The organism is Oceanicella actignis (assembly GCF_008124525.1).
Lineage (GTDB): Bacteria > Pseudomonadota > Alphaproteobacteria > Rhodobacterales > Rhodobacteraceae > Oceanicella > Oceanicella actignis.
On sequence record NZ_VNHJ01000012.1, the window covers coordinates 1 to 57,671 of the forward strand.

A 57,671-nucleotide genomic window follows, 5' to 3' on the forward strand; every position below is an offset into this window, starting at 1 on the left:
TCCGAACCGAAAGGCACGTTCCCACGCGTTACTCACCCGTCCGCCGCTGACCCCGAAGGGCCCGCTCGACTTGCATGTGTTAGGCCTGCCGCCAGCGTTCGTTCTGAGCCAGGATCAAACTCTCAAGTTGAAACGTCGCTCAGCGACGTCCTTGACGTTCGAACCTCTGCACATCGTCACTCTCGACATGCTCAAGTCCCCTCACGGAAAACCCGAGCCGCCAAGCGTGAAGCTGACACCTCATCATCGAGCCAGCCAAAAGCCAGCCCTAGAGGCCGATATCCAGACGTCCGGTCGTCGAAACAACCCAGCCGTCCGCATATCCCTTCCATACGCAATGTCAAAGAGCCGAGCGACAGACGACGAGTGCGTTCCCTTGCAAAAACGCGCCCCGAAATCCGTGCCGCCGCTGAACCAACCCCGAGGCGACGTCGCCGCCGCCCTCGCTGCCGGTGACGCGCTATCTAGGAGATTCGAAATCCCAACGCAACCCCATTCTCGCAAAAAAATCGTGGCGGCGGCGCGCTTTCGGTTTACCGAGCGTTAACCACGGCGCGGCGACGCTGCCAGCCAAGGAGGCCGGCATGACCCCCAGCATGACCCAAAGCTGCCACAGCGTCGCCTTCGTCGGCATCGAGGCCCGCCCCATCAGGGTCGAGTGCATGATGACCCCGGGCGTGCCCTCGTTCTCGGTCGTCGGGCTGCCCGACAAGGCGGTTGCGGAATCGCGCGAACGGGTCCGCGCGGCGCTTGCGTCGCTTGGCGTGTCGATCCCGCCCCGAAAGATCGTGGTCAACCTGTCGCCCGCAGACCTGCCCAAGAAGGGCGCCCATTACGACCTGCCGATCGCCATCTGCATCATGGCCGGCCTCGGAGTTCTGCCGCCGGACCCGGCGCTGCGCGTCACCGCCATCGGCGAGCTGGGGCTGGACGGCGCGATCCGGTCCGTCACCGGCGCGCTGCCCGCGGCGTTGGCCGCGGCGCAGGCGGACATGCCTCTGGTCTGCCCGGCCGAGAACGGTCCCGAGGCGGCCCTGGTCGGGGCGGCCGAGATCCTCGCGCCCGCAAGCCTGCTGGCCTTGGTCAACCACTACAACGGCAAGCGCCCGCTTCCCAGACCCAGCCCGGCCGGGCCGGACAACGGCCCCGAGACGATCCGCGACCTGGCCGACGTGAAGGGGCAGGAGCGCGCGCGCAGGGCGCTGGAGCTGGCCGCGGCGGGGGGCCACAATCTGCTTCTGATCGGCCCCCCGGGCGTGGGCAAGTCGATGCTTGCCGAGCGCCTGCCCGGCATTTTGCCGCCCCTGACGCCGGAGGAGGCGCTCGAAACGACCATGATCCGCTCGGTCGCCGGGCTGCTGGAGCGCGGCGCGCCGGTGCGGCGGCGCCCTTTTTGCGCGCCGCACCACTCGGCGTCGATGGCCGCGCTGGCGGGCGGCGGCCGCGATGCTGCGCCCGGCCAGGTGAGCCTGGCGCACAACGGCGTGCTGTTTCTGGACGAGTTGCCCGAATTCTCGCGCCCCGCGCTGGAAAGCTTGCGCCAGCCGCTCGAATCCGGCGTCGCGGCGATCGCGCGCGCCAATGCGCATGTCACCTATCCGGCCTCGGTGCAGCTTGTGGCTGCGATGAACCCTTGCCGCTGCGGCCAGCTGGCCGACCCCTCGCGCGCGTGCAATCGCGCGCCGAAATGCGGTCAGGACTATCGCAGACGGATCTCGGGGCCGCTGCTTGACCGCATCGACCTGCATGTCGAGACTCCGGCGCAGCCGGCCTCCGAGCTGGCGCGCCTTCCGCAAGGCGAGCCCAGCGCCGCGGTCGCCGCGCGGGTCGCGCGCGCGCGCGAAAGGCAGGCGGCGCGTTGGCGCGAGGCCGGGGTCGAGGCGCGCGTGAACGCGCGCGTGGACGGCGCCGTGATCGAGAAGACCGTGCGGCTCAGCGAGCAGGCCCGCGCGCTTCTGATCCGGGCCGCGGACAGGCTTGGGCTGTCGGCGCGGGGCTGGACGCGCGTGCTGCGCGTGGCGCTGACCGCGGCGGATCTGGACGGGGCCGAGCAGGTGGGCCGGGCCCATGTCGCCGAGGCGGTCAGCTACCGCATGCCGGCCGTTTGACCGGGCAAGCGGCCGCGCGCCGTCAGGGAAGAAGGCTGGATGCACACGCCGGCGCACATGATCTTCGCAGCGGCCGCGCTGGCCCGCCCGCCGCAGCGGGCCGATCCGGGCGGCGCGCTGCGGAACCTGGCCGCGCTGGTCGGCGGCTTTGCGCCGGACCTTTCGCTATACGTCATGGTGGCGTGGCAACGCTTCGCCGTCGGGCATGACTGGCGGCGGATCTTCGAGCATGACTACCGCGACGCGTTCTGGCAGGGGATCTTCGCAATCGACAACTCGATCCCGCTGTGGAGCGCCCTGCTCATCGCCGGCCTTGCGCTCGAACGTCGGGCGCTGGCCGTCTTCGCCGCGGCGGGCCTGCTGCACCTGGCGTTCGATCTGCCGCTCCACAACAGCGATGCGCGGCCGCATTTCTGGCCGGTCAGCGACTGGGTGTTCCACAGCCCCGTCAGCTACTGGGAGCCATCCCGCTTCGGCTGGCTCGTCGCCCCGATCGAGGTCGCGGCCTGCGCGGCGCTGAGCGTTCTACTCTGGCGCCGCTTCCGCTCGGCGGGCGCGCGGGCGCTGATCCTGGCCGGCATGGCGGCGCAGGCTGCGCCCTATGTGGCCTTCGCGGCGCTGTCGGGCGGCTGAGCCTCGGCTTCGGCCAGCTTCTGGCGCATCGCGTCCGCGAAGGCGTGGGCGACGCGGCGGATGCGCGGAATCTCGGCCGTGTTCTGGTGCAGCACCAGCCAGTAGGCGCGCGTCAGGCAGGTCTGCTCGGGCAGGACGGGGACCAGCTCGGGGCGGCGGCGGGCCATGAAGTCGGGCAGGATGCACAGCCCGCCCCCGGCCAGCGTCAGCTCGAGCTGCACGAGAAGGCTGGTCGAGGTCAGCTGCGGCGACAGCCCGCCGCCGATCTCGGCCACATAGTCCAGCCCCTTGTCGAAGATCAGGTCCTGAACGTAGCCCACCCCGCGCATCCCGCGCAGGTCGTCAAGGCTGCGCGGCTCGCGCCCGGCCAGAAAGCTGCGCGCCGCATAAAGGCGCAGGTGATAGTCGGCGATCTTGCGAATCCGCAGCCGGCCGCTTTCGGGCGGCGTCACCACGACGGCGAAGTCGGCCTCGCGCTGGCTGAGCGAAAAGCTGCGCGGCAGGGCGACGATCTGCAGCTCGAGCTGCGGATGCGCATCGCACAGCAATGCCGCCGTCTCGGTCACAAGGTGCGAGGCCGCGCCCTCAGGCATGCCGACCCGTACCGCGCCCGACAGCGCATGCTGGCGCCCGCCCACCGCCGCGGCGCCGGACATGGCCGCGCTTTCGATCGCCTCGGCCGCCGGCAGCAGGCGCTGCCCCGCCTCGGTCAGCGCATAGCCGCGCGGCGAGCGGTCGAACAGCTTGGCCTGCACCGCATCCTCGAGCGCGCCGATGCGCCGCGAGACCGTGGCATGGTCCACCCCCAGCGCGCGCGCCGCCTGGGTCAGGCGGCCGGTGCGCGCGACCTGAAGGAAGAAGCGCAGGTCATCCCAGTTCATGCCGCGCCTCCGCGCTCGTCCAGCCCGCGCCATTGTGCATGAATGCACAACCGAATGCGAAATCTTCGCATTGCATATGGGCATTTTTCATGGATGTTGCCCACAGGCGCAATGCGCATCGCGCGCCCGGCCCTCCGCCGGGCCGCCCCAAGGGAGGTGAACGCATGACCATCGAACTTACGCACTGGATCAACGGCAAGCATGTCAAGGGCACGTCGGGCCGCTTCGCCGACGTCTACAACCCCGCCACCGGCGAGGTCGAGAAGAAGTGCCCCCTGGCCTCGGTCGAGGAGCTGAACGCCGCCGTCGAGGGCGCGAAGGCCGCCCAGCCCGCCTGGGCCGCCACCAACCCCCAGCGCCGCGCGCGCGTGCTGATGGAGTTCGTGCGCCTTCTGCACCGCGACATGGACAAGCTGGCCGAGGCCCTGTCGCGCGAGCACGGCAAGACCCTTCCCGACGCCAAGGGCGACGTGATCCGCGGGCTCGAGGTCGCCGAGTTCTGCATCGGCGCGCCGCACCTGCTCAAGGGCGAATACACCGACGGCGCCGGCCCCGGCATCGACATGTATTCCATGCGCCAGCCGCTGGGCGTGGCCGCGGGCATCACCCCGTTCAACTTCCCGGCCATGATCCCGATGTGGAAGTTCTGCCCGGCCATCGCGGCGGGCAACGCCTTCATCCTCAAGCCGTCCGAGCGCGACCCCTCGGTGCCGCTGATGCTGGCCGAGCTGATGCAGGAGGCGGGCCTGCCCGACGGCATCCTGCAGGTCGTCAACGGCGACAAGGAGGCCGTGGACGCCATCCTCGATCACGAGGACATCGCCGCGGTCGGCTTCGTCGGCTCGACCCCGATCGCGCAATACGTCTATGCGCGCGGCTGCGCGGCGGGCAAGCGCGTGCAGTGCTTCGGCGGCGCCAAGAACCACATGGTCATCATGCCCGACGCCGACCTCGACCAGGCGGTGGACGCGCTGGTGGGCGCGGGCTACGGCGCGGCGGGCGAGCGCTGCATGGCCATCTCGGTCGCCGTCCCCGTGGGCAAGGAGACCGCCGACCGCCTGATCGAGAAGCTGGCGCCCCGCGTCGAGGCGCTGAAGATCGCGCCCTACACCGCCGGCGACGACGTCGATTTCGGCCCCGTCGTCACCGCCGAGGCCAAGCGCCGCATCCTGGGGCTGGTGGACAAGGGCGTCGAGCAGGGCGCCAAGCTGGTCGTCGACGGGCGCGGCTTCGTCATGCAGGGCTACGAGAACGGCTTCTTCGTCGGCGCCTGCCTGTTCGACAACGTCACGCCCGACATGGACATCTACAAGGAAGAGATCTTCGGCCCGGTCCTGTCCACCGTCCGCGTCAATTCCTATGAAGAGGCGCTCAACCTCGTCATGACCAACCAGTATGGCAACGGCACCGCCATCTTCACCCGCGACGGCGACGCCGCGCGCGACTACTGCGCCCGCGTCAACGTGGGCATGGTGGGCGTGAACGTGCCGATCCCGGTGCCGCTGGCCTACCACACCTTCGGCGGCTGGAAGAAGTCGGCCTTCGGCGACCTGAACCAGCACGGCCCGGACGCCTTCCGCTTCTACACGCGGACCAAGACGGTCACCTCGCGCTGGCCCTCGGGCATCAAGGACGGCGCCGAGTTCTCGATCCCGACCATGCGCTGAACGCGCGCGCCCGCGCCGCCGCCGCGCGGCGCGGGCGCCCTTCCTGCGGCACATCGGCGGAGAATGGGAGTTCGGACATGGATTTCGCCCTCAGCGACGAGCAACAGGCGATCTTCGACATGGCGCGCGAGTTCGGGGCCGAGCGCATCGCCCCGCACGCCGCCGAATGGGAGCGCCAGGGAACCATCCCGCGCGAGCTTCTGCGCGAGGCCGGCCGCCTTGGCTTCGGCGGCGTCTACGTCTCGGAGGATGTCGGGGGAACGGGCCTCGGCCGGCTGGACGCCACGCTGATCTTCGAGGCGCTGGCCATGGCGTGCCCCTCGGTGGCCTCGTTCATCTCGATCCACAACATGTGCGCGCGCATGATCGACGCCTACGCATCGGACGAGATGCGCCGCAAGTGGCTGCCGGGGATCTGCGCGCTCGAGACCGTGGCCAGCTACTGCCTGACCGAGCCGGGCTCGGGCTCGGACGCCGCCGCGCTGCGCACCCGCGCCGAGCGCACCCCCGAGGGCTGGAAGCTGAACGGGACCAAGGCCTTCATCTCGGGCGGGGGCTACTCGGACGTCTACCTGGTCATGTCGCGCACCGGCGAAGAGGGGCCGCGCGGCATCTCGTGCATCCTGGTTCCCTCGGACGCGCCCGGCCTGAGCTTCGGCGCGCAGGAGCGCAAGATGGGCTGGAAGGCTCAGCCCACCGCGCAGGTGCAGATGGACGACTGCCTGGTTCCGGCCGAAAACCTGCTGGGCGAGGAGGGCAAGGGCTTCAAATACGCCATGGCCGGGCTGGACGGCGGGCGGCTGAACATCGCCGCTGCGGCCCTGGGCGGCGCGCAGGCCTGCCTTGACAAGGCGCTGGCCTACATGGGCGAGCGCAAGGCCTTCGGCCGCACGCTGGATCAGTTCCAGGCGCTGCAGTTCCGCCTTGCCGACATGGAGACCGAGCTTCAGGCCGCGCGCGTCTTCCTGCGCCAGGCGGCCTGGAAGCTGGACCAGGGCGCGCCCGACGCCACCAGGCATTGCGCCATGGCCAAGCGCTTCGTCACCGACGTCGCCTTCCGCGTCGCCAACGAGGCGCTGCAGCTGCATGGCGGCTACGGCTATCTCGAGGACTACGGCATCGAGAAGATCGTGCGCGACCTGCGCGTGCACCAGATTCTCGAGGGCACGAACGAAATCATGCGCGTGATCGTGGCGCGCGCGCTGCTGGCGGAGCGGGGCTGATGGCCGAGGTCGAGATCCGCGTTTCGGGCCGCGCCGGGCGCATCACGCTCAACCGCCCCAAGGCGCTGAACGCGCTGACGCACGAGATGGCGCTGGAGATCGAGCGCGCCCTGCGCGCCTGGCGCGAGGATCCGCGCGTGCAGCTGGTGGTCATCGACGGCGCGGGCGATCGCGCCTTCTGCGCGGGCGGCGACATCCAGCTGCTCTATGACCGCGGCCGGGCGGGCGACTTCGCCTATGGCCGGCGCTTCTGGGCCGACGAATACCGCCTCAACGCGCTGATCGGCGCCTATCCCAAGCCCTATGTGGCGCTGATGGACGGCATCGTGATGGGCGGGGGCGTGGGCGTCTCGGCCCATGGCTCGCACCGCGTGGTGACCGAGCGCACGCTGCTCGCCATGCCCGAATGCGGCATCGGGCTGGTGCCGGATGTGGGCGGCACCTTCATCCTGTCGCGCGCGCCCGGCCGGCTGGGCGAGCATCTGGGCCTGACGGGCGCGCGGGTCGGCGCGGGCGACGCCATCCTGACCGGGTTCGCCGACGTCTACATGCGCGCCGAGCGCCTGCCCGCGCTGATCGCCGAGCTCGAAGCCTCGGGCGATCCGGCCGCCATCGCCGCCATGGCCGAGCCCGCGCCCGAGGCGACCCTGGCGCCGCTGCGCCCAGCCATCGACCGCGCCTATGACGCGCCCGACGCGCTGGGAGTGGTGCGCGCGCTCGAAGCCAGCGACGAGGCCTGGGCGCAGGACGCGGCGCGCGCCATCCGGCGCAACTGCCCGCTGTCGGTCGCCTGCGCCCTGCGCCTGATCCGCGAGGCGCGCGCCCTGCCCGACCTCAAGGCGGCGCTGGCGCGCGAGTATCGCTTCTCGTGGCGCTGCACCGAAGAGGGCGAGTTCCTCGAGGGCATCCGCGCCGCCGTCATCGACAAGGACCGCTCGCCGCGCTGGCAGGTGGCGCGGCTCGAGGATCTGCCGCCCGAAAAGGTCGACGCCATGCTGGCGCCGCTGGGCGAGAACGAACTGACGCTCTGACCCCGGCCGGGGCGGGCGCGAACGCGAAGGGAGAGACGCCATGAAGAAGATCGGCTTCATCGGTCTTGGCAACATGGGCGCGCCGATGGCCGCGAACCTGGCCAAGGCGGGCTACGAGGTGACGGGCTTCGACCTGAACCCGGTCGAGGTCGAGGGCGTGGCGCGGGCCGCCTCGGCGGCCGAGGCGGCGCGGGACAAGGACGCCGTGATCACGATGCTGCCCAATGGCGAGATCCTGAAATCGGTCTACGCCCAGATCGTGCCCGCGGCGCGCCCCGGCGCCGTGCTGATCGACTGCTCGACCGTCGACGTGGACAGCGCCCGCGCGGCGCACCAGATGGCGCAGGAGGCGGGCCTTCTGTCGGTGGACGCGCCGGTCTCGGGCGGCGTCGGCGGCGCCGCGGCGGGCACGCTGACCTTCATGGCCGGCGGCTCGGAGCAGGCCTTCGCCGCCGCCCGGCCCCTTTTCGACGTGATGGGCGCCAAGGCGGTGCATTGCGGCCCGGCCGGAGCGGGCCAGGCGGCCAAGATCTGCAACAACATGATCCTGGGCATCTCGATGCTGGCGGTGTGCGAGGCCTTCGCCCTGGCCGACAAGCTGGGCCTCGACCGGCAGAAGATGTTCGACGTCGTGTCCACCTCGTCGGGCTCGTGCTGGTCGATCAACACCTATTGCCCGGCGCCCGGCGTGGGGCCCAAGTCGCCCGCCGACAACGACTACAAGCCCGGCTTCGCGGCCGAGCTGATGCTCAAGGACCTCAAGCTCAGCCAGCAGGCCGCCGAGGCCGCCGACGCCGCCACCCCCATGGGCCGCCGGGCGACCGAGCTTTACGAGCAGTTCGTCGCCGAGGGCGGCGCGGGCAAGGACTTCTCGGCCGTGCTGCTCAAGCTGGCCCAGAGCGGCCGCGACGGCTGATCGGGGCGCGCGCGGCCGCGCCGGGCCGCGCGCTCACATCGCTTCGAGATAGCGCTCGATCTCGACCGGGGTGACCTGATCTTCGACCTTGGCCAGCTCGCGCTCGGCCTGGGTGATGAGCAGCTCCAGCATCTGCTCGCCCAGCGCCTCGCGCAGGAAGGTCGAGCCATGCGCAAGGCGCAGCGCCTCGGCGATGCTGGCGGGCAAGGGGTCGTGGCGCGCCTCGGCATAGGCGTCGCCGGCCGAGGGCGGCTCGGGCTCCCACCCCATCTCGATCCCGCGCAGGCCGGCCTCGATCTCGGCGGCCATCAGCAGATAGGGGTTGGCGTCTGCGGCGCCGTCGCGCTTCTCGATCCGCACGGCGGGGTCCGCGCCCTCGATCACCCGCAGCCCGACGGTGCGGTTGTCGACCGCCCACGAGGCGTTGACCGGGCAATAGGTGTATGGCTTGCGCCGGCGATAGGCGTTCGGGGTGGTCGAGCCGACCAGGGACATCTGCGCCATGTGCCGCTGCAGCCCCGCCAGATAGGCGCGCCCGAGGGCGTTGAGCCGCCCGTCCTCGGCGAAGGCGTTGCGCCCGTCGCGCCAGAGCGAGTGATGCATGTGAAAGCCCGAGCCCGAATGCTCGATGAAGGGCTTGGCCATGAAGCTGGCGATCAGCCCATGTTGGCGCGCCAGCTGCTTGACCATGCCGCGCAGCAGCGCCGCGTGGTCGGCCGCGGCCAGCGCCGGCCCGTAGCGCAGATTGACCTCGACCTGGCCGGGGGCGAATTCGGGATTGGACTGCTCGATGGGCACGCCCATGGCCTCGAGATGACGGCGGATCGGCCCGAGCACCGGCTCCAGCTCGGCCGCCCGCGCGAGGCCGTAGCACTCCATGCGCTTCTCGCGCGGGCGGCGGGTGGCGGGGTCGAGCAGGTAGAACTCGAGCTCGGCGCCGATCTGCACCTCGAACCCCATCGCGCGCGCGCGCGCGACGGCGCGCAGAAGCGGCTGGCGCGGGTCGATGGGAACGGGATTGCCGAGGTGGTCCTGCGCCCGGCCCAGGGTCATCCACACGCCCTCTTCCCAGGGGATCGGACGCAACGGGCCGCGCGGGATCACGAACAGGTCGGGATAGCCGCTTTCGGGACCTGAATAGCTGTTGGGCGTCAGCTGGCTGGTCACATCCATCGAGAAGAAGGTGTTGTCGAGCGCGATGCCGCGCCGCGCCACCGAGGGCCAATGCGACGCCGACACGCGCTTGCCGCGCAGCACGCCGTTCAGATCCGCCACGCCAACCGCCACCGTGTGCGCGCCCTCGGGCAGCGTTTGCGGCGGCGGGGCGTCGGGGTCGGCGTTCAGCAGCGCTTCGGCAAGGCTCGTGGTCTGGCAGGTCATGAAAACCGCGTCCTGATCGTTTTGTGATCACAGCACGGTAATCGCGCCGAAAGGCGCCCGCAACCCCGCAACGGCGCGGCCGCGAACCTGCCCTCGGCGCGCGCCGGCGGCCCCGTCCGCCGCCCCGTCGGCCGCCCCTTGCGCGGCGCCCGTCGATGGGCGATCCGGGACGCCGCCCGGAAGGGGCGGATGCGGCGCTCAGTCCTGCGCGTCGCGCGCCGCGTCGCCGCCCGCCCCTGCGCGCAGCGCGGCGATCTGACGGCGCAGGTCGCCAACGGTGTCCATGATGGCGGCAAGTTCGGCCTCGCGCTCGGCCAGCTGCGCCTTCAGGCGCGACTCGCTCTGCGCGCGCTCGGCCGTCATGCGCTCTACCGTCTCGCGCAAGGCCTGGCGGGCCTGGTCGCGTTCCAGCTTGGTCGCGTGCAGCAGCTCGGCCATCTCGGAATGCAGGTCGGGGTCATGGGCATGCGCATGCGCCGCCCGCCGCCAGAGCCAGTGAAGCGCCCATCCGATCGCCGCCGCGGCCAGAAGCGCCGCGAAAAGAGCCGCCGTCAGCTCCGCCCTGGTCATCGCCCGTCCTCCTGTCCGCCGCCCGGCGCCCAAGGCGCAAAGGCGATCCGCCTGTTGCGCGCGCGCCCTTCCTCGGTGTCGTTCGGCGCGACGGGCGCCGACTCGCCATATCCGCGCGCGCGCATCACCGTCAACGACACGCCGCGCGCCTGCATGGCCGCCAGCACGGCCTCGGCGCGCGCGCGCGACAGAGCCAGGTTCGTCTCCTCGCGGCCTTGCGAGTCGGTGTGCCCCTGGATCTCGACCACGCCGCCCCGGCATCGCCCGAAAGTCGCCGCCAGCGCATCGAGCGTCGCCTCGGCGCCCGGCGCGAACGCGGCCGATCCCGGAGCGAAATTCAGCGGCGTTGCGGCGACGATCGCCGAAAGCGCCTCGGCGCAGCGCGCGGGGCCAAGCGGCAGCTCGGCGGCGGCGGCGGGCAGGTCGATCGTCACCCGCGAAAGCACCTGCAGGCCGTCGGCAGGAGCCTCGGCCAGCGCCCGCTTCATCGCGACCAGCGCTTCGGCGCTGCGCGCGCGCCCAGCGAGGCTGATCGATGCGCCGTCATAGCGCGCCACGCCCTCGTCCAGCGCAAGCAGCGCCGACAGGGCCGCCAAAGCCGCCCGCCGCCAGGCCGGATCGACCGCCGCGGCGCCCGACGCCCGCAGGCCGTCCGACACCGGATGCCCGCCGGCCAGCGAGCGCGCCAGCGAAACCACCGCGCCGCGCGTGGCCTCGTCCGGGGCCGTTCCGGCCAGCGCCAGCGCCCCGCCCCGCGACAGCCGGGCCGCGAAAACGGGCGGCGCCGGCGGTTGCTCGACCGCGCCCGGCCCGCTCAGCGCAAGGGAGAAGGCGCCGTCCAGCGCGGCCGAGAGCCCCCTGCCGGCGCGCGCGAAGGCGTCGGCGTCCGTGGGCGGCAGGGCCTCGAGCGCCGCGCGCGAATCCTCCAGCGCAAAGCGCCCCGCCGGCAGCGTCGCCAGCGCCGAGATCCCGGCAAGGGCGGCGTCGGCCCAGCGCTCGCTCGGCGCGCCAAGGGCGGGCTCGCACCGCGCGCCGTCAAAGCCCTCGGGGGAAGCGGCGCGCAAGGCGGCCTCGATGCGCCGCGCGTCGTCGCGATCGGCGGCATGACACCGCTCGAGCGTCCAGCCCTGAGCCGTCCGCAGCAAGGCGAAGGAAAACGGCGCGCGCCGCGGCGGCGGGGCGGAGATGCTCAGATCGAGCTGAACCCCTTCGGGACGCGCCGCCTCGAGCGCCCGCTCGGCCTCGGCCGCCGCCTTGGCCGACGGCGCGGCGGCGCGCACGCCGACGCGGCCGGGCGCGATCTCGACAGTGGCGTCCTCGAGCAGCGCGAGGGCGCGCGCCGCCAGGCGCTCGGCGGCCAACCAACCGTCCGGCGCGGGCGCCGCCTCGGGCAGGGAAACGTCGCTGATGCGCAGGTCCTGCCCCGCCTCGCGCAGCGCGTCGCCCAACGCGCCCGCTGCGGGCGCCGGGGCCGCGCCGCTGATCGTGACCTCGCGCCCGCGGCGCGTCAGCACCAGCCGCGCGGCGCGCGCCGGCGCGGCAACCCTGGGGGGCTCGGCCCTGGGCCGGGCGCCGGCCTGGGGCGCCTCGATCTCGCTGCGCAAGCGGGTGAACCCGCCGATCCGCGCCAAGGCCTCGAGAACCTCCATCGCCGCGCGCTCATCGGGCGCGCGCCCGCTTGCCCGGACCAGCGCGCCGTCGACCTGCGCGCGGACCCATGGATGATCGGCCAAGGCCTCGGACACCTGCGCGCGCGTGCGCTCCTCGATCCAGCCGGACAGCCCCCACGCGCCGGCCCCGGCCGCCAGAACGGCCGCGCCGATCGCCGCGGCAAGCCCCGCTCGCGCCCGCTCCATGCCCATCCGCCAGCCCCTTTCGATCGCCTCGGCCTCGCACGCATACCCCCCGGCGCGCGCCGCCCGCAAGGCCGGCGGCGACGATCTTAACCTTCGATTAGCCGTGCGGGCCTACAACCGGAGGCGAAGGGATTCTCCGCAAGAGGACGGCAATGGCCAGCGCCGCGCAGATCGAAGTCGAAACCGAAGAGGGCGCCAAGCCCAAGGGCGGCGGCAAGGGGCTCCTGTTCGGCCTCGTCGCCATGCTGGTCCTGGGCGGGGCGGGGTTCTACGCCACCTGGTCGGGCATGGTCGCCCTGCCGATCGGCGGCGCGGCCAAGCACGAGGCCGCCGCGCGCCCCAAGCCGAAGGATCTTCCCCCGGTCGCCTTCGTTCCCATCGACGAGATCGTCATCTCGCTCGGCCCCCGCGCCAAGGCGCGGCACTTGGTCTTCGCCGCCCAGCTCGAGGTCGAACCCGGCTATGACGAAGAGGTGAAGCTCCTCATGCCGCGGATCCTCGACGTTCTGAACACCTATCTGCGCGCGGTCGAGGAGCGCGACCTGGAAGAGCCCAGCGCCCTGCCCAAGCTCCGCGCCCACATGTTGCGGCGCATCGCGATGGTGACCGGCGAAGGCCGCGTGCGCGACCTTCTGATCACGCGGTTCCTGTTGAAATGACCATCTTCCACGGAGGCTAGAATGGCCCTCATTGCCGATGGACTGCTGATCGCGGCGACTCTCGTCGCGGTGATCTACTGCCATGTTCTGGCGGGCAGGCTGCGCAAGCTTCGCGACCTCGACAACGGCCTGGGCGCCGCCGTGGCCGCTCTGGCGCGCCAGAGCGAAGAGATGCGCCGCACGCTCGAGGCGGCGAAGCTCGCCTCGGGCGATTCGGTCAAGCAGCTGGCCGAGCGCACCGCCCGCGCGGAAATCGCCGCGGGCCGCCTGGAGCTTCTTCTCGCGACGCTGCACGAGCGCGAGCGGACCCAGCCTCAACCGACCGCGCGCCCGCGCCCTGCGCGCGCCAGGCCGGCCAAAGAGGCGCCGGCCGAAGCCGCCGCCCCCGAGGTCGCCCCCCGCGAGGCCGCCCGCGCCGAAACCGCCGCCGCAGAGCCCGAACCGTCGGCCGATCCGCGCGAGGGGTCCAGGGTCGAGGCGCCCGCGGCCTCGCCCGGACACGCGCAAGCTTCGGCTGAACGGACCGCAGAGCCCGCCGAAGAGCCCGCCGTCGTCTTCCCCGAGCCGCCCGCGGCGGCGAAGCCCGCCGCCGACCGGGCCGGGCCGGCCGCGCCAGGCCGCGCGCCGCTCGAGCGATCCCGCCCCGGCAAGACGGCGCTCGCGTCGCGCGAAGAGGTCATCGCCGCCCTTCAGCGCGAGATCGAAAAGGCGCTCGCCGCGGAGGGCCGGCGATGAACCGTCCGGGCGCGCTCACGATCGTCGGGCTGTGCTTCGCGGCCTCGGCCGGCCTGCGCCTGGCGGACCCGGACGGCGCCATCGCCAAGGAGGCGGCGCACCTGGCCTCCGAGCACGGAGCGCCCCAGACCAAGGCCGCCGCCGAAGACTGTCCCGACCCCGGCGGCCTGCTGGCGGCGCTGCGCGAGCGCCAGGCGCAGCTCGACGCGCGCGAGGGCGCGCTGGCCGACCGGGAGAAGCTGCTCGAAGCGGCGCGCGCCGAACTCGACGAACAGCTCGCCCGCGTCAAGGCGGCCGAGGCGAGCCTGGCCGAAACCCTGGCGCTGGCCGACAAGGCCGCCGAGAAGGATATCGCCCGCCTGGTCTCCGTTTACGAGGCGATGAAGCCCAAGAACGCGGCGCGCGTGCTCGAATCGATGGAGGTGACGTTCGCCGCGGGCCTCGTCGCCCGCATGAACAAGAACGCCGCCGCCGCGATCATGGCTGCGATGTCGCCCGAAAAAGCCTATGCGATCAGCGTCATCGTCGCCGGACGAAACGCGAACGTCCCGACCGAGTGACCTTCGGACCTTCTTAACCGGTGCGCGGGCACATTGACGGAGGCCTGCGGGGATTCGCAGCCGCCTGAGAACGAGAGGTTCGCATGATCGGCATCGTCGGCATCGTCATCACCCTTGTCATGGTGTTCGGCGGCTATGTGGCCGCCGGAGGCAAGCTCGGAATCATCCTGCACGCCCTGCCCTTCGAGTTGGCGATGATCGGAGGCGCCGCCATCGGCTCCTTCGTGCTCGCCAACGACATGAGCACCGTCAAGCACACGCTCTCCGACGTCGGAAAGGTCTTCAAGGGCCCGAAGTGGAAACCGCAGGACTATCAGGATCTGCTCTGTCTGCTTTTCGAACTGATCCGCATCGGGCGCGCCAACCCGATGGACCTGGAGCCGCACATCGAATCGCCGCAGGAATCCGCGATCTTCTCGAAATATCCGCGCATCCAGTCGGACGCCGCCGCGGTCGACCTGATATGCGATACGCTCCGCGCCGGCACCATGAACTATGACGACCCTCATCAGGTCGAAGAGGTTCTTGAGAAGCAGCTCGAGCAGAAGCTGCACCACTCGCTGCACTCCAGCCACGCGCTTCAGAACATGGCCGACGGCCTGCCCGCCCTCGGCATCGTGGCCGCGGTTCTGGGCGTCATCAAGACCATGGCCGCGATCGACCAACCGCCGGCCGTCCTCGGCAAGATGATCGGCGGCGCGCTCGTCGGAACCTTTCTCGGCGTGTTCCTCGCCTATGGCCTGGTCGGCCCCTTCGCCGCCAAGGTCAAGGCGGTCGTCGAAGCCGATCATCAGTTCTACGCTCTTATCCGCGAAGTGTTGGTCGCGAACCTGCACAACCACGCGCCCGACATCTGCGTAGAGGTCGGTCGTCAGAACACCCCGCGCGAGCTTCGCCCCAGCTTCGGCGACCTGAACGAAGCGCTGCGCGGCGCGAAGGCGGCCCCGGCATGATGCGCTCGTTCGCCGCGCTCCTCTTCATCGCCGCCGCCGTCGCGGCGAAGGCGGCGGAGCAATCCCCGGAAAAGGCGCGCGTTCGCGCGGGCGAACACCCCGGATTCAGCCGCATCGCGATCGATCTGAGCCCAGTAGGCGTGTGGAAGATAGATCGCGGCGACCGGAGCGTGACGATCAACTTCCCACAGCGACAGCTCGATTTCGATCTGACCGAGATCACGCCGCAGAGAAAGGCGTCGCGCGTCCTCTTTGCGACAACGCGCCAGACCGAAACGGCAACGGAGCTCAGCCTCGGCCTCGCCTGCGACTGCGTCCTGGATGCCTATCTGTTCGGCGCGAACATGCTCGTCCTGGACATCCGCGACAAGACGGCCGGGCCTCGCCCCGAGCACGCCAGACCGAACGGCGGGACGCAAGAGGAAGCGCCGCACGCGGTCGAAGCCAAGCCTCAGGAAAGCGAAAAGCGGGCGCCGCGCGCCGGCGCCGCACATTCCGGCTTTCCCGAGGCGACGGCCGAATCGATCAAGAAAGCTCAGGCACGCCTGCTCGAACAACTTACTCGCGCGGCGGAACAAGGCCTTGTTGCATTCAAGGCCCCGCCCGCCGATTCGCGGGCGCCCGGCGAGGAAAAGATCATCAAGCGCCAAGTCCCCACGGATCATTCGACGCGCCATGACGCCAAGGCGCGAAACGCCGCTGCCCATCCCCCGGAAACGAACCTGCACTCCAACGCTCCGTCGCCAAAACTGAGCTCGATTGGCAGCGCCGTCTCTACGCATGTGGATCCCTCCGACCCCAAGCCTCAGATCGCCGTCCGCTCAGTCTTGGATGGCCTGTCGGAACCAAAGACGCCACCGCGGACGCCCCGCAAGGACTGTCCGCCGAGCGCTTGGTTCGACGGAGAGAAATGGCTGCCGGAAGGAAACTGGCACGAAGAAATATCGGAGCTTCGGCAATCCCTCTACGGGGAGTTTGACAAGCCCAGACATGAAATCGCGTCTCGCCTGGCCAAAGCATACATAGCCGCCGGCATGGGAGAAGAAGCTCACACGCTTATTGCTTCGCTGCATTCTCGGACGCCCGAACTCTCCACCCTGTATGAGCTGGCTTCCGTCGTTCGCGGACAACCCGTCGATCCGAATGGCGAATTGCGCGCGTCCGCGCGCTGTAGCGATGCGAGCATGCTTTGGCGCGCAGCTGCTGGACTGCTCGATCTCACCACGATGTCCAATAATGACTTCGAACGGCTGAGATCTCTTCTGGCTGAAATGCCGGGCGCCGTGCGCGGTCTGCTCGCACCCGGAATCATCCAGCGCCTTGTTGCGACAAATCATCTTAAGGAAGCCAATGCGCTGCTTCTGGTGACTGAGCGGTCCCCCAGCGCCCAAAGCGAACTCTTGAAGCTCGCGCGGGCGGAATACCACCTCGCCGAAGGAAACGCTGCGGAGGCCGAGAAAATACTTCGAAAACTCGCCAAAAGCCGAGGCCCTGAAGCTTTCAGAGCCATGATTCGACTGGGCGAGAGCATCGCGGCAAGACGTGGCGTCCCGCCCGAAGACTTTGTCTTCGAAGCCACCCTGGCTGCGTTTCTGACACGCGGCACGGAACTGGGCGCGCAGCTGAAGGTCACCGAGGCTGTCGCAAAGGCGGGGATCAAAGGGTTCTCGGAAGCCATTCAGATCCTCGCGCGCCAATTGAGGGATGCCAGTTCAGATATCGCGACGATTCAAAAGGCTGCGCGCTATATCTTCACAACCACTCAACCCGAGGAAGTCGGAGAAGCAGCCTATGCGGCGGCCGTTGCGGAGCATGTCGATCTGGTCGGCGGCGATCCGGGCGCTGACCAAGCGCGGATAGACATCGCGACAAAGCTGCTTGAGATCGCTCTTCCGAACCTCGCGCTGAAGGTGGTTGCGCCGCCCCTAGAACGAGGGGTCACGGGTGCACGCATCGTTGCTGCCGCCGCGCTCGCAGAATTGGGCGAGACCGAACGAGCACTGATTCTGCTCTCAGGGCTCCGCGGCGACAAGGCGCTCAAAACCCGAGAAAAAGTTCTGGAACGGGCGGGCGACTACGCCGCGGCGCTCGCCGTGTCGCAGCTGCGAGGCGAGGACGATGCTCAAAGGCGGGGACTGCTGGCTTGGCGTGCAGGCGCCTGGCGCGAAGCCGCCAAACTCCTTCCCGACCCGGTGCTGGCGGATCTTGCGAAGGCCCGCGCGCAAGAAACCAGCACAGCAAATCTTCCGCCTGAACCATCTCTTAAGCATTCCCGGGCTACCCTCGAGCACGCGAAGAATTCACGGGAAATGGTCGAGAAGGCCCTGTCAGATGGATAATTCCGTTTACGTCTCCGTCACGAGGTTGAGGTCTCTGACCAACCTCATCGACATCACGGCATCGAACATCGCGAACATGGCGAGCACGGGCTTCAAGAAGGAAGGCGCACTTTTCTCCGAGTTCGTGAAGAAAGCCGACGTCGAGGGGGGCTCGATCTCCATGGCCGACGCCCGGGTTCGAACCACAGACCTTTCCCAAGGCGAGCTTTCGCTCACCGGCGGAGTTTTCGACCTGGCCATAGTCGGAGATGGCTTCTTCAGAATCATGACGCCGAGCGGCGAGGCCCTCACCCGCGCCGGCGCATTCTCTCGAAACGCGGATGGCGAGCTGGTCACCGCCGATGGGCACCGCGTTCTGGATGAAGGCGGCGCTCCGATTTTCGTGTCGCCGGAAGCACGCTCCATAAGCGTCGCTCCCAATGGCACGATCTCGGCCGACGGAGCGCCTGTCGCCGTGATCGGCGTGGTTCGACCAACGGATCCAACAAAGCTCGAGAGGCTCCATGGATCGCTCTTCGTCTCAGACTCCGGGACGGAACCCGCGGGCGATTTCTCGATCCACCAAGGCTACATCGAAAAATCCAACGTCCAGCCCGTCCTGGAAATGGCCAACATGGTCAAAATCCAGAGAGCTTACGAGCTCGGCCAGTCGCTGATGGACGCCGAGGACGAACGCATCAGATCCGCCGTTCGAACTCTCGGCACCCAAAGCTGAGCCACACCGACGATACCGCTGCTTCAGAAGGAGTAACGCATGCGCGCCCTCAGCATCGCCGCGACCGGCATGGAAGCCCAACAGCTCCGCGTCGAGGTCATCTCGAACAACCTGGCCAACATGAACACGACGGCCTACAGCGCGCGTCGAGCCGAATTCGCCGACCTTCACTATCAACAGGCGCAACGCCCGGGAACGGTCACGGCGGATGACGGGACCGTTCTCCCCACCGGCGTTCAGATCGGGCTCGGAGTGCGCGCCACCGCGATTACGCGGGATGTGGGCCAAGGCGCACTGAAGCAGACGGGAGGCGATCTCGACATCGCGATCGAGGGGGCCGGGTATCTGGAGGTGACGCTTCCATCCGGGCAAACGGCCTACACGCGGGACGGAGCCCTCAAGAGGACCGGCGAGGGATTGATCGTAACGTCCGATGGCTTTGCGATTTCGCCCGAGATCACCATTCCCGCCGACGCACGGGCCATCACGATCAATGCCGACGGCGAAGTCTACGCCTACTTCAACGGCCAGGTCGACGCCCAGCTGATCGGCGCCTTCACGCTGGCCACCTTCGCGAACCAGAAAGGCCTGGAGGCCATCGGCAGCAATCTGTTCCTGGAAACCGAGGCGTCCGGCGCGCCCGCCATCGGCCAGCCCGGCACCGACGGAAGAGGCGTTCTTCGCCAAGGCTTTCTCGAAGAGAGCACCGTCGACGCGGTGCGCGAGATCACCGAGCTGATCGAGGCGCAGCGGGGATACGAGCTCAACGCCAAGGTCATCACCGCCGCCGATCAGATGCTTGCGGCCACGTCTCAGGTGCGGTGATGCGGAAGCTTCTCTTCATGGCGATGCTTCTCTTGGTCGGGGCAACGGACCCCGGCGTCGCCGCGCAGACGGACCAGGAGAGCGTCGTCGTCGCAACGCGGACGATCCGGAGCCGATCCATCATCGGCCCCGAGGATGTCGCCCTGGCGACGAACCGGCCCGCGCCTCCCGGCGCGGTCACGGACGTCGAGGCCGTCGTCGGGAAAGAGGCGCGGACCTCGATCTATGCCGGCAGACCCATCATGCGCGGGCATGTTCAGGATCCGGCGATCGTCGAGCGCAACGAGCTGGTTCGTCTCATCTTTCGCAAGGGTGCGCTTTTCATCGCCGCCGACGGCCGCGCGCTGGAGCGGGGCGGCCTTGGGCAGCGGGTCACCGTCATGAACCTCGATTCGCGCGCGACCGTCGTCGGGCGCGTGAGCGGACCGGGCGAAGTGGAGGTCAGCCGATGATCGCGCGCCTTGTCTTGACGGCGCTTCTTGTTGCGGCGGCCGGCTGCTCGCGGCTCGAGAACGTGGGCAAGGCCCCGGCTTTCACGCCGCCGGGCGAGGCCGAAAACCCCGTCCCGCCGATCGCGCCGCGCCGCGTCGCCTTGGCGACGCCTCCGCCAAGCCCGTCGCCCGAACCCTATTCGGCGGCGTCGCTGTGGCGGTCAGGCCCCTCGTCGCTGTTTGGCGACAGGCGGGCGAAATCGCTTGGCGACATCGTCACCGTCGTGATCGAGATCGACGACAAGGCCGAGCTGAAGAACACGACGAAGCGCTCGCGCAGCGGGTCGGAGGACATGGCGGTCTCGGCCCTTCTCGGGGCGCCCGCGCTCATTGAAAACGCCTTCGGAGTCAGCACCGACCCGGCGGCGTCGCTAAGCTCGTCCTCCTCGTCGGAAGGCGATGGGTCCGTCCGCCGCAACGAGAAGATCACTTTGCGCGTGGCCGCGACCGTCGTCGACGTTCTGCCCAACGGGCACCTCGTGATCGCGGGGAACCAGGAAATCCGGGTCAACTACGAACTGCGCGACCTGCAGATCGCCGGCGTCATCCGCCCGGAGGACATCTCGCGCAGGAACGAGATCTCGCACGACAAGATCGCCGAGGCGCGAATCTCCTACGGCGGGCGCGGTCAGATCACCGACGTTCAGCAGCCGCGCTACGGCCAGCAGATCGCCGACATCCTGCTGCCATTCTGAGAGGGAGCCACGCATGAAGAAGCTTCTGCCCATCCTGCTGGCGGTCATCGGCCTGGTGGGCGGAGCCGTCGCCGGCGCGATGCTCCGCCCAGCGCCAGCCGAAGATCACGCCAAGGCCGAAGCGCATGGCGGCGCCGAACCAGCGCACGCAGAGGGCGCGGCGCATGACGAACACGCGGCCCCGGACGAAGAGGAGGAACAGCACGACCCTGAGAAGACGTATGAGTTTGCCAAGCTGGACAAGCAATTCATCGTCCCGATCGTCCGCAACGAAGAAATCGCCGCCTTGGCGATACTGTCCCTGACGCTCGAGATGGAACCGGGGACCTCGGGCGCCGTTTCCGAGCGCGAGCCAAAGCTGCGCGACGAGCTGCTCCAGGCGCTTTTTCTGCATGCGCAGTCGGGCGGCTTCGACGGCGACTTCACCAGTCCGCAGGTCATGAAGGATTTGCGGGGCGCCTTGAAGAAGGCCGCGCGCAAGGTGATGGGACCGGCGGTGCACGACGTTCTGCTCACCGAGTTCGTGCGCCAGGATCTTTGACCCGGCGTTCAGGCGTGCGAAACCCGTTGCGCCGCTCGCGCAAGCCCTTAATGTGTCCGGTCCCCGGCGACGTGTCTTCTCGCCGCGGCCGGGGCGGCGGCATCAGGTGGACAAACGATGAAGATCAGCATCGAGCGGGCGACTCTTCTCAAGGCCATGAGCCGGGCGCAGGGCGTCGTCGAACGCAGAACGACCATTCCGATCCTGTCCAACGTGCTGATCGAAGCTTCGGGCGACGGCGCCTCGATTCGCGCCACCGACCTCGACGTCGAGGTCGTCGACCGCGTTCCCGCAATGGTCGAGCAGGCGGGGGCGACCACGGTCGGCGCGCATACGCTGCATGAAATCGTGCGCAAGCTGCCCGACGGGGCGATGGTGTCGCTGCACCACGACGCCGCGAGCGAAAGGCTGCACATCGTCGCCGGCCGTTCGCATTTCTCGCTCGCCACGCTGCCGCGCGAGGATTTTCCCGTCATGGCCTCGAGCGAGTATGACGTGACCTTCGCGGCCCCCGCCCCGATGCTGCGCCGGCTGTTCGACAAGGCCAAGTTCGCGATCTCGACCGAAGAGACGCGATATTATCTCAACGGCGTCTACATGCATGTCGCCGACGGCCCCGAAGGTCGCAGCCTGCGCTGCGTGGCCACGGACGGCCATCGCCTGGCGCGCGTCGACGCGCCCGTCCCGGCCGGCGCCGAGGCGGCGCCGGGCGTGATCGTGCCGCGCAAGACGGTGGGCGAGCTCAAGAAGCTGCTCGAGGATGACGAGGCCGAGATCACCGTCAGCATCTCGGAGACCAAGATCCGCTTCGCCACCCCGGAGCTTGCCCTCACGTCGAAGGTGATCGACGGCTCGTTCCCCGACTACACGCGGGTCATCCCGCTGCACAACAGCCGCCGGCTCGAGGTGGACGCCGCCGATTTCGCGGCGGCAGTCGACCGCGTGGCGACGGTGTCGTCGGAACGCTCGCGCGCGGTCAAGCTCAAGCTCGATCAGGACAGGCTGGTGCTGTCGGTCAACGCGCCCGACACCGGCGCCGCCGAGGAGGAGCTTGTCGTCGCCTATGACGCCGAGCCCCTTGAAATCGGCTTCAACGCGAAATATCTGCTTGAAATCGCAGGACAAATCGAACGCGAGAACGCGGTTTTCATGTTCAACTCGCCGGGCGAGCCGGCCCTTGTGCGCGAAGGCGATGACGAAAGTGCCGTTTACGTCGTGATGCCGATGCGGGTGTGATGCGCGTCGATGGCCGGCCGGCGGCGCGGAGCGGCCGGACATGACGCGGATCCTGGAACTCGAGCTGTCGCATTTCCGCTCGCACAAGCGCACGCGGCTCTCGCTCGACGGCCGGCCGGTCGCGCTGGCGGGGCCGAACGGCGCGGGCAAGACGAACCTGCTCGAGGCCGTCTCGCTGCTGTCGCCGGGCCGGGGCCTTCGGCGCGCCGCGCCCGAGGATCTGCCCCGCCGCCCCGAGTCCATCGGCTGGAAGATCTCGGCGCTGCTCGATACGCCCGAGGGGCCGCGCCAGGTCGAAACCTTTGCGCCCGCGGGCGGCGGCGCGCGCAGCGTCAGGATCGACGGCAAGGCCGCGCCGCAAACCCAGCTTGGCGCGTTGGCGCCGATGCTGTGGCTGACGCCCTCGATGGACGGGTTGTGGACCGGCGCGGCATCGGAACGGCGGCGCTTCGTCGATCGTGCGGCGCTGGGCTTCGATCCGGCCCATGCCGAGCGGTCGCTGACCTATGAGAAGGCGATGCGCGAGCGCAACCGCCTGCTGCGCGACCAGCTGCGCGACGCGGCGTGGTTCGATGCGCTCGAAAGCCGGATGGCCCTGTCCGGCGCCGCCATCGCCCGCGCGCGGGTCGAGACCGTGGCGCGGCTGAACGGCGCGCAGCCCGAGGGCGGCCCCTTCCCCACCGCCGCGCTCGCGCTCGAGGGCGCGTGCGAGAGGCGTTTCACAGCCCTGCGCGACGCCGACGGCCTGGCGCCCGACGAGGCCGAGCGCGAAACCGCCGCGGCGCTGCGCACGGCGCTGGCGCGCGGCCGGGCGCGCGATCTGGCCGCCGGGCGCACGCTCGACGGCCCGCATCGCAGCGACCTGACCGCCGTTTTCGCGGCCAAGGGCGTCGAGGCCAGGCTATGCTCGACGGGCGAGCAGAAGGCGCTGCTGATCTCGGTCACGCTGGCCAACGCCCGCGCCGTCGCGCGCCAGCGCGCCACCCCGCCGCTGTTGCTGCTGGACGAGGTCGCCGCGCATCTGGACGAAGGCCGCCGCGCCGCGCTGTTCGACGCGCTGACCGAGCTGGGCGCCCAGGCCTGGATGACGGGCGCCGATCGCGCGCTGTTCGCGGGCCTCGGCGCCCGCGCCCAGCTGTTCGAGACCGTCGAGCGCGACGGCGTCGCGACGGTCTCGCCCGCCGCCTGATCCGCGCCGCGGCGCAAGGCAATCGCCCCGTGACACCCCCGCGCGCAGGGGCTAAATTCCGCGCGACCAGGAAGGACCCACTCATGTCTGAAAACGAGCGCAAATCCGATTACGGCGCGGACTCGATCAAGGTGCTCAAGGGCCTTGAAGCCGTCCGCAAACGCCCCGGCATGTATATCGGCGACACGGATGACGGCTCGGGCCTGCATCACATGGTGTATGAGGTCGTCGACAACGGCATCGACGAGGCCCTGGCGGGCCATTGCGACACCGTGTCCGTGACGCTGCACGCCGACGGCTCGGTATCGGTGCGCGACAACGGCCGCGGCATCCCGGTGGACATCCACCCCGAGGAAGGCATCTCGGCGGCCGAGGTCATCATGACCCAGCTGCACGCGGGCGGAAAGTTCGACAGCAACTCCTACAAGGTCTCGGGCGGCCTGCACGGCGTGGGCGTGTCGGTGGTCAACGCCTTGTCCGAATGGCTCGAGCTGCGGATCTGGCGCGACGGGAAAGAGCATTTCGCCCGCTTCGAACATGGCGAAACGGTCGAGCCGCTGCGCGTGGTCGGCCCCGCCAACGGCCAGCGCGGCACCGAGGTGCGCTTTCTGGCCTCGACCGAGACCTTCTCGAACCGCGATTACGACTTCAAGACCCTCGAGCATCGCCTGCGCGAGCTGGCCTTCCTGAACTCGGGCGTGCGCATCACCCTGCGCGACGAGCGCCACCCCGAGCCGGTCGAGGTCGAGATGTTCTACGAGGGCGGCGTGGAAGAGTTCGTGCGCTACCTCGACCGCTCGAAGAACCCGCTGATCCCGCGCCCCATCGTCATCCGCGGCGAGCGCGACGGCATCGGCGTCGAGATCGCCATGTGGTGGAACGACGGCTATCACGAGAACGTGCTGCCCTTCACCAACAACATTCCCCAGCGCGACGGCGGCACGCATCTGGCGGGCTTTCGCGCCGCGCTGACGCGCACCATCAACCAGTATGCGGCCGGCTCGGGCCTGGCCCGGCGCGAGAAGGTTTCGCTGAGCGGCGACGACGCGCGCGAGGGGCTGACCTGCGTGCTGTCGGTCAAGGTGCCCGATCCCAAGTTCAGCTCGCAGACCAAGGACAAGCTGGTCAGTTCCGAAGTGCGCCCCGCCGTCGAGGGGCTGGTGGCCGAGAAGCTGGCCGAGTGGTTCGAGGAAAACCCGCAGGAGGCGCGCGCCGTCGTCGGCAAGATCATCGAGGCCGCCCTGGCGCGCGAGGCGGCGCGCAAGGCGCGGGAGCTGACGCGCCGCAAGACGGCGATGGACGTGGCCAACCTGCCCGGCAAGCTGGCCGACTGTCAGGAGAAGGACCCCGCCAAGTCCGAGCTTTTCCTCGTCGAGGGCGATTCTGCGGGCGGCTCGGCCAAGCAGGGGCGCTCGCGCGCCAATCAGGCGGTGCTGCCGCTGCGCGGCAAGATCCTGAACGTCGAGCGCGCGCGCTTCGACAAGATGCTGTCGAGCCAGGAGATCGGCACCCTCATCACCGCGCTGGGCACGGGCATCGGACGGGACGAGTTCGACATCTCGAAGCTGCGCTATCACAAGATCATCGTGATGACGGACGCCGACGTGGACGGCGCCCATATCCGCACGCTGCTGCTGACCTTCTTCTACCGGCAGATGCCCGAGCTGATCGAGCGCGGCCACCTGTTCATCGCCCAGCCGCCGCTCTACAAGGTTTCGCGCGGCAAGTCCGAAGTGTATCTGAAGGACCAGCGCGCGCTCGAGGATTACCTGATCGAACAGGGGCTTGAGGGCGCGGCGCTGGTGCTTGCGGACGGCGCGCAGATCGCGGGCGCCGATCTGCGCCGCGTCACCGACGAGGCTCGCGCCGCCCGCGCCGCGCTGGCCGCCTTCCCCACCCGCTACCCGCGCTTCGTGCTCGAACAGGCCGCCGTCATCGGCGCGCTGGCTCCCGACTCGGCCGAGGCGCTGCCCGAAATGGCCGCCCGCCTGGCCCAGCGCCTGGACCTCGTCAGCCCGGAAACCGAACGCGGCTGGCAGGGCGAGGCGACCGAGGATGGCGGCATCCGCCTGTCGCGCACGGTGCGCGGCGTCACCGAGACGCGCGCGCTCGACGCTCCGGCGCTGCGCTCGGCCGAGGCGCGGCGCCTTGCCGCCCTGACCCCGGCGCTGCGCGAGATCTACGGCGCGCCGGCGGAGCTGGTCCGCAAGGACAAGCGCGTGGCGGTGCGCGGTCCGTCCGAGCTGCTGGATCACGTCATGGCCGAGGGCGAACGGGGCCTTTCGCTTCAGCGTTACAAGGGCTTGGGCGAGATGAACCCCGAGCAGCTGTGGGAAACCACCCTCGACCCCGAGGCGCGCACCCTGCTGCAGGTGCGCATCGACCACATGGACGAGGCGGACGAGATCTTCACCAAGCTGATGGGAGACGTGGTCGAACCGCGCCGGCAGTTCATCCAGGAGAACGCCCTGGCGGTCGAGAACCTCGACGTCTGAGCAACGGGCCCCCGGCGCGCTTGCGCCGCGGGGACCGCACTTGGGCAAAAGGCTATCCGGGCGCGGATCGGCGCGGCGGCGGTTACGCGCTTGCCGGCCGCCGCCGCGGACGGCATCCTTCCGCCGCCACCATTCCCCGCAAGGGGCCCAGGCGCGAGGGAAGCGGCCATGATTTCGAGAAGAACCTTTCTTGCGGGCGCAGGGCTTGCCGCCGCGGGCGCCGCGGGCTGGCAATTCGGTCTGCGGCCGATGCTCGATCCCGCGCCGGCCAAGGTCGGCTTCGAGCTTGACGATGAAACCCTGCGCGCTGCGCGCGACTTCATGGCCCGACATCCGATCATCGACAGCCACGCCCACCCCGGGCGAACCTTTCTGCGCGAGGCCGAGAACCTTTCCTTCAAGATTCGGCTCTACAAGCTTCTGGGCGGCGCTTTCGAGGAACGCACGCTTGCGGACATGGCCGAAGGCGGCGTGGACGGCGCGGTCTTCAACGGCGTCGCCGACGTTCAGCTTCTGACCCTGAGCGACGAGGGCCTTGTTGCCGGGCGCGAATTTTCGCCCGACGAGGCATGGACCTCATACCGGCGCCAGATCCGGAATCTGCGCGCCCTCGCGCAGAACGGGCTCGTCCGCTTGTGTCTGAACTCGGCCGACGTCATGGGCGCCAAGGCCGCCGGTCAACGCGCCATGATCCTGGCGATGGAGGGCGCGGATTTCCTCGAGAACGACCTTTCGCGCATACGCCAAGCGCATGAAGACGGCGTGCGCATGCTGACGCTCGTTCACTACCACGACAACACCCTGGGCGACATCATGACCGGCGCGGTCGGCTCGCGCGGCCTGACGGACTTTGGGCGCGAAGCCGTGGCCGCGATCCAGGAGGCCGGAGTCATGATCGATCTGTCCCACGCTTCCGAGAAGACCGCGTTCGACGTTCTTTCGATCTCGAAAAAGCCGGTCGTTCTGACGCATACCCACATCAACACGCCGACGCTCAGCCATCCTCGCTTCGTAAGCCGCGAACTGGCTCAGGCCGTCGCCGAAACGGGCGGCTACATCGGCGCGTGGCCGGCGGGCATCGGGATCGACTCTCTTGCGCAGTTCATCGACCGCGTCGAGTTTCTGCTCGACGCCGTCGGCGCCGCTCATGTGGCGCTGGGCTCGGACATGGACGCCAACTACAAGCCTGTGCTCGAAACCTATCGCAAGATGCCGCTGGTGGTCGGCGCGCTGATGCGGCGAGGCGTAGCCGAACAGGATCTGGCCGCCATCATGGGCGGCAATGTGCTGCGCGTCATGGACATGTCCCAGGCCTGAGCAAGCCGGCCGCGAAGGCGTCGAAGCCGCGCATTCGCGCGCGGCTTGGACGCGCTATCGCACGATGAAGTCGGCATGCAGCGCCCCCGAGGATTTGAGCGACATCAGGATGTCGATCAGCCCCGAAGACGTGACGCCGATCATGTTCAGTCCGGCGACCAGGTCATCCAACGTCACGTTCCCGTCGATGACGAACAGGTTGCCCTGCCCGCCCTGGTTCACGTCGATATTGGTCCTGGGAACGACGATCGTCTCGCCGTTCTTCGCGAAGGGATTGGGCTGAGAGACCGTCGGCGTCTCATCGATGCGGATGGTCAGCCCGCCCTTCGAAATGGCCACCTTGGAAATGCGCACATCGCCGCCCATGACGACCGTTCCCGTGCGCTGATCGACCACCACCCGCGCGACCACCGAGGGGTTCACGGTCAGATTCTCGATCCGACTGATCAACGCGGCCGGGCTCAGGCCCGAGCCCGCGACGTCGACCTGAACCGTGCCCGAATCAAGCATGACCGCCGGCGCGCCGGGCAGGGTCTTGTTGATGGTCTCGGCGATGCGCGAGGCGGTCGTGAAATCGGCCTCGCGCAAGGCCAGGCGGATGTTCGGCATCGATGCCAGGGAATAGTCGATCTCGCGCTCGACGCGGGCCCCTCCGGGAATGGTGGCGACCGTGGGCACGCCCAGGGTCACCTTCGCGGCGGCCCCTTCGGCCAACACGCCCCCCGCGACGATGGACCCCTGCGCGACTGCATATATCTCGCCGTCGGCGGCGTTGAGCGGCGTCATGATGAGCGTTCCGCCCAGCAGGGATTTCGCGTCGCCAATGGCCGAAACCGTCACGTCGATCTTGCTTCCGGCGCGCGCGAAGGGCGGCAGAACCGCCGTCACCAGAACCGCGGCGACATTCTTCGGACGGAAACTTTCGCCCGACACGTTGATCCCGAGGCGCTCGAGCAGGTTCGCCAAGGCCTCTTCCGTAAAGGGAGAGTTGCGCAATCCGTCGCCCGTCCCGGCCAACCCCACCACAAGGCCATAGCCGACAAGGTCGTTGCCGCGCACGCCCTCGAAATCGACCAGATCCTTGATCCGCACATTGGGCCCATGGCCGCGCCCTTCGACGCCCGGAGCGGGCGGCATGACCCCCGGCGCGGCGGGCAACGCGCCGGCCCACGCAAGCAGCATCGCCGCCGTCAGTCTGAACAACAGCCGGTTCATCGCAGATAATTCACAAGGCGCATGTTGGACATGCGCACCGCGACGGTGAAGGCGGCGTCAAGCTGCGACTCCAAAGCCTGGAACTCGGACGCCGCCTCATACTGATCTTTGCCAAGGATCGACGTGCGGGCCAGCTCGAGCGCGCTCTTGCGCCCGGCCACAAGGTCGGCCGCGCGTTCGACGCGCTCCTGCCGCACGCCGACCGTCAGCCTGATGTCGTCGAGGTCGCCCATCGCCCCCATCGCGCGCTCGGCCGCATCCTGCAAAAGCGGCAGAACCATCGCATCGCCGCCAGTGAAATGGCCTTCGGTCGCCACCACCGCAGTGGCCAGACCAGCCAGCAACTTGCGAAAGGCGTCGGCGTCCGCCCTTACGTCGAAGGCGATGCGCTCGGACGGAGCGACCTCGACATCGGACGCGTCCGCGCCCGACCCGAGATAGGCGCTCGTCTCGAAAGCGCCGCCCGCCGCAAGGAAATATCCGTCGATCTGCGCCTGCACGCCGGTCAGGGTGATCTCCGGCGCGGTCAGCGCGGTGACTGCGCTCAGAATCGCGTCGGCATCGAGCAAGGCTGGGCCGTCGGCCTGGGCGCCGGCGAACAGCGCGCGCCCGCCATAGCTGGCGTTCAGCGTGGCCACGACCGACTCGAAGGCCGCGCGCGCATCGGCGGCATGCGCAAGCGCCCCCTGCAGATCCTGAAGCTTGACCTCGGACAGCAGGTCGATCCCGATCGCCTCGCCCGCCGTGCGGATGGTCTCGAGCGCGGCCTGCGTCGCATCGAGCCGACCTCGCGCCGCCGAGATCGCATCTCCATAGCCGCCCATCCGCGTCAATTCCGCGTCGATCGCATGCAGGCGCGAAACATCGCCTCCGCTCGCCGCCAACTGATCGGCGCGCAAGCCGGTGGACAACTCCTTGGCCGAGACGCGCATCTTCTCGGACACGCGCGAAGTGAACATCTGCGTCTGGCGGTGCGCGAAAAGGTCGGAGATTGCCGAGAACTTCATGTCAGATCTCCATCAGCATCTTGATCAGCGAGTCCGTGACCTCGAGCACCCGGGCATTGGCGGCGTAGGCCTGCTCGACCAGCATCAGCGCCGCCATCTCCTCGTCGGTATCGACGCCCACGACGGCGGCTTCGGCCTCGGCGAACATTTCGTGACGTCCCGCGGACAGGGCCTGCGCCTCGTCCGCCGCGCCGGCCTCGGCGGCGCGCACCGCGGCCGCGCGCGCCGCCAGGTCGGAGAAGCCGACATCGGCGAACACCAGCGAAGCGGCGTCGGGCGTCCGCAGCTCGGTCATGCGCGAGACCAGAGCGCGCAGCACGTCGTCCTCGGCCGCGTCGCCGGGGGCCGAGGCGTAAAGACCGTCGCGCAGCCGCCACAGCTCGCCGCCATTGTCGGGATCGGCCTGAGCATTGACGGCGATGCGGCCGGCAAGTCCGACCAGGTCGCTCGGGTCCAGCGGACCGCCCGCATCGGTGAAGAGCCCCGCCGCCCCCGGCGTGATGGTCGGGTCGGCGCTGGAATCCTCGAAGCGCGCGATCAGATCCGCGGCCAACGCGTCGATCTGCGCGTGCGCTTCGGGGCCGAGCACGTCGCGCACGTAAAAGTGCGCGCCAAGCGAGCCGCCGTCGAGGGGCCCGCTCTCATCCTCGCGCCCTGCGGCGATGGCGCGTCCATCGATGGAAAGCCCCGAGAGAGCCCCCGAAGACAGCGTCATGTCCGGCGTGATCATGCCGGTGGGGGTGAACTCGAGCCTGCGCGCGCGGCCGTCCAGAAGCACCGCGCCGTTGGCTGTGTAGAGCGCCAGCGCGTCGCCGTCGCGCGCGACCGTGCGCACGGGCACGATCGAGGCGATCTTGTCGACCTGCACCTGGCGCTGCTGCTCGAGCGCCGCGGTCGAGCCGCCGATCGCCCGCACGCCCTTGATCTCGGCGTTCAGGCGCTCGATCTCGGAAAGGGCGTCGTTGACGGTCTCGACCTCGCGCGCGATGGCGGCGTCGGCGTCCATGCGGATGCGATCGAATTCGGCCGAAGCCTGAGCGACGCCGCGCGCCAGCCCCATGGCCGCCTGCAGCGCGGCGGCCTGCAGCGGCTCGCTTTCGGGCGTGTCGGCCAGCCGCCGCAGGGCCGTCTCCAGCGTGGCGGCAAGCTGGGGAAGGGCGCCGGCCTGGCCGGACTCGCCGTAAACCGCGCTCATGCGCGACTGCGCCTTCGCCGTCACCCCGCGCGCGGCGCTCTCGGCCTGCGCGGCGCGCCGATCCGCGGTTGCGCGCGGATCCGTGGCGCGGGTGACGCGCTCGATGCGCACCCCCGCCCCGCGCCCCTCGAGCACAGCGGCCGACAGCTGCACCTCCTGGCGCGCATAGCCTTCGGTCATCGCGTTGGCCACGTTGCCCGAGATGATGTCGCTTCGTTTCGCCGCCGCGGCCAGGCCGCTGAGGGCGTTGGCGAATGCGCCGCTGATGCTCATGGTGCTTCTCCGTCAGGGCTGGGGGCCGCCGTCAGCGCTTGATGTTGGTCGTTTCCTGCAACATCTCGTCGACGGTCTGGATGACCTTCGCGTTCGAGGAATAGGCGCGCTGGGTCTGGATCAGATGCGTCAGCTCGTTGGCGATGTCGGTGGTGGACTCTTCAAGGGCGTAGCCCTGGAACGAGCCGGTCGGCCCGTCGCCCGCGTCCCACAGATACAGCGAGCCGCTGTTCGCCGTGACCGAGAAGGCCTGGGCGCTTTCGGGCTTCAGGCCGTTGAGGTTGGGCACGTCGGCCAGCGGGATCTGGTAGATGGTCTTGGTGAATCCGCTGTCGTAGATGGCGTTGAGGAAGCCGTTCTCGTCGATCTCGACGCCGCTGAGCGTGCCCACCTCGTTGCCGTTCTTGACCACCGAGGTCGGGGCGAACTCGGCCGAAAGCTGCGTCAGGAGCGTGGACGTTCCGGGCACGCCGATCTCGACCGTCATCGGGCCGCCATCGACGTTGAAGCTCAGCTCGCCCGTGGTCGCGTCGAAGGTTCCGCCCGAGACGGGGGTCACCGACAGGATCGAGCCGCCCGAGCCGCGCGTGTCGTCGAAGACGATGGTGAACTCGGCGACCGGGTTCAAGGCGGCGGGGGTGGCCGAATCGTCGAAGCTCAGCGTCCAGGTGTTCGACGCGCCCGAGGCCGGAACCGTGGGCGTGAACGAGGCGAGCAGCGTCTGCGAGGCGCCCACATTGTCGAAATACTCGATGGGAATGTCGAGCGTGTCGCCGCTGGCCCCGGCCTGGGTGGCGGTGGCGGGCAGGTTGGCGCCCATCCAGATCTTGGTGGTGGGCGAGGTGGCGAACTGGCTCGAGAACACGTTCACCGGCTCGAGCCCCGCCGAGCCGTTGCGCGGCTGCGGGGGGATGTTGCCGTCGGCGTCCGCCGGCCAGCCCAGCAGGACCAGCCCCGAAGAGGTTTTCAGGACGCCCTCGTCATCCGGGCGGAACGAGCCGGTCGAGGTCAGCAGCAGCGGCAGTTCGCCCTGCTGCGCGTTGACCGCCGCGACGGTGGTCACCGGCAGCATGCCGCGTCCCGCCACGGCGATGTCGAGGGGGTTTTCCGTGGTCACCAGCGCGCCGTTCGCCTCGACGTCGCGGCGGCTGGCCACGCGCACGCCGCCGGCGGTGTAGCTGCCCCCCTGCGAGGACACGACCAGCGACGAGAACTCGGCCTCGGCCCGCTTGTAGCCAAAGGTGCCCGAGTTGGCGATGTTGTCCGAGATGGTCGCGAGCTTGGTGGCGTTGACGTTCAGCCCGGCGACGCCAGCGTTGAGCGAGGAGGAGATGGTCATGGGGGATCCTTCTTCTGCGGTCTCCGTCCGCCCCGCCGATCGGTCAGACTGGGGGAGAGCGCGGCGGGGGATGCGTTCCGATCGCGTTCACCATGCGCCGAATCGGTTTCCGGCGGGTTAAGGCGGGCCGTTCCGCGAAGAAGGCGAAAGGAAAGAAAAGAAAACCGCCGCCGATCCTTCGATCGGCGGCGGTCGGGGCTTTCAGGCCGCCCCCCGAAGGGGGCGAGGCATGATTACATCATGCCGCCCATGTCGGGCATGCCGGCGCCGGCGCCCGCGTTCTTGGGCTCGGGCTTCTCGGCCACCATCGCCTCGGTGGTGATCAGCAGGCCGGCGACCGAGGACGCATCCTCGAGCGCGGTGCGCACCACCTTGGCGGGGTCGATGATGCCCATTTCGACCAGGTCGCCATACTCTTCGGTCTGGGCGTTGAAGCCGAAGTTCGGGCTCGAGCTCTCGAGCACCTTGCCCGCCACCACGGCGCCGTCGACGCCGGCGTTCTCGGCGATCTGGCGCAGCGGAGCCTGGATGGCGCGGCGCACGATCTTGATGCCCGCATCCTGGTCGGCGTTGTCGCCCTTCAGGCCCTCGAGGACCTTGCCCGCGTGCAGCAGCGCGACGCCGCCGCCGGGAACCACGCCCTCCTGCACCGCGGCGCGGGTGGCGTTCAGGGCGTCATCGACGCGGTCCTTGCGCTCCTTCACCTCGACCTCGGTCGCGCCGCCGACGCGGATCACCGCGACGCCGCCAGCCAGCTTCGCAAGACGCTCCTGCAGCTTCTCGCGGTCGTAGTCCGAGGTGGTCTCCTCGATCTGCTGACGGATCTGGGCGACGCGCGCCTCGATCTCGGCCTTGTCGCCGGCGCCGTCCACGATCGTGGTGTCGTCCTTGGTGATGCGGACCTTGCGGGCGCGGCCGAGCATGTCGATGGTGACGTTCTCGAGCTTCATGCCCAGCTCTTCCGACACCACCTGACCGCCGGTCAGGATCGCGATGTCCTGCAGCATGGCCTTGCGGCGATCGCCGAAGCCGGGGGCCTTGACGGCCGCGACCTTCAGGCCGCCGCGCAGCTTGTTCACCACCAGGGTGGCCAGAGCCTCGCCCTCGACGTCCTCGGCGATGATCAGCAGCGGCTTGCCCGACTGGATCACCTGCTCAAGCAGCGGCACGAGCGGCTGAAGCGAGGAGAGCTTCTTCTCGTGCAGCAGGATGTAGGCGTCGTCCAGCTCGGCCACCATCTTGTCGGCGTTGGTGATGAAGTAGGGCGACAGGTAGCCGCGGTCGAACTGCATGCCCTCGACGACCTCGGTCTCGGTCTCGAGGCCCTTGTTCTCCTCGACGGTGATCACGCCCTCGTTGCCGACCTTCTGCATGGCCTCGGCGATCTGACGGCCAATCTCGGCCTCGCCGTTCGCCGAGATGGTGCCGACCTTGGCGATCTCGTCGCTGTCCTTGACCGGACGGGCCAGCTTGCGGATCTCTTCGACCACGGCGGTCACGGCCTTGTCGATGCCGCGCTTCAGGTCCATCGGGTTCATGCCGGCGGCGACCGCCTTCATGCCCTCCTTGACGATGGCCTGGGCCAGAACGGTCGCGGTCGTGGTGCCGTCGCCCGCGGTGTCGTTGGTGCGCGAAGCCACTTCGCGGACCATCTGGGCGCCCATGTTCTCGAACTTGTCCTCAAGCTCGATTTCCTTGGCCACCGACACGCCGTCCTTGGTGATGCGCGGCGCGCCGAACGACTTGTCGAGCACGACGTTGCGGCCCTTGGGGCCCAGCGTCACCTTCACCGCGTCGGCGAGGATGTTGACGCCCTTGAGCATGCGATTGCGGGCGTCGATGTTGAATTTGACTTCCTTGGCAGCCATGTCTGTCTGCTCCTGTTATCTTGCTTTCAGCGCGTTGCGATCAGCTTGGCGTTGAAACGTTTTCGTTCAGACGAGCCTCAGGCGGCCTTCGAGGCGGCGCCGGCGTCCTCGATGATGCCGAGGATGTCCGACTCCTTCATGATCAGCAGGTCCTGGCCGTCGATCTTGACCTCGGTGCCGGACCACTTGCCGAACAGGATCCGGTCGCCGACCTTCACCGACATGGGGATCAGCTCGCCGCTGTCCTTGCGCGCGCCTTCGCCGACGGCGATGACCTCGCCCTCCGAGGGCTTTTCCTTGGCGGTGTCGGGGATGATCAGACCGCCCTTGGTCTTCTCTTCGGACTCGATGCGGCGCACCAGCACCCGATCATGGAGAGGCTTGAAGTTCATGGAAGTCGCTCCTTGCATGCGGTTTCCAAGTCGTGTCTCGTTGCTCCCTGCGCCGCGCGCCTTGTCGCCGTGGGCTTCTCCACGATTGGGCGCGGCCCGCGGGCCTGGGTTGTTAGCACTCTCGATGGGTGAGTGCTAACTCGCCCTGCGAAATAGGAGGCGGCCGGTGCATTGTCAAGAGATCCGCAACCGGGGGGCGGCATGATTTTTTTCCTGCTCGGGCGCTCGAAACGGCTGCGGGCGGCCCTTGGGGCGCTGGCGCGGGCCGGCCCCGCCGCCCGGTTCTGCGCCGCCATCTGGGCCGCGCTGGCGGCGGGGTTCTGGGCCGTCGCCGACGCGGCCCCGGCAGGCGCGGCCTGCGCCGGGCGCGACCTGGCGGCGGAAATGGCCGCAAGCGATCCGGCCCGCCTTGCGCGCATCCGCGCCGCGGCGGCCGCGCAGCCCTATCACGAGGGGCGGCTGTGGCGCATCTCGCGCAAGGGCGCGCCCGATTCGTGGATTTTCGGCACCTTCCACTCGGCCGAACCCGCCGTCGCCGCGCCCCCGCCCGAGGCGCTGCGCGCCCTGCGCGCGGCGCGGGTGCTGATGCTTGAGGTCACGCCGGAGGAAACCGCCCGCATGCAGGCGGCGCTGCGGGCGCGGCCCGATCTTCTGATGGACCTTGGCGGCCCGGGCCTCGACGCGCTGCTGAACGAGGAAGAGCGCGCGCTGGCCCGGCGCGTCTTCGCGGCCTATGGCATGGAGTGGGACATGGCCCGGCGCCTGCGGCCATGGTTCGCGCAGACCATGCTGGCCCAACCCCCTTGCGCGCTGGCCGAGGCGCAGGGCGCGCCGGTCCTGGACGCGCGCCTTGCCGAGGCGGCCGCCGGCCTGGGCAAGCCGGTGGCCGGGCTCGAAACCTGGCGCGAATCCCTGGGCGCGCTCATGGAGCAGAGCCCCGACGAGCAGCGCGCCGGCCTGCTTCAGGCGCTGGCGCTGGCCAACCGGGCCGAGGATTTCCAGCGCACCGCCGCCGCGCTGTATCTGCGCGACCAGACCCTGATGATCTGGGAGTTCGGCCGCGCCCTGACCCGCCAGATCCTGCCCGAGGCCGAAGCCGAGCGAAGCGAGCGCGCCTTCTGGCGCCGGGTCGTGAGCGAGCGCAACGCGCGCTTTCTTCGCGCGGCCGCCGACGAGCTGGCCCGCGGCGGCGCGCTGATCGCGGTGGGGGCGCTGCACCTTCCGGGCAAGGACGGGATGCTGGCGCTTCTAGCCGAGCAGGGCTACGCGCTGACACGCATCCCGGTGGCTTCGACGGCGAGCGCGCCCGCCACGCGGGAAAGCGCCCCCCTCGCCCCGGGGGAAGACCCGCTCCTCGCTCCGGCCGGGCGCGCCCCCGTCGCCCCCGTCGCCCCCGGGCGCTGACCGCTTGCCAGCGCGGCGCGGGGCTGGCATTCGACATGCGCCCCAGCATTCAGGAGCCCGACATGCCCGACGCCCCGCCCATCATCGATTCCCTTGCGCAGATCGCCGACCGCTACGACGCGCTGCTGTGCGATCTGTGGGGCTGCCTGCACGACGGAACGCGCGCCCATGACGCGGCCGTGGCGGCGCTGCGCGACTTTCGCGCCCGCGGCGGCCGGGTCATCCTGATGACCAACGCGCCGCGCCCCTCTTCGGCGGTGATCGCGCAGCTCGACCGGCTGGGCGCGCCGCGCGACTGCTACGATGGCGTCCTGTCCTCGGGCGACGTCGCGCGCGCCGCCGTCGAGGCCGGCGAGTGGGGCCGCAAGGTCCACCATATCGGCGCGCCCAAGGACGAGCCCTTCTTCGAGGGGCTGGACGTGGAGCGGGTTCCTCTGGACCAGGCGGAATCGGTCATCTGCACCGGCCTGCGCGACGACCTGACCGAAACGCCCGAAATGTATCGCGACATCCTGCGCGAAGCGCAGCTGCGGCGGCTGCCCATGCTGTGCGCCAATCCCGACGTGGTGGTGGACATGGGCGACAAGCGCCTGTGGTGCGCCGGCGCGCTGGCGCGCGACTACGCCGCCATGGGGGGGCGGGCGACGGGCTATGGCAAGCCCCATGCGCCGATCTACGACGCGGCGCGGCGCATGCTGGCCGAGATGGGCGCCCAGCCCGACGATTCGCGCATCCTGTGCATCGGCGACGGCATCGCCACCGACATCGCCGGCGGCGTGGCCGAGGATCTGGACACGCTGTTCGTCACCGGCGGCATCGCGGCGGCCGAGCTTGGCGCGGACCCCGACCGCCCCGAACCCGAGCGCCTGGCCCGGTTCTGCGCGCGCCACCGGGTTTCGCCGCGCTGGGCGATCGCGCGGCTGCGCTGAGCGCGCGCCCACGCGCCGTTCATCGGCTTTTCATTGCGAGAAGCGGGAAAATTGCGTAGATTGCCGCCAAACAGGAGTGATTGACATGAAGCCCATCGCCTTTCTCTGCGCCCTTTGCATGACGGCAAGCTCGGCCCTGGCCCAAGGCGCCGGCGTTCCGGGTTCCGCGCCCGCGAACCCGCCGGTCAAGACCGTCGCGGCGGCGCAGAACAACCCGCAGGTCCCCGCGGCCGGCGTCGCCCAGAAGGACGAGGACGACGACGACAAGGTCGGCGGCTGGCTGATCTCGGGCTCGGACCTGGCCATCATCGGCGGCATCGGCGTGATCGCCGCGGTTGCGGCCGCCGCCATGCTGGGCGACGGCGACGGGCCGACCCACACCACCGCCGAGTGAGGGGCGCGCCCCTCATCCGCCATAGGGGCGGATGATCTCGATGTCGATCCAGCCCGCCTGCGGCCCCAGCCGCTGGCGGGTTTTCCATGCAAAGCCGGTGCGCGGATCGACCCAGTGGCGGTTCTCGAAGCTGCGCCCGGCGTCGTGGCAGGTCTCGGCCACCTCGACCAGCGAGAAGGTCAGCTCCAGAATCTCGACCTGGGCCGGCCCGACGATGCGCGGCGCGCAGCGCCAGGCTTCGGAGCGGATGCGCAAGAGCGCGTCGCGGCGCTTGAACACCCGGTCGTAATGCGCCGGCCAGCGCTCGGGCGGGGTCGGGCGCACCAGCGGATCGTCATCCTGCGCGACGACGCCCTCGAGCGGCTCGGCCAGCCCGCGAACCCGCGTCACCAGCCCGCCGCGCAGGGTGACGCTGCGCCGGTTGGCCGAGACATAGGTCACATGCCCGCCATTGTCGGCCGCCGCGGCCAGATAGGCCGGCGCCGGCGCGCCGTCGGGCCGCGCCGAGATCAGCGCGAAGCGCAGCGCATTGGCGCGCGCGCGCGTCAGCGCCGGCGCGGGCGCCGCGGCGGGGCCGCCGCTCAGCCCCGCGCGCACGCGCGCAACCGTGTCCTCGAAGGGCGTGCGGTCCGAACCGCAACCCGCCAGCGCCGCCGCCGCGGCCAGCGCCGCCATCCACGCCCGCCGCCTCATTTCCAGAACGTCCCCCATTGCTCGCGCAGCGCCGCGCGGTCCGAATCGCGCACCATCGGCCAAAGGCGGTTGTCGACCTCGAGCCGCTGGCCCCCGTCGCGCGTCAGCGGCTTGAGCACGCTGCGGAAGCTCGACCGGTTCTCGCCCGGCAGAGCCCAGCCGAAGGGAATCGTCACGCGGATGCCCTTGTCGAAGCTGCCCTCGCCATACTCGTCGAACGGCACGTCGGTGAGGGTGAAGAAGCCGCCGACCTCCCAGCCATTGGCGAAACGCCTCGTCAGGCTGAAGGTCGCGCCCCAATCGCCGGCCAGGTAGCGCCCCGCATCCACCTGCGCCTCGAGCCCGAACCAGCCGGTCTTCCAGTAGACCGAGGCATGGCCGGTCGTCACCTCGTAATCCAGCAGGCCGAAGCGCTGGTCGTAGTCGCGCTGGCGCACATGGTTCAGCTCGACGCCCAGCCCCCAGGGCAGATCGGCGCGCTTCCACAAGAGCTCGGCGCCGATGCCGGCGAACATGGGCTCGAGCAACCCGGCCGAGACGCGCCCGAACACCGCCGGGGCGGGCTTGAACAGGAAATCCGCGCTCAGCCGCTCGAGCGCCGGGTCGCCCTCGCGCAGATACAGCGCGAAATCCGAGCGCACATGCGGCAGGGTCGAGTTGGACTCGCGCGTGATCTGGTCCAGCGTGCCCACCACGCGCTTGGCGCCGCGGGCGGTCACGGACAGCCCGCGCGCCAGCTCGACCGCGCCCGAAGCCACAAGGCGCAGATCGGCGCGCAGCGGCTCGTCGGGATCGAACAGGTTGACCGGAACCGTGGGCGTCAGGCTCCAGCTCAGGCGCGGATAGGCGCCCGGCGGCGGCGCGGGGCGCGCGTCGGGATCGGCGTCGAAGACGCGCGCCCCAAGCCAGCTGCGCCGCGCGCCGTCGGGATCGCCGGCCTGATCCTCGAGCAGGCTGCGGCGCAGCTGCACGGTCACCGTCGGCAGGCTGGATTCGAGCAAGGTGACGTCGAACAGCTCGACCGAGGGCGGCAGCGTGGCGGCCATGCGCGCCGCCGCCCGGCCCACGGCCTGCGCGTTGTGGCGATAGCGGGGGTTGCGCAGCTCGATCTGCGCGCGCGTGGGTTCGAGACGCGCCGCCGCCAGCTCAAGCCCCTCTTCGGCCAGCGCGGCGCGCAGGGCCTCGAGCGCGGTGGCGCGGGCCTTGGGGTCCTGATGCCAGGCCACGTCCGCCGTCAGCGCCGTCACCCGCGCCTCGCGCGCCGCGGCCTCGATCCAGGCGCGCCCGGCCGGACGCAGCACCACCGAGCAGATCGCCGCGCCGCCGGGGCTGACGAAGGTGACGCCATCCACCATGCCCAGCTCGGCGTCGATGGCGCGCGCGGCGTCGGCGGGGCATTCATAGCCCTGCACGCGCGCGCGCGCCCAGCGCGCCCCGGCGGGGCCGGCCCGCTCGAGCCGCACGGCGCCCACGCCCGCGGGCATCGGGCCGGCGGGCAGGTCGTCGATCATCTCGCGCACGGGGCCGAAGCGCTCGTCCGCGGCGGCGGCGGCGCGGCGCGGCGCGATGGGCGCGGGCCCGTCGTCCAGATCCTGCGGGACCATCGGCGCGTCGGGATTGGCGGTGAAGGTGGCGCGCAGGCCGAACTCGGTTCCATACATGGCGTAGGCGCCCAGCTCGAGCCCCGCGAAGGGCCGGTATTCCAGCCCGAAATTGAACGGCGCGCGCTGCTCGATGCCGCCGAACTTGCGCTCGCGCGTGTAGCGGTCGGGCGAGTATTCGGCCTTCAGCCGCAGGCCCTCGATGGGGGTGCGCCATTCGATCCCGCCGAAGAAGCCGACATTCGGACCGCGAAAGAACTGCCCCAGCCGAACCTGGCCGGTGGCGTCGCCGGTCAGCCGCTCGCGCTTGCCGGCCGAGGAGGCGACCCAGCGCAGGGGGTTCTCGACGCCGTTGAGCTCGGCGAAGCGCCCCCAGCCCATGCCGCCCGTCAGCGTGACGTCGGGCGTCAGATGCTTGGTGGCGACGATGTATTCGCCCGAATAGACGCCCGTGCCCAGCATGTCCTGCAAGCCGATCGCCACCGCCGGGAAAAGCGCGGTCTCGTCCGAGATGCGGAACTTGAGATCGAAGCTGCGGTCGTAGAGCGCCGCGCCGCCGTCGTAGAACTCGTCGATGATCGCGTAGCGGAAGGTGCCCTCGAGCCGCGGCAGCGCCTGAAAATGGAAGGTGTTGCGCAAATAGCCGCCGAACCACGAGGTGGTGAGCGAGGCCTGCCCGTCGGGCTGGCTTTGCGCGCTGGGCATGTCGATCAGCCCGGTGACGCCGTAAAGGTTCAGCGACGGGCGATCGGCCGCGCCGGGCGCGCGCGCGGGGGCGGGGGCGCCGCTCAACAGAACGGCGGCGCCCGCCAGAACGGCGCCTGTCGCGCGCGTCGCCGCGCCCCTGCCTCTCGTCACGCTGATCGCCTTCTTTGCTGCGCGATTTGACGTGGAATTTTCACCATTCGCGCGGCGCTGTCACCCCCCCGGCGCGCGCGCGGCCCATCGGCGGGCCGCTGTCGCCCCTGGGCAACAAGGCTCAGCCCTTGCCCAGCAGCGGGCCGACCAGCTGCGCGCCGATGGCCAGCGCGGCGCGGCGCGCCTTGTCCGGGCGCCACAAGCGCGGGTCCGTGGCCAGCGTCCACAGCGACAGCGCCGCCATCGCCGGCGGCCCGCCCGCCCCCGGCGCCGACAGCGCCATGGGCCAGTGGCCCGCCGCCTCGGGATGGGCGGCGAAGAAGGCGGCGCGCTCGGCCGCAAGGTCGCCCCCCGCCGCGGCGGCCCGCGCGGCCAGATGGCGGCCGAGCGGGCGGCGATGGGCCACGGGCGCGGCGTCGATCACCGCCACGGCGCCGGGCGGCGCGAAGCGATGCCAGACATAGTCCAGCCCCTTGCCCCCGCGCCGCCCCTCCATCAGCGGCAGCGCGGCGCGCAGCACGCAAGGAACCATCATCGGGGCCATCAGCTCGACGAAATTCGTGCGCCTGAGCCGCGTGCCGCGGTGCTGCACGGTGACGAAGTGCGAGAACACGCTGTCGCGCGTCAGCGCCGGCTGGCACAGCGCCAGATCATGCGCGCGCGCCATGGCGAAAAGCCGCTCGACCGTGGCGCCGTCGGCCTCGATGTCGTCGTCGGGCAGCCAGATGCGCTCGCGCTCCAGCAGGTCGGGCCGCGCCGAGAACAGCCGGTGCAGCGCGTCCCATTTGCCGCCCGCGATCGGGATCGCCTCGTCGGGGGCGAACGCGTCGAGGTCAGGCACGCGCTGATAGGGCGACAGCACCAGATCCCAGCTGCGCGCCGCGCGCGGCGCCCGCGCCCAGCCCCCCACGCGATGGTCGGCGCCGATGCGCAGCACGACCAGCGGGCGGGGTTCGGCAGTGGTGGTCACGTTGCGCGCTCCGCCTTTACGCGAGGATGGGGGGTTGTTAACAGCACGCCTAGTTGAAAACGCAAGGGAAGGTCAATCATGGGCCGCATCTGCATCGTGGGCGCCGGATTTTCAGGCGCCGTGATCGCGCGCGAACTGGCCGAGGCCGGCTTCTCGTGCCTTGTGGTGGACGAGCGCAGCCACATCGCCGGCAACTGCCACACCGAACGCGATCCGCAAACCGGCGTGATGGTGCATCGCTACGGCCCGCACATCTTCCACACGGCCGACGAAGAGGTCTGGCGCTACGTCAACCGCTTCGGCCGCATGGAGCCCTTCGTCAACCGGGTCAAGGCCACGGCGCGCGGGGCGGTCTATTCGCTGCCGATCAACCTGCACACCATCAACCAGTTCTTCGGCAAGACCTTCTCGCCCGCCCAGGCGCGCGCCTTCGTCGAATCGCGCGCCCGCCTCGACATCGAAGAGCCGCGCACCTTCGAGGAGCAGGCCCTGCGCTTCGTCGGCGAAGAGCTCTACCGCACCTTCTTCTACGGCTACACGAAGAAGCAATGGGGGGTCGAGCCCGCCGAGCTGCCCGCCTCGATCCTCAAGCGCCTGCCGCTGCGCTTCAACTACGACGACAACTACTTCAACCACCCCTTCCAGGGCATGCCGCGCGACGGCTACACCGCCATCGTCCAGCGCATCCTGGACGTTCCGGGCGTCGAGCTGCGGCTGGGCTGCGCCTTCGAGGAGCTGGACGAGCCCTTCGACCATGTCTTCTACTCGGGGCCGATCGATCGTTACTTCCAGTATCGCGAGGGGCGGCTTGGCTACCGGACGCTGGATTTCGAGGCCGAGCGCGCCTCGGGGCCCGAGGTCGATTTCCAGGGCTGCGCGGTGATGAACTATCCCGATCCCGACGTGCCCTTCACCCGCATCTCCGAGCACAAGCACTTTGCGCCGTGGGAGCGGATTCCCGACCAGACGATCGTGTTCCGCGAATACTCGCGCGCCTGCGGGCCGGACGACATTCCCTACTACCCGATCCGCCTGGTGAACGAGAAGGCGATGCTGCTGAAATACGAGCAGATGGCCGCGGCCGAGAAGGGCGTGACCTTCGTCGGGCGGCTGGGAACCTATCAGTATCTGGACATGGACGTGACCATCCGCCGGGCGCTGGACGCCGCGCGCGCCTTCCTGGCCGCCCGGCGGCCGCAGGGCTGAACCGACGCCCGGCCGGCGCTCAGCCGGCGATCAGCGGGCGCGCCAGCGCCTCGGGCAGGGCGGCGGCGGTGATCTCGACGGCACGGTCGATCTGCTCGGGGGCGTGGTCGGCGCTGACGAAGAAGCGCAGCCGCGCCTGCTTCTCGGGCACGGCGGGGAAGGTGATGGGCAGCGCGTTGACCCCGCGCCGCCGCACCATGTCCGACAGGATCGCCGCGCGGGCGCTGTCGCCGACGATGACCGGCGTGACGGCGAAGCCCTGCGACAGCCCGGTGTCCAGCCCGGCGGCGCGCGCGCGCTCGAGCAGGCGCGCGCCGTTGCGCTGCAGCCGCGCCACGCGCTCGGGCTCGGCCTCGAGCACCTCGAGCGCCGCCAGCGCGGCCGCCGTCAGCGGCGCGGCCAGCCCCACCGAATAGACGAAGCCCGGCGCGGTGGCCTTGAGCAGATCGACCAGCGCCGCCGAGCCGGCGATGTAGCCGCCGCAGGACGACAGGGTCTTGCTGAGCGTGCCCATCCAGATCTCGACCGAGGCCGGATCGACGCCCTGCGCCTCGGCGATGCCGCGGCCCGTGGCGCCCAGCACGCCCAGCGCGTGCGCCTCGTCCACCATCAGCCAGGCGTCGTGGCGGCTCTTGACCTCGACGAAGGCGGGCAGGTCGGGCGCGTCGCCATCCATCGAGTAAAGCCCCTCGACGGCGATCAGCACGCGCTCGAAATCGCCGCGCCGGCGGGTCAGAAAGTCATCCACCCAGGCGAAGTCGTTGTGCGGAAAGGTGATGCGCGTCGCGCCCGACAGCCGCGCCCCCTCGTAGATCGAGTTGTGCGCCAGCGCGTCGACCAGCGCCAGATCGCGCGGCCCCAGCAGCGTGCCGATGGCGGTCACGTTCGTCGCATGTCCCGAGACGAAGGCCGCCGCGTCCTCGACGCCCAGGAAACGCGCCAGCGCCTGCTCGAGGCGGCGGTGCAGGTCGCGCTCGCCCGCCACCACGCGGCTGGCCGAGACCGACACGCCGTAGCGGTCGATCGCGGCCTTGGCCGCGGCGCGCACATGCGGGTGACCGTTCAGGCCAAGATAGTTGTAGGACGAGAAATTGAGCAGCTCGCGCCCCTCGATCACGCAGGTCTGGGCCGCGTAGCCCTCCTGCACGCGGAAGAAGGGCGGCTCGATGCCCATCATCTCGGCCGCGGCGCGCTGCATGCGCATCTGCTTGTGCGCGGGCAGGGTCGAGAAGTCGAAGCTGCGCCGCGCCGCGCGCCGGGCCGGCGCGGGGCGTTCGGCCTGCTCGGCGGCGGGGCGCCGGGCGCGGGCGGCGCGCAGCTGTTCGAGCAGCGCCGAGCGCCGCGCCGCCGCGAAACGCCCCTGCCCGTCCTGCGGCGCGCCGTCCTCGCTCATCGCCTCCTCCTCGCTCGTGCGGCGCGCGTCACAGCGCGCGCCCGGTTTCGTCCGCCCGCCGCGCGATCTCGGCCAGCGCGGCGGGGTCCACGCCCTCGGCCACATGGCGCTCGGCCAGCTCGGCGGCGGCGCGCGCGTCGCCGTCGGCCTCGTTCGGCGCCGCCTCGACCTCGAGCGCCCGCGCCAGCGCGCGCGCGGCCACGTCGGTCAGCGTCGCGCCGCCCGACAGCGACATGAGCGGCAGATCGACGCCCAGCTTCTCTTCCGCCGCCATGCGCAAATCGACCGCCATGAGGCTGTCGAAGCCCATATCGGTCAGCGGCTGGGCCGGGTCGATCTCTTCGACCGGCAGGCGCAGGATGCGCGACGCCTCCTGCGCCAGGCGCTCGATCACCAGGCGCAGCGCCTCGTCCTCGGGCAGGCCGCGCACCAGCGCCGCCAGATCCGCCGCCCCGGCGCCCGCGCCCGCCTCGAGGCGCGGCATGGGCAGGCGGGCGAAAAGCGGCGTCGCGGTCAGCGCCAGCTCGCGCCGCGCCGAGGCCCAGTCGAGCTGCGCATAGCCGATGGCCGAAAGATCGGCCGGATCCTGCGCGGCCAGGGCCATCTCGAGCCCGGCCAGCGCCTCGCGCGCGGTCAGGGCGGCGGCGCCCAGGCGGCCCGACAGCAGCTTTTGCGTCTGCTCGTCGCGCGTCAGATAGCCCGCATCCGAAATCGCGCCCCAGGCCATGGCCAGACCCGGCAGCCCCGCCCGGCGGCGCTCGGCCATCAGGGCCTCGAGATAGGCGTTGGCCGCCACATAGGCCGCCTGCCCCGGATTGCCGATCAGCGTCGTCGCCGACGAAAAGACCACGAACATGTCAAGCTCGAGCCCGCGCGTCAGCAGATCGGCGTTGCGCGCGCCGGCGATCTTGGGACGCAGCACGCGGCGCACGCGCTCGGTCTCCTGATTGGCCAGCAGGCCGTCCTCCAGCACCATGGCCGCGTGGATGACGCCGCGCAGCGGGGCCGGGCCGCCCTCGATCTCGGCGATGAGGGCGCGCATGGCGTCCTGGTCGGCGGCGTCCACGGCGCGGATCTCGACCGCGGCGCCGGCGGCCTCCATGCGGCGGATGGCGGCGCGCGCGCCCTCGGTCGGCCGCCCCCCGCGCGAGGTCAGCCACACCCGCCGCGCCCCGCGCTCGACCAGCCAGGCGGCGGTTTCGGCGCCGAAGCCGCCCAGCCCGCCGATGACCAGCCAGGCGCCGTCGGGACGCAGCGCGGGCGCCGCGGCGCGCGCGGCCGGCGCGGGGGCCCTGGGCGCGCGGATCAGGATCTTGCCCACATGGCCCGACTTCTGCATCAGGCGGAAGGCGTCGGCGACGTCCGAGGGATCGAACGCCGCATGCGGAAGCGGCGCCAGGTCGCCGCGCGCGAACAGCCCGCCCAGCGCCTCGAACATGCGCCGCGCCAGCTCGGGCCGATGAACCAGCAGCTGATCCGCGTCCACCCCGAAATAGGTCAGGTTGCGGCGGAAGGGTCTGAGCCCGATCTGCGAGTCGGCGTAGAAGTCGCGCTTGCCCAGCTCGATGAAGCGCCCGAAGGGGCGCAGGCATTCGAGCGTGCGCTCGAGCGCCTCGCCCGACAGCGAGTTGAGCGCCACGTCGACCCCCTGCCCCCCGGTCGCCTCCAGGACCTGGGCGGCGAAGTCGAGCGAGCGGCTGTCGAACACGCGCCAGGCGCCAAGGCGGCGCAACAGCGCCCGCCGCGCCGGCGTGCCCGCCGTGGCGATCACCCGCGCCCCGCGCGCCGCGGCGATCTGGATCGCCGCCAGCCCCACCCCGCCGGCGCCGCCATGGATCAACGCCGTTTCGCCGCGCGACAGGTTCGCCAGCTGCACCAGCCCATACCAGGCGGTCAGGAATGCGGCGGGGATGGTCGCGGCGGCCAGAGGCTCGACGCCCTCGGGCAGGGGCGCGGCGGCGTCCTCGCGTACGCAGGCATGGCTGGCGAAGCAGGACGAGGCGAAGGCGATCACCTGGTCGCCCGGCTTGAAGCGCGTGCAGGCCGCGCCCACGCGCGTGACCACGCCCGAGCACTCCATGCCCAGCGTCGGCCCGGCGAAGCCGTCCTCGAGCGCCTCTTCGGGCAGCAGGCCCTGGGCCCACATCACGTCGCGGAAGTTGAGGCCGGCGGCCAGGATCTCGATCTCGATCTGGTCGGGGGCGGGATCGGGCCGCGGCGCGACGCGCCACTCGAGCGTGTCGATGTCGCCCTGGCGGGCGATCTCGAGCCGGCGGATCGCCGCGCCCCCGGCCGCGGCGGCGCGCGCGCGGTCGGGCAGGTCGGGGGCGCGCTGCACGCGCACGCCCGAACGGCCAAGCCGGTCGTGCACCGTCTCGCGATCCTCGGCGGGGGCGCGCAGCTCGGCGGCCAGGGCGGCGAGGAAGGCGTCGTCGTCCAGCTCGGGGTCGAAATCGGCAAGGCGCAGGTCGAGAGCGGGGAACTCGTTCGCCGCGACCCGGGTCAGCCCCCACATCGCCGCGTCCAGCGGGCGCAGGCGCCGCCCGGCGCCGGCGGCGACGCCGCCTCGGGTGACGACCCACACCCGCGACGGCGCCCGCGCCTCGGTCAGCGCGCGGCGCAGCGCCATGATGCGGGTGGCGGCCTCGTCGGTCTCGTCGGCCCGATCGGGGGCCTCGGCCGGAAGGAACAGCAGCTCGGCGCCCTCGGGCGCGGCCCCAAGCTCGGCCAGCGCCGAGGCGCGCGCCGCGATCCCATGCGCGCCCAGCGCGTCGGCCAGCGCCCGCGCGGCGGCCTCGCGGCCCTCGGGGGCGACGACAAGCAGGCCCGGCGGCAGGCCGGGCTCGGCCGCGCCGTCCTGCGCGGCGGCCGCGTCTCCCTGCGCGGGTTCGGCGGGCGCCCGGCCGCCGGGCCGTTCGGCCCCCGCCGCGGCCTGCGCCGGGGCGCGGGCGGTGAGCAGGGCGGCCTGCGTCTCGGCGCTGTCCAGGGCGGCCGCGGCGGCGCCCTCGAAGCCGGCGCGGGCCAGATCGGCGGCCCATTCGGCGCCGTCCTTCTGAAGGCCAAGCGGCGCCTGCGGGTCGAGCGTGTCGCGCCACCAGGGCGCGGCCAGGCCTTCGGTCAGGTCAAGGGCAAGGCCGGGCGCCTCCTCGACCGCGGCGACCAGCGCGCCCGGGGCAAGGCGCCGGCGCAGGGCGGCCAGGGCGTCGGCACCCATGCGCGCGAGCGCGTCGGCGCACAGGACAAGGTCGAAATCGGGCGCGTCGGGCAGCTCGTCGAGCGCGGCGAAGCGCAGCCCCGCCCGCCCCGGATCGGCCATGGCCAGCGCGCGCGCGCGCCGCGGGTCGGGGTCGGCGATCACGGCGCGGGCCAGGCGCCCGGCCTCGGCCGCCTCGGCCAGCCGGTCGACCAGCGCGGCGGGCGCGGCGCCCAGCACCAGCACGCAGATCCGCCGCGCGGCCGGCGCGGGCGCGTCGGCCAGCAGCGCGTCGAGCAGCCGCTCGAGCGCGGCCCAGCGCGCCTCGCCCGCCGGGCCGGCGGCGCGCATGCGCAGCTGCGCGGCGGTGCGCGGCTCGTCGCCCGCCCCAAGCCCTTCGGCCAGCGCGCGGGGCAGGCGCTCGGCCGCGTCGATGATGCGCATCAGCTCGTTGATCCGCCGCGGCGCCTCGGCCAGCAGGGCCTCGGTCAGCTGCTCGGCCGAGGGATAGGGCGCCTCGGCCAGGCGGAAAGCGCCTTCGGGCAGGCGCACGAGCGCCCCGTCATCCTCGAGCGCGGTCAGGATCCGCCACAGAAGGGGGCGCGCGTTTTCGGCCAGGCGCCCCTCGGCCTGCATGGCCGCCGGGTCGATCACCCCCTCGCGCGCAAGCGCGGCCGCCGCGTCGAACGCGGCGCGGCGCGCCAGCGTGTCGATCAGCAGCGCGCCGGCGCCCGGCTCGGGCGGGGTCTCGGCGGCCAGGGCGCGGGCGCTTTCGGCGACGGGATCGAGCGGCGCGGCCGCGCGGCCCTCGGGCGGGGCCAGCCGCTCGAGCGCGTTGCGATAGACCAGCGCGCGCGGGTCGGCCGAGCGGGTCATCTCGACCGCCTTGAAGCGCACCTCGTCGGCCTCGGCCAGCGGGGCGCCGTCATGGCCGACAAGCGTGAAGCGGGCCACGATCTCGCGCGGGCCGGCGCGCAGGATCTCGATCCACGCGCCGCGAATGCCGTCGGCGGGGCCGAACAGCGTCAGGCGGCCGATGCGGATCGGCAGGAAGGCGCGCGCCGGCCCGCCCGCGCGCGCGGCCTCCGGGACCATGGCCAGCAGGCCATGGAAGGCCGCGTCAAGCAGGATCGGATGGATCGTGTGCGCCTCAAGATCCAGCCCCTCGGCGTCGAGGCGCGAATAGGCGCGCTGCGCGTCAAGGCGCATGACCGCCGCGGCGCGGCGAAAGCTGGGGCCGAACTCGATGCCGATGCGCCGCGCGCGCTCGTAAAGCGCCGCGCGGTCCATGGTCGCCGGAGCCTCGGGCGCCGGGCGCGGCGGCGGCGGCGCGCGGAAGGCGCGGCGCACGCGCCCGCGGGCATGCAGGGCGAAATCCTCGCCCGCCAGACGCGCGCGGCTTTCGATCGAGACGACGGCGCGTTCGCCCTCGAGGCGCACGCGCGTCTCGCGCCCGGCCTCGTCGTCGAGCGCGAGCGCGCGCAGGATGTCCAGATCGACCAGCTCGATCGGTCCCTCGGCCAGCGCCGCGCGCCCGGCCGACAGCGCCATGTCGGCGAAGGCCGCGCCGGGCGCCACCACCGAGCCGCCCACCCGGTGATCGCCCAGCCAGGCCGGGCAGCGCGCGTCGATCGCGGCGCGCCAGTCGCGCCCATGCTGGCGCGCGGCGAAGCCCAGAAGCGGGTTCTGCCGCCCCGGCTCGAGCATGCGGATCGCTTCGTCGTCCAGCGCCAGGCGGAAGGTCTGCCGGCGCCACGGATAGGCGGGCAGATCCTCGGCCGCCTTGCGGTCGGGACCGAAGAAGCGCCGCTCGGCCAGGCGCGCGCCCTGCGTCGCGGCGCGGGCCGCGACGCGGCGAAGGTCGGGCGCCTCGTCGCGCTCCTCGAGCGAGGGCAGCGCGGCGGCGGGGCGCGCCTTGGCCTCGGCCACGTCGCGCAGATAGTTCAGCAGCACCGGGCGCGGGCCGATCTCGACGAAGACGCCGCAGCCATCCTCGATCAGCGCCTCGACGCCGGCGCGAAAGCGCACCGGCTGGCGGATGTTCTCGATCCAGTAGGCCGGGCCCAGCTCCTGCCCGTCGGCGGGCCGCCCCCAGGTGGCCGAGACGAAGCGCGCGCGGCATTCGTCGGGCCGCGCCCAGGCCAGCTCGGCGGCCAGCGGCGCGACGATGCGGTCGGCCAGCGGCGAGTGGAACGGATATTCCAGATCCAGCCGCCGCACGGCGATGCGCCGCTTACGCGCGGCGCGCGCAAAGGCGTCGAGCGCCGCCTCGGGCCCCGAAACCGTGACCGAGCGCGGCGAGTTCTCGGCCGCCAGGCACACCTCCTCGAGCCCCTCCTGCGCCAGAAGCTGCTCGACCTTGTCGGCCGGGGCCAGGGCCGCCGCCATGCCGCCGAGACCGCGCAAGGGCTCCTGCCCATGCGAGCGGACATGGATCAGGCGCACCGCGTCGGGCAGATCGAACGCGCCGGCCGCCCAGGCGGCGGCCACCTCGCCCACCGAATGGCCGATCACCGCGTCGGGCGTCAGCCCCTTCTCGGCCAGGCTTTCGGTCACGCCGACCTGGATGGCGAAGAGCAGCGGCTGGGCCAGCGAGGTCGCGCGCAGCCGCCGCTCCAGGTCCTGGTCGTGCAGGGCCTGCGTCAGGCTGACCTCCGACAGGCGCTCGAAGATCGCCGACACCTCGTCGAAACGCGCGCGGAACACCGGATCGGCCGCGTAGGCGGCGCGTCCCATGCCCACGAACTGCGCCCCGTTGCCCGAATAGACGAAGGCGGTGCGCGTCTGGCCGGCCATGGCGCGGCCCACGGCCAGGTCGGCGCTCTCGTTTCCGGCCAGATAGGCGTCGAGCGCGGCGGCCTGCGCCTCGGGCGCCGAGGGCACGACGATCAGGCGGTGGGACAGGCGCTCGCGCCGGTAGGCGGCGGCGTTGGCCAGGCGCGCGGCCTCGTCCGCCGAGGCGCCCCGAAGGCGGTCGCGCCACGCGCCGGCCAGGGCGCGCAGGCTTTCCTCGGAACGCGCCGAGATGATCAGCGGCGCCGGCTCGTGCTGGGCGGGCGGGCGGCGGCGCTCGGCCTCCGAGGGCTGGCGCAGCACGGCATGCGCATTCGCGCCGCCGAAGCCGAACGAGTTGACGCCGGCGTAAAGCGGCGCGCCCGATTCGGGCAGCGGAACCTCTTCGGCCGCAACGCGCAGGTTCAGCCCCGCGAAGTCGATGTCGGGGTTGGGCGTTTCGAAATGCAGCGAGCGCGGCAGCACGCCATGCTCGAGCGCCAGCTGCGCCTTGAGCAGCCCGACCAGGCCCGAGGCCGGCTCGAGATGCCCGACATTGGTCTTGGCCGACCCCACCGGCAGCGGCGCGGCGCGGCGCGCGCCCAGCACCCGCCCCAGCGCCGTCGCCTCGACCGGGTCGCCCACGCGCGTGCCGGTGCCATGGGCCTCGACGAAGGCCAGCCGCTCGGGATCGATCCCGAGGCGCGCATAGCTGGCGCGCAGCAGCTCGGCCTGACGCTCGGCGCTGGGCATGGACACGCCGGTGGTGCGCCCGTCCGAGTTGACCTCGGCGCCGCTGACGACGCCAAGGATGCGGTCCTGGTCGGCGATGGCGGCGGCCAGGTCCTTGAGCACGAAGGTCACCGCCCCTTCCGAGCGCACATAGCCGTCGCCGCGCGCGTCGAAGGCGCGGCACAGCCCCGAGGGCGACAGCATCGTCGCCTGCGAGAAGCCGATGAACGGGAAGGGCGAGAGCAGCATGTTCACCGCGCCGACGATCGCCGTCTCGACGCGCCCGGCGGCGATGGCCTCGACCGCGGCGTGCAGCGCGTAGAGCCCGGACGAGCACGCCGTATCGACCGTGAAGCTGGGGCCGTGCAGGTCCAGCACATAGGACAGCCGGTTCGAGATCAGCGACAGCGTGTTGCCGGTCATGAACTGGGCGCCGGCGGCGGTGGGATCGAAATTGAGGTGATTCGAGTAGTCCGAGGCCGAGGCGCCCACGAACACCCCCGCCCGGTCCTTGCGCAGCGCCGAGGGTCGCAGCCCCGCCTTCTCGAGCGCCTCCCACGTCACCTCCAGCAGCAGGCGCTGCTGGGGGTCCATCTGCTCGGCCTCGCGCGGCGAGATGCCGAAGAACCCGGCGTCGAAGTCGAAGGGCGCGTCAAGCTGGCCGGCGGCGAAGGTGTAGGCCCGCCCCGCGCGGGGCACGTCGGGATGGGCGAAGCGCTCGCGGATCCAGCGGTCGGACTGCACTTGCGAGACCGTGCACCGCCCCTGCATGAGCACCGACCAGAATTCCTCGGGACTGCGCGCGCCCGGCAGGCGGCACGCATAGCCAATGATGGCCGCTTCGCGCGGTTCGACGGGCTTGAGCACTCGATCGCCTTTCCTGGTGTCCGACTTCCCCCAACGGCAGTCCCCACCGCCGTTATCGCAAACGCGCCGCGCGCTCAACCGCAAGCGCCCCTCGCGCCGGCCGCGCTCGCGCTTCCGCGTCAATCCAGCGGCGGCATCGTCCGCAGCACCGCGCCCGCCAGATAGAGCGAGCCGCAGATGACGACCCGCGGCGCCGGATCGCCCGCCCGCGCCACCGCGGCCAGCGCCGAGCCAAGGTCGCCGGCGGCCTCGGCCCTCAGCCCGACGGCCCGCGCCGCGGCGGCCGTGCGCTCGGCCGGCAGCGTCGCCGGCGCGTCGGGAATGCTCACCGCGTGCACCATGGGCGCCAGCGGCGCGAAGTGCCCGAGGAACCCTTCGGGATCCTTGGTGTCCAGCATGCCGCAGACAAGGTGAAGCGGAGCGGAACGGCGCGCGTTCATCCGCGCCAGAAGCGCGGCCAGCGCCTGGCCCGCCGCGGGGTTGTGCCCGCCGTCCAGCCAGATCTCGGCGTCGGGCGGCGCGCCGGGCAGATCGGCCGGGTCAAGGCGCTGCATGCGCGCGGGCCAGCGCGCGCCGGTCATGGCGCCGGCGCAGGCGGCCTCGTTCATGCCCAGCGCGCGCAGCGCCGCGACGGCGGCGCCGGCGTTGACGATCTGATGCGCGCCCGCCAGCGCCGGCAGGGGCAGGTCCAGCAGCCCGTCCGCATCCTGATAGACCAGGCGCCCGGCCTCTTCGCGGCTGTCCCAGTCCTGCCCGCCGATCAGCAAGGGCGCGCCCAGCCGCGCGGCCCGCTCCTCGACGACGGCGCGGGCCTGGTCGGGCTGGGGGGCCAGCACGCAGGGGATTCCGGGCTTGAGGATGCCGGCCTTCTCGGCGGCGATCTGCGCCAGCGTCTCGCCCAGATATTGCTGATGATCGAGCGAGATCGGCGTGATCGCCGTCAGCGCCGGGCGCGAGATGACGTTGGTCGCGTCCAGCCGCCCGCCCAGCCCGACCTCGATCAGCGCGTAGTCGGCCGGGCTGCGCGCGAAGGCCAGAAAGGCGGCGCAGGTGGTGATCTCGAAAAAGGTGATGGGCGCGCCGGCGTTCACGCGCTCGCACTCTTCCAGCAGCGCCAGCAGATCGGGCTCGGAGATCAGCCGCCCGGCGACGCGGATGCGCTCGTGAAACCGCGCCAGATGCGGCGAGGTGTAGACATGGCAGCTGCGCCCCGCGCTTTCCAGCCCGGCGCGGATCATGGCCAGCGTCGAGCCCTTGCCGTTCGTGCCGGCCACATGGATCGCCGGCGGCAGGTCGCGCTCGGGATGGCCGAGGCGCGCCAGCAGACGCTCGACCCGCTCGAGCGTCAGGTCGATGATCTTCGGGTGGAGCGCCATCAGCCGCTCCAGCGCCGCGTCGCTGCCCGCCCGCGCCGCGGGCGCCGGAGCCTCGCTCAAGCCTCGTCCCCTTCGGCGGGCGCGCCCTGCTCGTCCCCCGGGGCGGGCAGGTCGCCATGGCTGCGCGGCGGCGCCTTGGTCAGCAGCCGCAGAATCTGCGCCAGCTCGTCGCGCAGCTGGTGACGATGGGTGACGCGGTCCAGCATCCCGTGCTCGAGCAGATACTCGGCGCGCTGGAAGCCCTCGGGCAGCTTCTCGCGGATGGTCTGCTCGATCACGCGGGGGCCGGCGAAGCAGATCAGCGCCCCCGGCTCGGCGATCTGCACGTCGCCCAGCATGGCGTAGCTGGCGGTGACGCCGCCGGTGGTCGGATGGGTCAGCACGACCACGTAGGGCAGGCCCGCTTCCTTGACCATCTGCACGGCCACGGTGGTGCGGGGCATCTGCATCAGGCTCAGGATGCCCTCCTGCATGCGCGCGCCGCCGGCGGCCGAGAACACGACCAGGGGCGCCTTGCGCTCGACCGCGCGCTCGGCCGCCGCGATCATCGCGTTGCCCACGGCCATGCCCATCGAGCCGCCCATGAAGCTGAAGTCCTGCCCGGCGCAGACGGCGCGCAGGCCGCCGATCTCGCCCTCGGCGACCAGCATGGCCTCGTGCTCGCCGGTCTTGCGGCGCGCGTCGCGCAGACGCTCGGCGTAGCGCTTCTCGTCCTTGAAGCCCAGCGGGTCGGGGATGGGGTCGGGAACCGGCACCTCGACGAACAGCCCGCCGTCGAACAGCGCCTTGAAGCGCTCGCGCGGGCTGATGGGCATGTGGTGCTGGCAGTTGGGGCACACGTTCAGCGCGTCGGACAGCTCGCGATGGAACAGCATGGTTCCGCACGCGTCGCATTTGCGCCAGAGATTGTCCGGCACCTCGCGCCGCGAAAACAGCGAGTTGATCTTCGGGCGGACGTAGTTCGTGATCCAGTTCATGGACGCCGTTCCTCGCGCGGTCTCGTTCCGGGGTATTAGTGTCGCGCGGCGCCAAATGCAATGCGGGCCGCGCCGCGCCGGCGCCCGGCGGCTTGCAACCGTCCGGCCGGCGCGACACAGTGGCGGCGCTTGCGGGAGAGGAGAAGACGATGACCATGGCCGGCGGCGAGACATGGACCTGGTTCGACGGCGCCTGGACGCGCGGCGCGCCCATGGTGGCGAGCGCGGCCGATCACGGGCTTTGGCTGGGCAGCTGCGTGTTCGACGGCGCGCGCGCCTTCGAGGGCGTGGCCCCGGATCTCGAGCTGCACTGCGCGCGGCTCAACGCCTCGGCCCGGGCGATGGGCCTGAACCCGCCCCTGAGCGACGAGCGCATCGCGCAGCTGTGCCGCGAGGGGCTGAGCCGCTTCTCGCCCGGCGCCGCCGTCTACATCCGCCCCATGTGCTGGGCGCGCGACGGCGGCGCGGCGCTGATCGCCCCCGATCCCGACAGCGCGGCGTTCTGCCTGTGCCTCGAAGAGCTGCCCATGGCGCCGTTCAAGGGGTTCTCGATCACGCTCACGCGCTATCGGCGCCCCCTGCCGTCCATGGCGACCACCGACGCCAAGGCCGCCTGCCTTTACCCCAACAACGCGCGCATGGTGCGCGAGGCGCGCGCGCGCGGCTTCGACAACGCGCTGGCGCTGGACGCGCTCGACAACGTGGCCGAGCTGGCCACCTCCAACGTCTTCATCGTGCGCGACGGGGTGGCGATGACGCCGATTCCCAACGGAACCTTCCTCAACGGCATCACCCGCCAGCGCGTGATCGGCCTGCTGCGCGACGACGGCATCGAGGTGCGCGAGACGGTGCTGACGGTCGAGGACGTGCGCGCCGCCGACGAGGTCTTCTCGACCGGCAACGCGCACAAGGTCATGCCCGTAACGCGCTTCGACGACCGCGAGTATCCCGTCGGCCCCGTGACCCGCCGCGCGCGAGAGCTTTACTGGGACTTCGCCCACGGCCGCCTCTGAAGGCGCCGGCAGCAGGCCTTGCGCGCCATCGCGCCGCGGCGCAGCGGCGTCCTGGCCCGCGCGCCGGGCGCCGGGCGCGCGCCTCCCGCGCCACGACCGGACGCCGCGCGGCGGCGGCCCGCTCCCTTGCATCGCGAACGCCTGTCCTTCGCGCGAGGCCGGAGCCTTGGCGCGCCTGCACGTCGCGCCGGCCGGCCAGACCCCGCCCCCGCGCCGCCCCGCGCGCGCAGCGGCCTGGCATCGCCGCGCGGCGCCGCGTCGAGATGCTCGGGGGCGGGGCGCAGCGCGATTCGGCCGGCGGCAAGGCGGGCGCTCTGGGGGGCGACGGGGGCGCTGGGCAAGCCGGCGGCGCGGCGGCCCGGCGCCGGCAATCCGCGCCGGCGGTCCGTGGCGCCAGGCCTTGGGGTCGGTCCCAGGGTCAGTCCCTGGCGTCGGCCCTCAGGGTCAATCCTCGGGGCGCCGGCGCAGGCCGCGCACGAAGCGGGCGACGCGCGCCGGGTTGGTCAGCGCGCGCAGCAGATGCGCGCGGCGCTCGGGCGAGGCCAGCGCGCGCAGCGGCGCGCCCATGGCGTCGCGGGCGGCGCGGCGGGCGGCGGCCTCGGGGTCGGCCAGGGAATCGAGCGCGCGCCGCGCCCATGCGCGGGCGGCGCGGTCCGGGGGCGCGGGCTCGTCCCAGATCAGCGCCATCGCCGCCTGCCAGGCGCGAAGCGCGGCGCCCTGTCCCGCCGCCTCGAACCGCGTCGCCAGCGCCTGGGCATGCGCCGCGCCGTTCAGCCGCCGCCAGTCCAGCGCGCCGCGCAGCGGCAGCGCCCCGCGCGCAAGGCCCCGATCGGCGATCATCGCGTGACGCACCAGATGCGCCAGCCGATCCTCGGGCGCGGGCGTGGCCAGCCCCTCGAGCGCCGAGGCGGAGGCCCGCGCCGCCACCGCGGCCGGGTCGAGCAGCGCGCCCGCATCCCAGCCAAGGCGCACATGCAGCTCGATGGTCGCGCCCAGCCCCGATTCGGGGAACATCGCCGGAAAATGGTAGTCGCCGCCCGAAACGAAGGCGGCCTCGTCGCCGCGCCAGCCTGCGGCCCGCAGCGCCCGGACCGCGGCGGCAAGGTCGCGCGGCGCCACGAGCAGATCCAGATCGACCATCTCGCGCCACGGCGCCGGGGCGCCGCCGGCGGCCAGGAACGCCGCGCCCTTGAGCGCCGTCGCCCGCACCCCCGCGCGCGCCAGCGCCGCGCCCGCCTCGGCCAGCTGCGCGAAGACCAGCCGCGCATGCGCCTCGCGCGCCGCCTGCGCCGGAGCCAGCAGCGGCGCCATGGCCGGGACCGCCAGCGCCACGCCGCGGCACGCGGCCCAGGCGACGCGGTTTCGCTCGGCCATCGCCAGCATCGGCGCCAGGGTTCCCGACAGGCGCGCGGGGGCGAGGCTGCGGCCGGCGGCCTCGTCGTCCCAGACGCGCAGCATCGCCGCAAGGTCCCGCGCCGCGGCCTCGGCTTCGCGCCGGTCCCTCATGCGCCCTCGCTTCGCGCGCCGCGCCCGGCCGCCTTGCGCAGACCTGACGGGCGGCGCATCAGGACCCCTGACCGCCCTTGGCCGCCCAGCGCGGAGGGCGCCTTTCGAAGAAGGCCGAGACGCCCTCATGCGCCTCGGGATCCTCCCAGGCGTCGGCCAGGCGCTCGGCCGTCATGGCGATCACCGCGTCGTCGATCGTCGGCCCCAGCGCCCGCGCCAGCGCCTTGCAGCGCGCCACGGCGCCCGGCGCGGCCGAGAGATAGGGCTTCACCTCGCGCGCGACGGCGTCGTCAAGCTCGTCCGGCTCGACGACGCGCGCGACCAGGCCGAGCTCGCGCGCCTCGTCGGCGTCGAACAGGCGGGCCGACATGAACACCCGGCGGGCCATGCCCTCGGTCATGCGGGCGATCACATAGGGCGAGATGGTGGCCGGGATCAGCCCCAGCCGCGCCTCGGTCAGGCCGAAGCGCGCGCCGCGCGCCGCCACGCACACGTCGCACACCGCCATCATGCCGATGCCGCCGCCGAAGGCCTGCCCGTTGACGCGGCCGATCAGGGGCTTGGGCAGTTCGTTGAGCGCCTTGAGCATGCGCGCAAGCCGCATCGCCTCGGCGATGCGCTGCTGGCGCGTGGCGGCGAATTGCTGGCGCATCCAGGCCAGATCGCCCCCGGCGCAAAAGCTTTCGCCCGCCCCCGTCAGCACCACCGCGCGCACGGCCGGGTCGGCGCCCAGCGCGGCGGCGGCCTCGGTCAGCTCGGCGATCATGGCGGCGGACAGGGCGTTGTGCTTGTCCGGGCGCGAAAGGGTCAGCATGGCGACGCCGCGGGCGTCGACGTCGATGGCGATGGTCTCAGGCATCGGCGGAGCTCCTCAGGCTGCGGGCGAAGGCGGCGGCGGCGTCGAGACGCGACAGGTCGAGGCCGGTCTCCCAGCCCATCCGAGCCAGAAGGCGCGCCACCTCTTCGGTGGCGACGTTGCCCCTGGCGCCGGGGGCGTAGGGACACCCGCCAAGCCCGCCGACCGAGGCGTCGAAGGTGCGCAGGCCCTTCTCGACGCTCAGCGCGACGTTCTCGAGCGCGCGGCCCCCCGTGTCGTGGAAGTGGCCGGCCAGGCGCCCGGCCGGCACGCGGGCCAGCACGGCGTCGAGCATCGGCGCGACGGTTTCGGGCGCGCCCGCGCCGATGGTGTCGCCCAGGCTGACCTCGTAGCAGCCCATGTCGATCAGCGCGGCGGCGACGCAGGCGACCTGCTCGGGCGGGGTCGGGCCGTCATAGGGACAGGCGACGACGCAGCTGACATAGCCGCGCACGGGCACGCCGTCGGCGGCGGCCGCCTCGAGCACGGGGCGGAAGCGCTCGAGGCTTTCCTCGATCGAGCAGTTGATGTTCTTGCGGCTGAAGCCCTCGGAGGCCGAGGCGAACACGGCCACCTCGTCGGCGCGGGCGGCGCGGGCGGCCTCGTAGCCCTTGAGATTGGGCGTCA

The 57,671-nt window shown here is 71.3% G+C and carries 45 protein-coding genes and 1 rRNA gene (1 of these 46 running past the window's edge); 25 read left to right on the forward strand and 21 right to left on the reverse strand.

Annotated elements, in window-relative coordinates; all coding sequences use genetic code 11:
• Window positions 1-130 (reverse strand): 16S ribosomal RNA (locus tag LY05_RS13905); the annotation flags it as partial.
• 466 nt (window positions 131-596) lie between these two features.
• Here LY05_RS13905 and LY05_RS13910 point away from each other — a divergent pair.
• Both LY05_RS13910 and LY05_RS13915 read left to right on the forward strand, forming a co-directional pair.
• A complete protein-coding gene (locus tag LY05_RS13910) occupies window positions 597-2,108 on the forward strand; it encodes a YifB family Mg chelatase-like AAA ATPase (protein ID WP_148923590.1) in 1,512 nt (503 codons plus the stop codon).
• Between the two features lie 39 nt (window positions 2,109-2,147).
• Window positions 2,148-2,741, forward strand: a complete 594-nt coding sequence (locus LY05_RS13915) for a cobalamin biosynthesis protein CobQ (protein ID WP_148923553.1) — start codon at window positions 2,148-2,150, stop codon at window positions 2,739-2,741.
• Here the strand turns inward: LY05_RS13915 and LY05_RS13920 are convergent.
• Entirely contained in the window at window positions 2,708-3,622 is a 915-nt protein-coding gene (locus LY05_RS13920; RefSeq protein ID WP_072747193.1) for a LysR family transcriptional regulator, read from the reverse strand. The genes LY05_RS13915 and LY05_RS13920 overlap by 34 nt on opposite strands.
• Before the next feature lie 164 nt (window positions 3,623-3,786).
• Between LY05_RS13920 and LY05_RS13925 the strand changes: the two genes are divergently transcribed.
• From LY05_RS13925 to mmsB, 4 genes are all read left to right on the forward strand, one after another.
• Window positions 3,787-5,289 (forward strand): CoA-acylating methylmalonate-semialdehyde dehydrogenase, encoded by a 1,503-nt coding sequence (locus tag LY05_RS13925; RefSeq protein WP_072747192.1) that lies wholly within the window; start codon window positions 3,787-3,789, stop codon window positions 5,287-5,289.
• Between the two features lie 77 nt (window positions 5,290-5,366).
• Entirely contained in the window at window positions 5,367-6,512 is a 1,146-nt protein-coding gene (locus LY05_RS13930) for an acyl-CoA dehydrogenase family protein (RefSeq protein WP_148923554.1), read from the forward strand.
• Complete coding sequence (locus tag LY05_RS13935; RefSeq protein ID WP_072747190.1) at window positions 6,512-7,543, forward strand: enoyl-CoA hydratase/isomerase family protein; 1,032 nt, start codon at window positions 6,512-6,514, stop codon at window positions 7,541-7,543. Before LY05_RS13930 ends, LY05_RS13935 begins: the two co-directional genes overlap by 1 nt.
• A gap of 40 nt (window positions 7,544-7,583) precedes the next feature.
• Entirely contained in the window at window positions 7,584-8,459 is an 876-nt protein-coding gene (gene mmsB / locus LY05_RS13940; RefSeq protein ID WP_072747189.1) for a 3-hydroxyisobutyrate dehydrogenase, read from the forward strand.
• 33 nt (window positions 8,460-8,492) lie between these two features.
• Here the strand turns inward: mmsB and LY05_RS13945 are convergent, their stop codons facing one another.
• From LY05_RS13945 to LY05_RS15575, 3 genes are all read right to left on the reverse strand, one after another.
• Window positions 8,493-9,839, reverse strand: coding sequence for a glutamine synthetase family protein (locus LY05_RS13945; protein WP_148923555.1), 1,347 nt, complete (start codon window positions 9,837-9,839; stop codon window positions 8,493-8,495).
• 198 nt (window positions 9,840-10,037) lie between these two features.
• A complete protein-coding gene (locus tag LY05_RS13950; RefSeq protein WP_072747188.1) occupies window positions 10,038-10,409 on the reverse strand; it encodes a hypothetical protein in 372 nt (123 codons plus the stop codon).
• The gene (locus LY05_RS15575) at window positions 10,406-12,265 is read right to left on the reverse strand and encodes an OmpA family protein (RefSeq protein WP_148923556.1); all 1,860 of its coding nucleotides are present in this window, start codon (window positions 12,263-12,265) and stop codon (window positions 10,406-10,408) included. The genes LY05_RS13950 and LY05_RS15575 overlap by 4 nt, the downstream gene beginning before the upstream one ends.
• Before the next feature lie 152 nt (window positions 12,266-12,417).
• Here LY05_RS15575 and LY05_RS13960 point away from each other — a divergent pair, with 152 nt between their 5' ends.
• From LY05_RS13960 to LY05_RS14025, 14 genes are all read left to right on the forward strand, one after another.
• Entirely contained in the window at window positions 12,418-12,924 is a 507-nt protein-coding gene (locus LY05_RS13960; RefSeq protein ID WP_148923557.1) for a flagellar basal body-associated FliL family protein, read from the forward strand.
• 21 nt (window positions 12,925-12,945) lie between these two features.
• Window positions 12,946-13,659 carry a hypothetical protein gene (locus LY05_RS13965; RefSeq protein ID WP_148923558.1) on the forward strand — a complete coding sequence of 238 codons (714 nt, stop codon included), beginning with the start codon at window positions 12,946-12,948 and terminating at the stop codon, window positions 13,657-13,659.
• Window positions 13,656-14,219, forward strand: coding sequence for a MotE family protein (locus LY05_RS13970; RefSeq protein ID WP_072747184.1), 564 nt, complete (start codon window positions 13,656-13,658; stop codon window positions 14,217-14,219). The genes LY05_RS13965 and LY05_RS13970 overlap by 4 nt, the downstream gene beginning before the upstream one ends.
• 83 nt (window positions 14,220-14,302) lie before the next feature.
• On the forward strand, window positions 14,303-15,172 hold the full coding sequence (gene motA, locus LY05_RS13975; protein ID WP_148923559.1) for a flagellar motor stator protein MotA: 870 nt from the start codon (window positions 14,303-14,305) through the stop codon (window positions 15,170-15,172).
• Window positions 15,169-17,511 (forward strand): tetratricopeptide repeat protein, encoded by a 2,343-nt coding sequence (locus tag LY05_RS13980; RefSeq protein ID WP_148923560.1) that lies wholly within the window; start codon window positions 15,169-15,171, stop codon window positions 17,509-17,511. Before motA ends, LY05_RS13980 begins: the two co-directional genes overlap by 4 nt.
• Entirely contained in the window at window positions 17,504-18,226 is a 723-nt protein-coding gene (locus LY05_RS13985) for a flagellar hook-basal body complex protein (RefSeq protein ID WP_148923561.1), read from the forward strand. Before LY05_RS13980 ends, LY05_RS13985 begins: the two co-directional genes overlap by 8 nt.
• A 39-nt stretch (window positions 18,227-18,265) precedes the next feature.
• Window positions 18,266-19,051: a flagellar basal-body rod protein FlgG gene (flgG, locus tag LY05_RS13990; protein WP_072747179.1), complete on the forward strand. Its 786-nt coding sequence runs from the start codon at window positions 18,266-18,268 to the stop codon at window positions 19,049-19,051.
• Window positions 19,051-19,503: a flagellar basal body P-ring formation chaperone FlgA gene (gene flgA / locus LY05_RS13995; RefSeq protein WP_148923562.1), complete on the forward strand. Its 453-nt coding sequence runs from the start codon at window positions 19,051-19,053 to the stop codon at window positions 19,501-19,503. The genes flgG and flgA overlap by 1 nt, the downstream gene beginning before the upstream one ends.
• Complete coding sequence (gene flgH / locus LY05_RS14000; protein ID WP_072747177.1) at window positions 19,500-20,237, forward strand: flagellar basal body L-ring protein FlgH; 738 nt, start codon at window positions 19,500-19,502, stop codon at window positions 20,235-20,237. Before flgA ends, flgH begins: the two co-directional genes overlap by 4 nt.
• Window positions 20,238-20,250: 13 nt before the next feature.
• Window positions 20,251-20,778, forward strand: a complete 528-nt coding sequence (locus LY05_RS14005) for a flagellar basal body-associated FliL family protein (RefSeq protein ID WP_148923563.1) — start codon at window positions 20,251-20,253, stop codon at window positions 20,776-20,778.
• Window positions 20,779-20,895: 117 nt separating this feature from the next.
• On the forward strand, window positions 20,896-22,014 hold the full coding sequence (gene dnaN / locus LY05_RS14010) for a DNA polymerase III subunit beta (protein ID WP_072747175.1): 1,119 nt from the start codon (window positions 20,896-20,898) through the stop codon (window positions 22,012-22,014).
• Between the two features lie 40 nt (window positions 22,015-22,054).
• Window positions 22,055-23,203 (forward strand): DNA replication/repair protein RecF, encoded by a 1,149-nt coding sequence (recF, locus tag LY05_RS14015; RefSeq protein ID WP_072747174.1) that lies wholly within the window; start codon window positions 22,055-22,057, stop codon window positions 23,201-23,203.
• Between the two features lie 83 nt (window positions 23,204-23,286).
• Window positions 23,287-25,698 (forward strand): DNA topoisomerase (ATP-hydrolyzing) subunit B, encoded by a 2,412-nt coding sequence (gyrB, locus tag LY05_RS14020; RefSeq protein ID WP_072747173.1) that lies wholly within the window; start codon window positions 23,287-23,289, stop codon window positions 25,696-25,698.
• Between the two features lie 168 nt (window positions 25,699-25,866).
• Window positions 25,867-27,015, forward strand: coding sequence for a dipeptidase (locus LY05_RS14025; RefSeq protein WP_148923591.1), 1,149 nt, complete (start codon window positions 25,867-25,869; stop codon window positions 27,013-27,015).
• Window positions 27,016-27,069: 54 nt separating this feature from the next.
• Here LY05_RS14025 and LY05_RS14030 read toward each other — a convergent pair whose 3' ends face one another.
• From LY05_RS14030 to groES, 6 genes are all read right to left on the reverse strand, one after another.
• On the reverse strand, window positions 27,070-28,152 hold the full coding sequence (locus LY05_RS14030) for a flagellar basal body P-ring protein FlgI (protein WP_148923592.1): 1,083 nt from the start codon (window positions 28,150-28,152) through the stop codon (window positions 27,070-27,072).
• Between the two features lie 74 nt (window positions 28,153-28,226).
• Complete coding sequence (locus LY05_RS14035; protein WP_148923564.1) at window positions 28,227-29,237, reverse strand: flagellin; 1,011 nt, start codon at window positions 29,235-29,237, stop codon at window positions 28,227-28,229.
• Window position 29,238: 1 nt separating this feature from the next.
• Complete coding sequence (gene flgK, locus LY05_RS14040; protein ID WP_148923565.1) at window positions 29,239-30,705, reverse strand: flagellar hook-associated protein FlgK; 1,467 nt, start codon at window positions 30,703-30,705, stop codon at window positions 29,239-29,241.
• Between the two features lie 31 nt (window positions 30,706-30,736).
• Window positions 30,737-32,044, reverse strand: coding sequence for a flagellar hook protein FlgE (locus tag LY05_RS14045; protein ID WP_072747169.1), 1,308 nt, complete (start codon window positions 32,042-32,044; stop codon window positions 30,737-30,739).
• Window positions 32,045-32,277: 233 nt separating this feature from the next.
• A complete protein-coding gene (gene groL, locus LY05_RS14050; protein ID WP_148923566.1) occupies window positions 32,278-33,912 on the reverse strand; it encodes a chaperonin GroEL in 1,635 nt (544 codons plus the stop codon).
• A 77-nt stretch (window positions 33,913-33,989) separates the two neighbouring features.
• Complete coding sequence (gene groES, locus LY05_RS14055) at window positions 33,990-34,304, reverse strand: co-chaperone GroES (RefSeq protein WP_072747167.1); 315 nt, start codon at window positions 34,302-34,304, stop codon at window positions 33,990-33,992.
• Between the two features lie 201 nt (window positions 34,305-34,505).
• On the opposite strand from groES, the gene LY05_RS14060 reads away from it, so the two are divergent.
• From LY05_RS14060 to LY05_RS14070, 3 genes are all read left to right on the forward strand, one after another.
• Window positions 34,506-35,708, forward strand: a complete 1,203-nt coding sequence (locus tag LY05_RS14060; RefSeq protein ID WP_170259016.1) for a TraB/GumN family protein — start codon at window positions 34,506-34,508, stop codon at window positions 35,706-35,708.
• Between the two features lie 62 nt (window positions 35,709-35,770).
• Window positions 35,771-36,637, forward strand: a complete 867-nt coding sequence (locus LY05_RS14065) for a TIGR01459 family HAD-type hydrolase (RefSeq protein ID WP_072747165.1) — start codon at window positions 35,771-35,773, stop codon at window positions 36,635-36,637.
• 85 nt (window positions 36,638-36,722) lie between these two features.
• Window positions 36,723-37,031, forward strand: a complete 309-nt coding sequence (locus tag LY05_RS14070; RefSeq protein ID WP_072747164.1) for a hypothetical protein — start codon at window positions 36,723-36,725, stop codon at window positions 37,029-37,031.
• Between the two features lie 12 nt (window positions 37,032-37,043).
• On the opposite strand, the gene LY05_RS14075 is transcribed toward LY05_RS14070, so the two are convergent.
• The 3 genes from LY05_RS14075 to LY05_RS14085 all read right to left on the reverse strand — a co-directional run bounded on the left by LY05_RS14075 (window position 37,044) and on the right by LY05_RS14085 (window position 41,153).
• Window positions 37,044-37,706 carry a YjbF family lipoprotein gene (locus tag LY05_RS14075; RefSeq protein WP_170259017.1) on the reverse strand — a complete coding sequence of 221 codons (663 nt, stop codon included), beginning with the start codon at window positions 37,704-37,706 and terminating at the stop codon, window positions 37,044-37,046.
• 14 nt (window positions 37,707-37,720) lie between these two features.
• Window positions 37,721-40,183 (reverse strand): YjbH domain-containing protein, encoded by a 2,463-nt coding sequence (locus LY05_RS14080; protein ID WP_148923569.1) that lies wholly within the window; start codon window positions 40,181-40,183, stop codon window positions 37,721-37,723.
• Window positions 40,184-40,304: 121 nt separating this feature from the next.
• Window positions 40,305-41,153 (reverse strand): hypothetical protein, encoded by an 849-nt coding sequence (locus LY05_RS14085; RefSeq protein WP_148923570.1) that lies wholly within the window; start codon window positions 41,151-41,153, stop codon window positions 40,305-40,307.
• Between the two features lie 78 nt (window positions 41,154-41,231).
• Between LY05_RS14085 and glf the strand changes: the two genes are divergently transcribed.
• Window positions 41,232-42,359, forward strand: coding sequence for a UDP-galactopyranose mutase (glf, locus tag LY05_RS14090; protein WP_148923571.1), 1,128 nt, complete (start codon window positions 41,232-41,234; stop codon window positions 42,357-42,359).
• Window positions 42,360-42,378: 19 nt separating this feature from the next.
• On the opposite strand, the gene LY05_RS14095 is transcribed toward glf, so the two are convergent.
• The 4 genes from LY05_RS14095 to accD all read right to left on the reverse strand — a co-directional run bounded on the left by LY05_RS14095 (window position 42,379) and on the right by accD (window position 53,669).
• On the reverse strand, window positions 42,379-43,752 hold the full coding sequence (locus LY05_RS14095; protein ID WP_072747159.1) for an aminotransferase class I/II-fold pyridoxal phosphate-dependent enzyme: 1,374 nt from the start codon (window positions 43,750-43,752) through the stop codon (window positions 42,379-42,381).
• Between the two features lie 28 nt (window positions 43,753-43,780).
• Window positions 43,781-51,316 (reverse strand): type I polyketide synthase, encoded by a 7,536-nt coding sequence (locus tag LY05_RS14100; RefSeq protein WP_148923572.1) that lies wholly within the window; start codon window positions 51,314-51,316, stop codon window positions 43,781-43,783.
• Window positions 51,317-51,435: 119 nt separating this feature from the next.
• Complete coding sequence (locus LY05_RS14105) at window positions 51,436-52,692, reverse strand: bifunctional folylpolyglutamate synthase/dihydrofolate synthase (protein ID WP_148923593.1); 1,257 nt, start codon at window positions 52,690-52,692, stop codon at window positions 51,436-51,438.
• Between the two features lie 56 nt (window positions 52,693-52,748).
• Window positions 52,749-53,669, reverse strand: a complete 921-nt coding sequence (accD, locus tag LY05_RS14110; RefSeq protein ID WP_072747157.1) for an acetyl-CoA carboxylase, carboxyltransferase subunit beta — start codon at window positions 53,667-53,669, stop codon at window positions 52,749-52,751.
• Between the two features lie 155 nt (window positions 53,670-53,824).
• Between accD and LY05_RS14115 the strand changes: the two genes are divergently transcribed.
• Window positions 53,825-54,682, forward strand: a complete 858-nt coding sequence (locus LY05_RS14115) for a branched-chain amino acid aminotransferase (RefSeq protein WP_072747217.1) — start codon at window positions 53,825-53,827, stop codon at window positions 54,680-54,682.
• A 444-nt stretch (window positions 54,683-55,126) separates the two neighbouring features.
• On the opposite strand, the gene LY05_RS14120 is transcribed toward LY05_RS14115, so the two are convergent.
• The 3 genes in view from LY05_RS14120 to LY05_RS14130 are tightly spaced (at most 58 nt apart) and all read right to left on the reverse strand, a layout consistent with a single transcriptional unit that may run on beyond the window.
• A complete protein-coding gene (locus LY05_RS14120) occupies window positions 55,127-56,188 on the reverse strand; it encodes a nucleotidyltransferase family protein (RefSeq protein WP_170259018.1) in 1,062 nt (353 codons plus the stop codon).
• A 58-nt stretch (window positions 56,189-56,246) separates the two neighbouring features.
• Window positions 56,247-57,047, reverse strand: a complete 801-nt coding sequence (locus tag LY05_RS14125; RefSeq protein WP_148923574.1) for a crotonase/enoyl-CoA hydratase family protein — start codon at window positions 57,045-57,047, stop codon at window positions 56,247-56,249.
• Window positions 57,040-57,671: the 3' portion of a hydroxymethylglutaryl-CoA lyase gene (locus LY05_RS14130; RefSeq protein WP_148923575.1), read on the reverse strand. 238 nt of this gene lie beyond the right edge of the window; 632 of the gene's 870 nt are visible here — the last part of the coding sequence; the start codon falls outside the window, past its right edge; the stop codon is at window positions 57,040-57,042. Before LY05_RS14130 ends, LY05_RS14125 begins: the two co-directional genes overlap by 8 nt.

Coding starts and splice junctions, on each gene's coding strand:
- LY05_RS13910 (WP_148923590.1), top strand. CDS start 597: ATGACCCAAAGCTGCCACAGCGTCGCCTTCGTCGGCATCGAGGCCCGC.
- LY05_RS13915 (WP_148923553.1), top strand. CDS start 2,148: ATGCACACGCCGGCGCACATGATCTTCGCAGCGGCCGCGCTGGCCCGC.
- LY05_RS13920 (WP_072747193.1), bottom strand. CDS start 3,622: ATGAACTGGGATGACCTGCGCTTCTTCCTTCAGGTCGCGCGCACCGGC.
- LY05_RS13925 (WP_072747192.1), top strand. CDS start 3,787: ATGACCATCGAACTTACGCACTGGATCAACGGCAAGCATGTCAAGGGC.
- LY05_RS13930 (WP_148923554.1), top strand. CDS start 5,367: ATGGATTTCGCCCTCAGCGACGAGCAACAGGCGATCTTCGACATGGCG.
- LY05_RS13935 (WP_072747190.1), top strand. CDS start 6,512: ATGGCCGAGGTCGAGATCCGCGTTTCGGGCCGCGCCGGGCGCATCACG.
- mmsB (WP_072747189.1), top strand. CDS start 7,584: ATGAAGAAGATCGGCTTCATCGGTCTTGGCAACATGGGCGCGCCGATG.
- LY05_RS13945 (WP_148923555.1), bottom strand. CDS start 9,839: ATGACCTGCCAGACCACGAGCCTTGCCGAAGCGCTGCTGAACGCCGAC.
- LY05_RS13950 (WP_072747188.1), bottom strand. CDS start 10,409: ATGACCAGGGCGGAGCTGACGGCGGCTCTTTTCGCGGCGCTTCTGGCC.
- LY05_RS15575 (WP_148923556.1), bottom strand. CDS start 12,265: ATGGAGCGGGCGCGAGCGGGGCTTGCCGCGGCGATCGGCGCGGCCGTT.
- LY05_RS13960 (WP_148923557.1), top strand. CDS start 12,418: ATGGCCAGCGCCGCGCAGATCGAAGTCGAAACCGAAGAGGGCGCCAAG.
- LY05_RS13965 (WP_148923558.1), top strand. CDS start 12,946: ATGGCCCTCATTGCCGATGGACTGCTGATCGCGGCGACTCTCGTCGCG.
- LY05_RS13970 (WP_072747184.1), top strand. CDS start 13,656: ATGAACCGTCCGGGCGCGCTCACGATCGTCGGGCTGTGCTTCGCGGCC.
- motA (WP_148923559.1), top strand. CDS start 14,303: ATGATCGGCATCGTCGGCATCGTCATCACCCTTGTCATGGTGTTCGGC.
- LY05_RS13980 (WP_148923560.1), top strand. CDS start 15,169: ATGATGCGCTCGTTCGCCGCGCTCCTCTTCATCGCCGCCGCCGTCGCG.
- LY05_RS13985 (WP_148923561.1), top strand. CDS start 17,504: ATGGATAATTCCGTTTACGTCTCCGTCACGAGGTTGAGGTCTCTGACC.
- flgG (WP_072747179.1), top strand. CDS start 18,266: ATGCGCGCCCTCAGCATCGCCGCGACCGGCATGGAAGCCCAACAGCTC.
- flgA (WP_148923562.1), top strand. CDS start 19,051: ATGCGGAAGCTTCTCTTCATGGCGATGCTTCTCTTGGTCGGGGCAACG.
- flgH (WP_072747177.1), top strand. CDS start 19,500: ATGATCGCGCGCCTTGTCTTGACGGCGCTTCTTGTTGCGGCGGCCGGC.
- LY05_RS14005 (WP_148923563.1), top strand. CDS start 20,251: ATGAAGAAGCTTCTGCCCATCCTGCTGGCGGTCATCGGCCTGGTGGGC.
- dnaN (WP_072747175.1), top strand. CDS start 20,896: ATGAAGATCAGCATCGAGCGGGCGACTCTTCTCAAGGCCATGAGCCGG.
- recF (WP_072747174.1), top strand. CDS start 22,055: ATGACGCGGATCCTGGAACTCGAGCTGTCGCATTTCCGCTCGCACAAG.
- gyrB (WP_072747173.1), top strand. CDS start 23,287: ATGTCTGAAAACGAGCGCAAATCCGATTACGGCGCGGACTCGATCAAG.
- LY05_RS14025 (WP_148923591.1), top strand. CDS start 25,867: ATGATTTCGAGAAGAACCTTTCTTGCGGGCGCAGGGCTTGCCGCCGCG.
- LY05_RS14030 (WP_148923592.1), bottom strand. CDS start 28,152: ATGCCGCCCGCTCCGGGCGTCGAAGGGCGCGGCCATGGGCCCAATGTG.
- LY05_RS14035 (WP_148923564.1), bottom strand. CDS start 29,237: ATGAAGTTCTCGGCAATCTCCGACCTTTTCGCGCACCGCCAGACGCAG.
- flgK (WP_148923565.1), bottom strand. CDS start 30,705: ATGAGCATCAGCGGCGCATTCGCCAACGCCCTCAGCGGCCTGGCCGCG.
- LY05_RS14045 (WP_072747169.1), bottom strand. CDS start 32,044: ATGACCATCTCCTCCTCGCTCAACGCTGGCGTCGCCGGGCTGAACGTC.
- groL (WP_148923566.1), bottom strand. CDS start 33,912: ATGGCTGCCAAGGAAGTCAAATTCAACATCGACGCCCGCAATCGCATG.
- groES (WP_072747167.1), bottom strand. CDS start 34,304: ATGAACTTCAAGCCTCTCCATGATCGGGTGCTGGTGCGCCGCATCGAG.
- LY05_RS14060 (WP_170259016.1), top strand. CDS start 34,506: ATGATTTTTTTCCTGCTCGGGCGCTCGAAACGGCTGCGGGCGGCCCTT.
- LY05_RS14065 (WP_072747165.1), top strand. CDS start 35,771: ATGCCCGACGCCCCGCCCATCATCGATTCCCTTGCGCAGATCGCCGAC.
- LY05_RS14070 (WP_072747164.1), top strand. CDS start 36,723: ATGAAGCCCATCGCCTTTCTCTGCGCCCTTTGCATGACGGCAAGCTCG.
- LY05_RS14075 (WP_170259017.1), bottom strand. CDS start 37,706: ATGGCGGCGCTGGCCGCGGCGGCGGCGCTGGCGGGTTGCGGTTCGGAC.
- glf (WP_148923571.1), top strand. CDS start 41,232: ATGGGCCGCATCTGCATCGTGGGCGCCGGATTTTCAGGCGCCGTGATC.
- LY05_RS14095 (WP_072747159.1), bottom strand. CDS start 43,752: ATGAGCGAGGACGGCGCGCCGCAGGACGGGCAGGGGCGTTTCGCGGCG.
- LY05_RS14105 (WP_148923593.1), bottom strand. CDS start 52,692: ATGGCGCTCCACCCGAAGATCATCGACCTGACGCTCGAGCGGGTCGAG.
- accD (WP_072747157.1), bottom strand. CDS start 53,669: ATGAACTGGATCACGAACTACGTCCGCCCGAAGATCAACTCGCTGTTT.
- LY05_RS14115 (WP_072747217.1), top strand. CDS start 53,825: ATGGCCGGCGGCGAGACATGGACCTGGTTCGACGGCGCCTGGACGCGC.
- LY05_RS14120 (WP_170259018.1), bottom strand. CDS start 56,188: ATGAGGGACCGGCGCGAAGCCGAGGCCGCGGCGCGGGACCTTGCGGCG.
- LY05_RS14125 (WP_148923574.1), bottom strand. CDS start 57,047: ATGCCTGAGACCATCGCCATCGACGTCGACGCCCGCGGCGTCGCCATG.